This is a genomic window from Cytobacillus solani (genome assembly GCF_001420595.1).
GTDB lineage: Bacteria > Bacillota > Bacilli > Bacillales > Cytobacillaceae > Cytobacillus > Cytobacillus solani.
Genome location: NZ_LJIX01000006.1, coordinates 1,097,717 through 1,155,387, shown reverse-complemented (window position 1 = coordinate 1,155,387; position 57,671 = coordinate 1,097,717). Strand labels below are relative to the sequence as shown.

Sequence of the window (57,671 nt, the reverse complement as noted above, 5' to 3'; positions counted from 1 at the left end):
TGTATACAAATATTCATTCCCAAGTAAGTAATCTATCTCTTTTTTATCCATCGTTTTCCCTCCATAAAAAAAGAACACCCTCATACGATCCCAATAACCATAGTTAATGGGATTCGCATGAGGGTGTTCCTCTTCAAAGTGTATTATTTTATATCTATATAATAACAAATAAACCAGATAGTGTACATTTATCTTTCAAGAAAACGGTCACGATTTACAGTTCTAACAAATGATTGCACTAAAGATTGTTCAGGCTTTTCATTCAATATGCACTTACTAATTAGTTGTGCTAAAGGGCTTTCATTTACAACAGCTTTAACTGAAGCATCAAATAACTGTTTTTCGCTTACTTTACTCCAGTCTAATTCGTATCCATTTCGGCCGGCTAATGACCGAATAAATTCTCGCTGCGTTCTTCCATTCCCTTCTCTAAACGGATGAAGAATATTAATATCAGTAAAATATTTAGCTGCTTTAATTGAAAATTCTTCTTTAGAAAGCCCTTTTAAGTGTTTATCTTTCTTCAGATCCATAAATATTTGCATAGATGAACTTTGGATATACTGAACATTTGCGAATTGAAAAGAATCTTTTGCAATATTAACATCGCGTATCTGGCCAGCAAATGGATAAATATCTTGAAAAATGTACTTATGAATTTGTTTAAGGTGAGACAAATCAAAAGAGCCAATAATTGGCTTTACCGATAATTCAGCAAGACGGAGACCCGTAAATGCTACTTCAAATGCTTCTAGCTTTTTAGGATCCCTTTCATCAAACAGATTGATTAATACATTCGTCCCAGGATAAACATATTTATCTGCAGACATATGTTTATTTTCCTGTTACTCGATATTTGAATTCTTCTTCTGAAATTTTGTTTGTCATTTTCATTTCAATTAACTTTTCAATTTCAGGCTTCATGTAAAGCCCCTCAACTGCTAATGACGCTTTTGCTTCTTTGATTGCTTTTGATACTGATTTTGTCATTTTGACAGCCCCTTTAGTAACTTATAAGTAAGAACCTTATATACATAATTATACCATAATTATATATACAATTCAATGACACTATATACTTCTTTTTTCTAGACTAAAGTAGATTAGATCTTTTACTATTGACCTTAATTAAAACTCAAAGTATATTGATAATATAACAATATATTACAAAAAACCAATTAAGGAAGCACCTAGTTGGGGTATTTAATTATACCTTCAACTAGGTGCTTTTTTTGGTGATAGGAGGAAATTATGATTGTTTATGTGTTTAAAAATCAAGTTACCCCACAGAACATGATTTATTCAATTGTGGCCGAAAATGAATTTGCAGCAATAGCAGAAATTGGAGACAGTGACTTTATATTGGATTTAAAAGTGCCATATTATTTTATTGACATGGAAAAGTTACATTCCCCTCGTCCTTTTATTAAGGGATATTGTTACTTAGAAATACAAAATACTATGCAAATTGTTCATACCGACATTCCAGTTATAACAAGCTAAGATCAATACCCAAGTCCTTAAGGATTTAAGACCTGCAGCTGATATATTCAGCTGCAGGTCTTAAATGTAATGGTCCTACTAACAAAAGGAATATCGGCTTTTATGCTTTATTCTTTTTTGTTACAACAAATAAAACCGTACTTAAACAGACCACATTTGAGAACAATGAATAAATTTAATAAAAAAATAAAAAAATAATTAGTAATAAGGGGGTTGCACATGAACACAATTTATAAAGTAATATTAGTTATGGTTTTTCTTTTAATTGGTAGTCATTTATTAGGTATAAGTCAAATAACAAATGCTGAAGCAAATATATTGGAACCAAAAATCATTGAATATAAAACTTTTCCTTATGAAATTAAGGATAGATGGGTATGTATTCCAAAAGGCGAAAAAGAACTTACTGTTGAAGTAATTGCTAAAAATACTAAAGAAATGTTGTTTTATCTTACTCCTACAGGAACGGGGACAGCTTCTAAAAAATTTTTAATAGGTAAAACTAACGGAAAGAATGATGTGTTTACAATTAAACATAAATTTAAAAAAGATGAGAGTATTTTGTACCATCTTTCAGTTGATGCCTTTAATAAGGAGGGATATAGGGTATCTGGTATTTTATTTAATATTAGTAGGTGCGAATAAAAAAGCAGAGGAAGAAAACCCTCTGCTTCTTAGTAATTGAAAAATTCAAATTCTTTTCCTGAACCTCCAACTTTACTGGAGCCGTTATAGTAGTAGCCTAATATTTCATACGGTAACCAACCCTTGTCAGCCCAATATTTGCTTCCCCATTGGGAAAATCTACCAGAAGATTGCGTACCAGGGGACCCAGATGTTCCAGCAACATATTCTGTTAGGAAAAGAGCTTTATTGTCTTTTCTGTGCAATCCTATACCATCTACTTCAATTACAGCTGTTGTTGTTGCTGCTCTTTCAGTATTATAGAGATATACTTGACTTCTAGTATCATCATATACATGAGCACCTACTGGACTAGCTAATGGATAGTATACTCCATACCATCCGTACATTTTAGCAGCCAATGCACCAGTCTTTAACGAATTGGATGGCCATTCTATTCTCCATTCATTTGGAAGTACGTTCTTTACATAGCTACTAAAGTTTACAGATTTAACACAACTGGCACTGCAACCATATGCATTTGTGTTGGTATACTGTGTCATATATACCTTGATACTTGATGGTGCAACATGATCTGCGGTTGTAGCAATTGAAACTAATGATTGGGAAGTAGAACTCGTTTCATCTAATCCAACTTTTTCAGATATTTGTTCTTTTGTTAAAGGTTCCTTACCACGGATCTTAGTTAATTCATCTTCAGATAATCTATTAATTTCAAGAACTGTATTATTTCTATTAAAATATTCCCCTTTATAACGCTTATTAATTACATCTAACATTGCCTTTTCATCTTCTGAGTTAAATCCTAGTTCATAACTTTTTAGTATGTCAATTGGAGCATTTTGTACTTGTTTAATCTTCCAATCATTATTTTCGTTAACTAATTCTACTAAAAAATAATTAACACCATTCATATGAAAAACATCTTCTTCAAAAACCTTATAGTCTACTGCAATGTAGTATAAAAGAGAAGATTCATCCATATTAGGAAATAACATTTTATATTCCTCGGGTATCTCTTTTTGTGCTACTAAAGATGCTTTTTCAATATTGAATAGACCTATGTGTTGTTTCTTATTCTCAGGATTATTTAAGAATTCACTTATTGTATCTCTCATATCAGCCGACCATAAATTAGAAAGGTTAGTCCAGTCCTGATTATTTTCAAATTCGACAAGTTTTTTTACTACGTCGGTAGGATTCAATACTGGATCATCCTGTGCATAGATTCTCCCATTTGATACGGAAAACAGAATAATCATAAAACTGAACAAATAAAACAAAAATTTTTTCATGATTTTCCCCCATATAATATATTTGTTATTGTTATAATTATCCATTTATTCCAAATATCCTCTTTAATAATTACGACTAAAAATGACTGTTTTTGCAATTTGAGCACTGCATAACTAGTTTCATAGTAAATATTTTAAAGTTATTTTATATGCAATCTTCTCTAGATAGATATACACATGATGTAGTCTTATAAAAAAGATTGATCATTAAAAACAAAGTACGCTTATTTAAAATAAAGATTGATCATTTATAATAAAGTTTGATTAAAATCCTGTTTTTACAGGATTTTTTTCTTTAACTATAGAAGCAGTTTACTTTAAGAAGGGATATTTTACTAAAGAGAGAATAAGTGAATATAAAATAGTTTAAAGTGGGGTCTAAAATGGAGAAAGTTCTTGATAAATTAAAGGAAATTGAATCAGGTGAAGTAGGAATTATTATTTATTCACAATTAAAACAGGATATAGTTTGTTCATTGAACAAAGAATTACTTGTACCTCTTGCTTCTGCTGCTAAAGTTGCAATTGCTTTTTGTGTAACACAATTAGTAGCAGAAAGAAAATATAAATGGAATGACATTGTACAAGATATTAGTTTTAATCCAAAAGAAGATAGTAATGAACTATATCCTCACTTTCAGAATAGAGAAACATTGGCACTGCAAGATGCCGTTGAAGTGATGATAGCCTGTCACGATAGTTTCATTGCGAATAAAATTGTTCAATTTTGTGGCGGATGGGAAAAGATTAATAAAAAAATTAAATCAAATTTTAAAAATATAAATATTACTCGAAATCCAATTGATTTAGATAACAATGGTGAATTGAGTCAGATGTTAGAACTTTTGCGTTTTATATTTCTAGGATACAAAAATAATCCTGAGTTATGGATTCCAATTATTAATGGGTTAGTTAGACAACAAGGTGAAATAGAAGGAATACCAACCCATCACTTAAATCATATGACAGGTGGATTAGAAAATGTTGTATTAGATATTGGGATAATTGGAGAGTTCTCTCAAAATCCATTATTGTATGTTTTGGGTGCAAAAGACTTGCCTAGTCGATATAAAGAGAAAGTAGCGGATGAAAAAATTATAGATGCTATGAAATTACTTTATGTTGAGTATTCAAATCAAGAAACCGAAACGAAAAGTGAATGGACGGCTAATTCATAATGCTTATTAAACTAAAGGGTGCGTTTAATACAGCAAAAGATAAAAACTAAGCCTAGATTGATACGTTAAAATTCTGGAGGAATGTTTATGTTATCTGATTTAGAATTGATGGAACATCATGTTAATGTGTTATTTAAACACGATACTGAAAATCGAATAACAGTCGTAAATGAACCACCGTATGATAATGCACCTAGAATTTTCGTTGGTATCACCAACATTGGAAGTGTTATAAGGTTTTCAAATGCGCTGGATGAGAGTCTTGTAGAGAAGCTAGAACAGGTTATAGCTACAGATCCTGGTGCTAATCTAGGAGAAGTAATCAATGTTTTAAGTATATACCGTCCATTAAGTAATTTTTGGATTGGACATGCGTATGTGTTTCCTAATAAAAGGGACACGGCTCATGCTCAAGCAATACAAGTAACTCATGAAAATAAAGAACTTTTAAAGCCTTATTATCCATATACATTTGAGGATTTTGAGTATAAGCAACCTTGTTTTGTAATAGTTGAAGACAATTTTCCTGTTTCGATTTGTTGTAGTGCAAGGAAGACTACAAAAGCAGACGAAGCAAGTTTATTTACACATGAAGATTATCGAGGAAGAGGATACGGTATAGATGTTACAAATGCTTGGGCAGCAGCAGTACAAAAACAAGGACGAATTGCTCTATATAGTACTTCGTGGGATAATTTCGCATCCCAATCTGTGGCAAAAAAACTAAAATTGCTTCAGTATGGAACAGTCATTCACATGAGTTAAAGTAACCGTAAAGAGTAAGAATAATTCTTATTCAATTAACGGGGGCTTTAGTTCAAAAAGAAATGAACAAACTTTATTATAAAAATTTATATTTAATCAAACAAAAAACCGTCATTTTGATCAATCTCTTTTCAAAATAACGGTTTTTTGATTGCTGTTGAATGTGAAGAGAAATGAGTTTTTTTATCAATCTTTATTTTATAGCTACACATGACCAGAAGATCGATTAAATCATATTGTAAAAGACCCATTCTCAGTGAGAGTGGGTCTTAAATAAAGTTTTACTGTGATTTTTTTATTTTTTTTTCAAAAATATACTTTAATCTTTTTTCTTTTGTATCGTAAGATAATTTAGCATCAAATGTTTTAGATTCATCTTTATTTCTAAAACCTTTTATAGTATCGGTAATATTCTTTTCTAAAAGCTTTGACACTTGTTTTACGGGAATTTGTTTCTTTCCAAATGTAGGAGATAAAATAAAATCACAAGATTGTCTATAGTTTTCGCATAGATAATAGGATTTTCCTATTAATACGCTTCCCTGGCACAATGGACATTTTCCTATCGTTTTATCTTCTTTAGTAGGAAAAATTAGATGAATGCTGCTATCCTCCTTTAGTGCAACTCTTGCAGTAAATTCTTTATCCTCTTTACTTAAAAATCCATTCATAAAATCAGTTGTTCTTTGCTGAAGCAATTTTGAGGATTCTTTAAAAAAACAAAATGGATTAAAAGAGTTATCTGTGCACAGTGATCTTTTAAATAGGATAAGAACAGCATTAGAAAATCATGGGTATAAGGATTTTTATATAAACGCCAGAACCGATACATACTTGCAAAAGCAAAGTCCTCTACCGGAAACAATTGAACGTGCAAAGGCATATGTTGAAAGTGGTGCGAGTGGGATATTTGTTCCTGGTTTAATGGCGGATGATGAGATTAAAGAAATCACGATACATGTGAATGCACCTTTAAATGTGCTGTCTCTGCCTGGCCTAACAAATTGTAATAAGCTTAAAGAATTAGGAGTGAAACGCTTTAGTTTTGGAAATGCCCTATCTGATAAAATGATTGCTTATTTAGAAAGGAATGCTGCCAAACTAATAGAGGTTATGGATACCGCTCATTTGTATGAGAATTAGCACCAGTGTATAAAAAGGAGAGTAACATGGTAACTTTAGCAAAATGCTAAACCCAAAAGTAACTACCTTTGTTTATTATTCACCTAAAATCACGTTAATTCATAGAAGGATTAACGTTTTTTCATTTTAAGTTATTACATTTATACACGGAAAACTTTTGCTGTAAACGGATGTTTTTTCAACATATTTTATAAGAACACATTGTAGACTAAAATAACCTCAAATGTTTAAGCAATATTTTCTAGGATTACCTGTGGTTTATTAGGAAATTCTATAGCTAGAAAAACAATTTTAGTGTTAAAAGGAGAAAAACGGATGGACTCAATATGGCTAGAATATGCTTGGACATTGTTAATTCTAATTGGATTAGAAGGGTTGTTATCGGCCGACAATGCTCTTGTATTAGCTGTCATAGCCAAGCATTTACCTAATGATCAGAAAAAAAGAGCGATTAATTACGGAATTATTATGGCATTCGCATTCCGCTTTGCAGCACTTTTTGTCATTTCATTTATTGCAAACGTCTGGCAGATTCAAGCGATAGGAGCGGCTTATCTTCTTTACCTCGGATTAAAGCATGTCATACAGGCAAGGTTCGGTAAGGAAAATAAGAACATTCATAAGGACGATGCAAAAGAAGCAGCAGGTAAAGGTTTTTTGCCCACCGTTGGGAAAATTGCGTTAGCAGACCTCGCTTTTGCAGTTGATTCTATTCTAGCTGCAGTTGCACTTGCCCTAGGTCTTCCAGATTCACCTCTTGATGATTTCGGGGGGATGGATGGAGGGCAGTTTATTGTTGTTCTTCTTGGGGGTATTGCTGGCCTAATCTTAATTAAGTATGCAGCAACTTGGTTTGTTCAACTTCTTGATAAGCGACCAGCTTTAGAGACAACAGCATATGCAATTGTAGCCTGGGTCGGTGTCAAACTTGCGGTAATTACCCTAGCACATGAGGATATTGGTTTTTTAGAACATCATTTTCCCCACAGTACCACTTGGACTCTTATTTTCTATGGAGTGTTAGTAGGTATTGCTCTAATTGGCTGGTTTGCACCAGGTAACAAGAAAAACTAATTCCTTAGTTAAAGCAAATGGATGGTTTTGTTGAAGATTACGGGTACATGCAGGTCTAATAAGATTGGACTTCCATCTATCCCAGCCAAATAGTAATAAAAAGAACTCTAATTGAGTTCTTTTTATCGTTTATTGTTCTTTAAGATCCTGATTCACTTTTAATATCTGTTTCAAGGTAGTATGAATATTTGTGAGTGCGATTAAAATGGCACCCAACATAACAAAGGTAACAATTTCCCCTGTAAAAAAGGAAGCAATGCCAAGCACCAAAAAATATAAAGTGTACAAACTGTTCTTCATGTCACTTCTCCTTTCTTATCAATGTTCTTTTATTTCTAGAAGAGTTATTCCTTAGTATCTTATTCAATCTGAGATTTCTTCATTTAGCTGCTAATTTGATTGCAAGATGGCAGATCTGTGCCATCCTTTTCATTCTAAGGCTTCACGCCAGTAAATGGGAAATATTGTGTATCTTTCCATACTCCTTTATACTAAATTTATCATAATAAAAGGTGGTAATACTTTGAAACTAGGTGCATTTTCTGTAAGTTTAACTGTAAAGGATATTCATATTTCAAAAACATTCTACGAAAAACTAGGCTTTCAAGCGTTTGGTGGCAATATTGACCAAAATTGGCTTATTATGAAGAATGAAAACTGCATCATCGGGCTTTTTCAAGGAATGTTTGAAAAAAACATCCTGACTTTTAATCCTGGATGGAACGAAAATGCCGAAAATCTCGAATCATTTACAGACATTCGCGACCTTCAAAAGCAGCTTAAAGAAAAAGGAGTTAACATACTTTCTGAAGCGGATGAATCAAGCGAAGGGCCAGCACACTTTACAATAGAAGATCCAGATGGCAATCAGATTCTAGTGGACCAGCATCGGTAGGGCGAAGAGTTATATAAAGGATACGAACAAAGCGCCTGCCCAGCCTATTTGGTGGGCAGGCGCTTTGTTCGCAATAGATATCACCTTAAACATATCCTTTGTATAGGTGAAGCATTTACTGGTTTGCTAATTCAATTGCATATGGACTAGTTTTCAAGCCAGCCAACTTTACTTCTGTTAATACTATCCAGGTAAGCTTACTCACGAAGTCCTCTCCTTCTTCTGCAAAAGCACAGCAGCAATAACAATCACGCCTTTAAAGGCTTCGCGTAAGAACGGCGGTACACCAAATAGGTTTAAGAGATTATTCATCACCGCAATGATCAGCATTCCATAGACAGTTCCAAGGATAAAGCCCCTTCCGCCCATCATATTGGTTCCGCCGACTACGGCTGCCGCAATGGCATCCATTTCCATGCCTCTGCCTGCATTTGAGAAATCCATTGATCCAATTCTGGACACTTGAATGATCGCTGCAATTGAGACAAGAAGCCCCATGAGTGCATATACACGCAGCTTTACCTTTTCGACAAGGATGCCAGAAAGCTTAGCCGCTCGTTCATTGGAGCCAACCGCAATAATTTGTCTTCCGAACGTGGTTCTTTTCGAAACATAGTATAAGATGAAAGCAATGATGGCCCAATAAACAATGGGCATAATCATGAAGCTGCCAATCTTAAAACTAGCAATCTGTAAAAACTCTGTTGGCACTTTCGGATTGTACCCTTGCATAAAATGCTGTGTCACACTACGAAAGATCATCATCGCACCTAAGGTAGCAATGAATGGCGGCACTTTTCCTTTTGTAATCGATACGCCAATTAAAGAGCCTAATAAATAACCAAAAAGTAGAACAACGAGAATCGTAATCGCAAATGCTGGGACTCCAGTGATCCCCATTGCCAGCAAGAACCCTTTCGTTCCTGTATCAAGTAGCATCATCGAAAGCGCACCAGTTACAACGAGGGTAGAGCCGACAGCTAAATCAATCCCGCCTGTCATAATCACGAAAGTCATCCCTAAAGCAACGATCGCTGTTGCGGCATTATTTCGTAGGATGTTGATCCAGTTGTTAATCCATGCCTGAAACCAGCTGCCAAAGGAATCATAATCAAATCCTAAAACTAATGTCTGCAGGATAATCATGATGATGAGTGCAATCGCAATGCTAAAAAGCGGGTCACTAGACCACTTGTATTTAAACCATTGAAAAAAGCTGCGCTTATTTTTTATCGCGGCATGATTCAGACTAGGTTTCATTCCTATTTATCCCTCCTTTGCGATAGTCAGCTGACCGCCAGTAGAAAGCTGCATAATCGAATGCTCGCTCATCTCTTCGTAAGCCACTTCCCCTTGAATGACACCATGATACATAACATGTGCCCGGTCACATAGACGTATAATCTCATTCGCTTCACTTGAAAGCACGATGATGGCGATATTTTCTTCCGCAAGCTTCAAGATAATGTCATAGATATCTTCCTTCGCCCCGACATCCACCCCTTGAGTAGGATTGTCCAAGATAAGCAGTTTAGGCTTCGCCGCCAGCCATTTAGCCAAGATTACCTTTTGCTGATTTCCGCCTGAAAGGCTCGTAATGCTGTCCGTCAGCTCCCCCATTTTTATTCGTAGAGCTTTGCGCTGTTCTTCAAATACCTCCTCATGCTTTTTTCTATTGATCGTGCCATTTTTTGAAAAAGCTGACCATGTAACGATGGAGGCATTCTCGATAATATCCATATCCTTAATAATCGCATTTTCCTTGCGGTTCCTAGGTAGATACGCAATGCCCTCTTTAATTGCCTGTTGGGTACTCGTCACTTTCACTTCTTTATCATTCAGATAGATTTTTCCGGACGAGATCTTTTCCGCTCCAAAAATCGATTGAAAGAGTTCGCTTCGTCCATCGCCAAGAAGACCTGTAAAGCCAACAATCTCCCCTTCTTTAATCGAAAAGCTAATGTTTCTAAAGAAAGGGCTATTTGAAAGACCTTCTACTCGCAAAATCTCTCTGCCGATTTTTTTCTCTCTGTTTAACGGCTCAGTCCTTACGTCATGGCCAACCATAAAACGGGCAAGATCATTCGTATTCACTTCATGAACATTTCCTTCTGCGACAAGGTTTCCATCTCGGAGTACGATATAGCGATCACAAATCTGCATGACTTCATTCAATTTATGAGAGATAAAGATAATTCCTACATCATGCTCGCTTAATGTTTTCATCATTTTAAAGACCCGTTCAATTTCTTGATCTGTTAATGACGTCGTGGGCTCATCCATAATAATGAAGGAGGCGTTCGTCATCATGGCACGGCAGATTTCAACGATTTGTTTATAGGAAGCATCTAGCTCGCGAACCATTATTGCAGGATCGAGATTTACATTCATTTGTTTAAAAATCTTTTCTGTTTCTTGCTGCATTCTTTCTAAATCCAGACTCCCTCTTTTTGTTTTCAGCTCTCTTCCTAAAAACATATTTTCGTAAATGGGCAGGTCGTTAATCAGGTTTAATTCCTGATGGATGAAGGCGATTCCGGCTTCCTGTGATTGTTTTGGGGTATGGAATGCAGCTTCCTTTCCATTGACAAGGATAGCGCCTGAATCCATTTGATGGATGCCGCCGAGGATGTTCATTAATGTTGATTTTCCTGCGCCGTTTTCGCCTAGTAATGCGCAGATTTCACCGCTTTTAATTGTAAAAGAAACGTCCTTTATGACATCGTTGTTTCCAAAGGATTTCTTGATATTTCGCATTTCAATCATGCAATCACATCCGGATAGGTTTTTTAGATAGGTTGATTTCCGCTCCAGGATGCTCGCTTTCCGCAGGGTGGGCGGTGAGCCTCCTCGACGCTAAAGCGTCTGCGGGGTCTCACCTGTCCCACTACTCCCGCTGGAGTCTCGCACCTTCCGCTACAATCAACCGAGATTTTTTTCATCAGTATACAATCTTAAAAATAACAATTAATTTGAAACGCTGTTTTTAATAGGGGTTCGGAATTTATGCCGAATGCTATAACCAGAATATTGAAACATTTTTAGAGTAAATTCGTATTGAACAGTAACGAATTGAATGGGGGCGACTTTTGTGAAGAGAATTATTACTGTATCTGCATTTGTTTCATTCTTACTTGTCGGCTGTCAATTTAATGAAAGCGGAACTCTCGATACGTCTAAATTAAAGGAGATTGAAATGAATGATGTGACAGATACACAAAAGGAAAGGATGCCAATTATTTATCAAGCACCTTCTGTTAAAGAAGGACTTTCAGCTATTCCATTCAAAATGACATTACCGGAAATTCTGCCTTTTAATGCTGAACCTTTTCAACCGCCTACTATTAATGATATGTCCCATGATGGCAAGCAATTAATGGTTGAATTTAAAACCTCCTCAAAAAGCAACTCTGGAAAATCAATTATTTTAATGATTACTGCTATTAATAGTGAAGTAGAATCCGATCATTCTAGTTCAGAAGGGGTTAAATTAAGCAGTGATGTAATTGCTTTTTATACAAATAAATCCCTATCCTTCCACTTAGATGGAGTCTCTTACACGGTCACTTATATGAACGATGAAATTCCTAAAGAACAACACAAAAATGAAATCATAGATATTGCCAAACAAATAATTGAACAATGAAATACGCAAGCACCTTTTACTTGCCTCTCCTTACAAAAGAGAGGCTACAGCAAGTGCCATACCCCCTCTTTGATCGTTATTGCTTTTCTATGAAATTAAGACTTAGTATGGGGAGTTTTCGTCTAGGAATTCTTTATAGTTTTCTCTGTCTACGATGGTTGTTGGGATGATTGTTTCTTTTTCTACGTCTTCTCCTTTTAGTACTTTAAGGGCGACGTCTACAGCGTCTTTGACCATTGCAGGACTGTATAGGGCCGATTGAATCCAGATGTCTTGATTTTCAGGCATCATATTGAAATACTCCTGCATACCGCCTCCGCCTGTTACGACTTTAATATCGGCTCTGCCCGATTCTTTGATTGCTTGCAGGACACCGATAGACGTTTCATCATCCATCGAGTAGACGGCATCAATTTTATCGAGGCTTGTTAAAATATCTGCAAAATCCTTTAAGCCGTCTTCGCGTGTAAACTGTGTCGCATACGTGTGAAGCTCGATATCAGGGGCAATTTCTTTCATTGTTTCAGTAAAGCCCTTCCCTCTTAGTTCTGAAACGGAGCCGGATGAAGGCACTTCAAGAATGACGACATTTCCCTCTGTCCCGATTTTGTCTACAACATATTTCGCCCCTTGAATGCCCATATCTTCATTGTCACCGGCTACACGATAGACATCTTCTGAATCGATGACGATATCAAAATTCACAATCTTAATTCCTTCATCGATTGCTTTTTGAATCGGCACTTCCATTCCTTCCCACTGCGGGAAGGCGACAATGGCTTCTGCTCCCCAGGTCATGAGATCGTCTAGCTGAGTTGTCATTTCCTCTGCATTGCTGCTTGTTTGGATTTGATACTCAATTTCACTGTTAAGCTCTTTTGCACGTGCTTCCGCATGGTAAGCAACCGCCGCGACCCACCCATGTGTAACAGCTGGTGCGAGAATCCCAACCTTATACTTCTTATCACCTGAATCACCTTCCGAACCGGTACCGCCGCCTTCATTTGTTTTTTCAGAGTTACACGCACTTAAAACCGGAATCAGGCACAACACAAGCAGCATAAAGAGATAGAAAATCTTTTTCATTCAATAACCCCCTTAATTTCACATTTTTGTAATCTATCACAGGATAAAACCAATAGGAAGAGGAACAACACTCACATGTAAGAGGAATTTTTGCTGGGTATGCAGGTATGTTTGAATAGTTAGTAGAGAGAGATTTTCTGTCCGGTTTCTAACGATGCTTCAATCGCCTTTAACAGCTTAAGCGTATAAAGTACATCTTCTAGAGGAATCACATCGTTTTCTTGATTTGTTTCCAGGCATTGCACAAAATATGAAAGTTCGTTTTGAAAGGCATCTCCATCAACAATATCTATGGAAGAATTGGCTTTATCATTGTAGTAAACAAACTGTTGATGATTGATTTGCTCAATATTCTCACCTGCTGCCACACGATATTCCAGTGTGCCCTGGACAGCCTGTGCTCTTAACGACATTGTAAACGGATAGCCGTTTGGCATTCGATGAGAGGCTTCAACAAATGCTTTTCGATTATTTTTAAAAAGGAGGGTTGTCATGATATGATCCCAGGCACCATAGTTGTTTTTCGTGCCTACTGCATAAACGGATTCTGCTTCGCCGAGCAGACATGAAATGAAATCGATATCATGAATCTGGAGGTCGAACAAAGCACCTCCGCTTTTTTCTGGATGCTGAAACCAATCACTCCATGCCGGAGCCTGCCCTAACCGCTGCGCATGAACGATTTCGATATCCTTTAATTGATCGGATTCGCTATAGGATTTAATGATTTGATATTCTGGCCAAAAGCGGAGCAGGTGGCCGACGAATAATCTCACGCCATTATCCTGAACCTCTTTAAAAATCCGTTTAGCAGATTCCAAGGATAACGTTAGCGGTTTTTCGCAAAAAATATGCTTCCCCGCCCTTGCCGCCTTGACAATATATTCTTCATGCAAAAAAGTCGGTAAACAAATATCAATGATATCGATATCCTTGCGACGCAATAACTCATCATAATCAGAAACAAAGATCCCATTAAAAAGACCGGTGATTTCCTTGTCTTCTACTTCACTTCTCGTACAAATTGCCGCAACCCGACAGTTTTCAAGTGAATGATAAGCCTTCAGGTGCATGTTGCCGATAAATCCCAAACCGACGAGGCCAATGGTTTTCATATGGTCCTCCTTACTCTAGTAGTCTTGAAAGATAGTTGTACGACCTTTTTATTGCTTCGTTCACTTCTTCTAGATTGGCTGGACCTGCTGAGGTAAATTCGATTTCTACGCTGATTGGTCCCTTGTAAGCTGCTTCCTTTAATATGCCAAAGATTTTACGGAAATCTAAATTTCCATCTCCTATTGCGGGGAAGTTCCATTCATTATTAGAACCGCGTTTATCCTTTAGATGAAGAAATGACACACAATCAGCGGAGGCTACTAAATCCTCATAGGGCATGGTATTTCCGTAAAAAATTACATTTGCGGTGTCATAATTTATTTTGACGCGGTTATGCAGTGATGCAGCTAGTTTCTTCAATGCAACACCTGTCGCATAGTTGTTTCCATGTGTTTCTATTACAAGGGTTTTATTTAGTTTTTCACACTTTTGAATGACAGGTTCTACATTCTCAGCTAGCACCCTTTCGTCCTCAATAACATCGGAATCATGATGGGAATCACCTGTGGCTGTAATGATATAGGGGCAATTGAATTCTACTGCCAAGTCGATGCTTTTTAATAGGTTGTCGATTCCTTCTGTTTTCATGACGTTGCTATGGGCGCCGATTCCTACGCATTGCATTTTATATTCGTGAAGCAATTCTTTGATTTCTCGAAGCTGTTTGGATGACATTTCTGGCAAGACATGAGCGGTATGGTCTTTGACTGCGGATAGTTCAATTTGTCTGAATCCTGCTTGACTGGCGCCTCTGACTGCATCTTCTAGTGAAAAGCCGTGATACGTGTTGGAATTGATTGCAAGCTGCTTCAGCATTCTCAACCCTCCTGTCTGCTTAATGGATGACATTGAAACAGATACTTAAAAATATGAAATCCATTACATGTTTAGTATGAAATTTTACTTTTTTATAGGTAAAAAGTTTGTGGGTAGGGGTTGATTTCCGCTCCAGGTGGCTCGCTTTCCGCGGGGTGGGCGTTGAGCCTCCTCGGCGCGAGCGCCTGTGGGGTCTCAACTGTCCCACTCCTCCCGCAGGAGTCTCGCCACCTTCCGCTTCAATCAACAACTTATATTGTCGTTTCACAAAAATCCTGCAGGTAATAGTTTTTAAAATCTGTGTCTACAAACCTAGTATTTGATCAATGACTTTAAGACAAGCAAGTGCTTGCTGACTTGTAACTGGGGGTTGGAGGTTATGGATGATGCAATCAATGAAGGCATCGATGACGCCGGAATTTGTTTGGTTATTGTTTGTTTGGATTGGTTCTAGTTCGTATTTAATGATGGAGCCGTCTTTTTTTTCGATGATGAGCGGGGCTTCTGGATGTTGATAGATTTTGATTATTCCCTCTTGGCAATAGATTGTGGTTGAATTGTCTTCTGAACCGTAGTAAGTCCATGAAAAGGAAGCTGTTCCTAATCTGCCTTTTTTCGTTTTTAAGGCACAGACCACATTGTCGCATACCTCGATTAACTTTCCTGTTTCGTCCACTTTATCGAGTGCCCCGTGAAAAGCATGTACTTCTTCGATTTCATCGTCCAATAAGTAATGGATTAAATCGATTTTATGAATGCCGAGATCACCTGCTACGCCAGAGTATGAACGGTCTTTTTTGAAGAACCAGGTCGCATTTGATTTGTCTACTCCCCAGTTTTCAGGGCCTTGATGGCCAAAAGAGGTTTTAAAGGTTAACACTTCGCCTAGTTCCTTCTTATCTAGAATTTCCTTTGCCTTTAGGTGAGCCTTCGTAAAGCGCTGGTTATGGTCAATCATTAATTTCATTCCTGATTTTCGTTCTGCTTCAATTATTTCCTCGGCAAACTTTTCGTTAATTGCTAACGGCTTTTCACAGAGAACATGCTTGCCGCTTAGCAGTGCATTTGATGTATTGATATGATGAACTTCATTGGAGGAGCAATCACTGATAGCTGTTATGGCTGGGTCATTGAATAATTCTTCCACTGTTTTAACAACACGACCGCCAAATTCAATCGCTAATTCCTTCGCTCTCTCCTCATTACGGTCATAAAAAACGATTTCCTCCACATGGGGATTGGCTTTATACTCTGGTGCATGACGGAATTTAGCGATCGAACCGCAGCCAATAATTCCAACTTTTATTCCCAATCCTAAAAACCTCCTTACCCCATTGTTGACTCGCGAATGATTAAATCATGATCAAGCACAACGCTTTCCACCTGTTCTCCCTTAATACTCATGATCAGCATGTTTGCAGCAGTCACCCCCATTTTGTACATCGGCTGAGAAACTGTTGTCAGTGTTGGATTCGTCATGTTGGAAAAGCTAATATTGTCAAAACCGATAATGGCCAGATCGTTTGGTACATGCAGCCCGCTTCCGTTGATGCCTTTTAACGCGCCAATCGCTAGCGTATCAGAAACTGCGAATACGGCAGTAGGCTTTTCTTCTAGTTCAAGCAGCATTCTCATTGCCTGCACACCATTTTGAAATTCCAGATCTCTTGTATGGTAAATCCATTCTTCACGGATAGGAAGATCGAACTCCTTAAGGGCTCTTTCATACCCGCTTCTGCGTTGTCTTGCATATAGGAACTTTTCATCCGAATTAATAAGTGCAATTTTTTTATTGCCTAAGCGAATGAGATGCTTAACCGCTTGATAAGCAGCCAGCTCACTATCAATCGTGACAAAGGGAACACTCCCGCCTTCGTCATACTCACTGCAAAGGATAACAGGGTGACTTTCCGCTAATTCAGTCAGCTTCTGCCTATTGACTGTCGGATCCATTGAAATGACCCCGTCAGCCAATTTGTTTTTGATCATATTGAAGTAAATATTTTCCCGCTGCGGGTTCGAATCTGTTTCGCAAAGAAGAATATTGTAGCTGTTAGCAATCGCTGTATTTTGAATCCCGTTAATAATTTCGGTGTAAAAAGGATTGGAAATGCTAGGAAGCAAGACTAGTAAAAGCCGACTTTCAGAGTTTCTTAGGTTCCTCCCCAGCATGCTCGGCTCGTAATTTAGTTCCTTAATTGCATTTTCCACCTTTAGCCTCGTTTTCGTGCTTACTGATGCCGCATGATTTAGCACTCTTGAAACGGTTGCAACGGAAACACCTGCTTTTTCAGCTACCTGCTGGATATTTGCCATGATCATTTCCCTCTTTCATACTCTATGACAGCAATTTGTAATCGATTACAAAATGATTTTAGAATTTATTGGATTGTTACCCAATATATTATGGTAACGCGATAAATATGGCTGTTTTCTTAAAAAGTAAACTTAGTTGGTAGAGGTTGATTTGCGCTCCAGGTGCTCGCTTTCCGCTTCAATCAACTTAACTTTTTTTGCAGTTTTTACTCACTCGGCTTATTCAAATTACTTTTTATAATTGGCATGTAACGGATTACAAATTTCATTTTTTGAGGATGGTGTTTTTGTATGAAACTAGGCGTTTTTACTGTTTTATTTTCAGATAAAAATGTGGATGAGATGCTTGATTATGTTGCGTCGATGGGGATTGAGGCTGTGGAGCTGGGGACGGGCGGGTATCCTGGGGATGCGCATTGTAAGGTAGATGAATTACTTGAGGATGAGAAGAAGCAGAAGGATTTCTTAGAAAAGATTGCTGGCAGAGGATTAATGATAAGTGCCCTCAGCTGCCATGGGAACCCGCTTCATCCGCAAAAGGCAATGGCTGAGGAAGCTAACACTGTATTTATAAAAACACTGCAATTAGCAAGTAAGCTTGGTGTGCCTGTTGTTAATACATTTTCGGGCTGCCCTGGTGATCATGAAGATGCGAAATACCCAAACTGGCCTGTAGCTCCTTGGCCAAATGAATACCAGGAAATTTTGAAATGGCAATGGGAAGAGAAAATCATCCCCTATTGGAAGGAAAAAGCAGCCCTTGCTGAACAGCTCAATGTAAAAATTGGTCTTGAATTGCATGGCGGGTTCTCCGTACATACCCCTGCCACACTCTTACGTCTAAGAGAAGCATGCGGGCCAGCAATCGGTGCTAATCTTGACCCAAGCCATATGTGGTGGCAAGGCATTGATCCCGTGGAATCTATTAAAATACTTGGACGTAAAAATGCCATTCATCACTTCCATGCGAAGGATACGATCATTGATCAGCCGAATACAAATCGAAATGGTTTAACCGATATGACCTCTTATAGCGACATGCAAAACCGGTCCTGGTACTTCCGCACGGTTGGATTTGGGCATGATGCAAAGGTATGGGCGGATATCATTAGTACGCTTCGGCTATACGGATATGATTATGTGGTTAGCATTGAGCATGAGGATGGGCTGATGTCTGTGGATGAAGGGTTTGCGAAGGCGATTCAAACATTGAAACTGGTAATGGTTAGAGAGTCAGTTGGGGGGATGTGGTGGGTTTAGGTGAAGCATTGCCGGGAATTTTGATTGAACCAAAAAGTATCTGACCCCCAGTAGAGTATAACAATACCACACTGGGGGTCAGACACCAGATGATGGAAAAGGAGCTATTTTTCAATTAAATCAAGGCTTTATCAAGTCTATGTGATACGGTTTCCGTAACGGATTAAGATGAGGGACTCTTGAAATTAAAATCAAAGCACCCGTTTTCAATTCTTATCCTGAATCAAGTAACCAGCGAAAGCAATAAGCGGAGATTTTCCGGTTAAATGCAAAATAGAGCTCGTTTTGGGGTAAATAAGGGGAGAAATTCCGACTATGCAAAGCAAAATCCCCAATTTTCACGTTTTTTGAATCAATAGACGGAATTTCTCCGTCTATTTTTGGTATCTTTTTTTATATTTACTAATTAAGCGGAATTTTTCCGACTATTTATCTGATCGGGTGCTTAACCTGATTCCCCAATCGATAAGAGCGGACCCTTTTGATCCCAGATGCTGGAATCAACAGCTTTTTATCAACTAGTTGAGAAAGTACTTTTTTTACCGTCTTGTCACTCAGCTTCAAATAATTCTCCACTTCTTTGGGGGATATAGCTTCTCCATTTCGAACTGCTAACCGCAGCACTTCCTTTTCGGCAAAGGACAAAGATGTCTGGTCCAGTTCATCACCCAGCCATTGGGCGATCACTTGCTGAACAATCTGTTGGCATCGACGAGGCTTCTCTTTCACTTGGTCATAAGAAAAGCGGATGACGGTCCATCCGTCAATCACCAACTGGTTTTGACGTTCCAAGTTATCGGAAAATTGCCATCTGCTTATGTTCTTTAGGTGAGGACCATACCCGTCGACCTCAAAACAAAGCCGGATGGCGGGACGAATATAAGCAAAATCCAAGTATCTTTTGCCATCCTTGAAATTATCGACTTCATATTCTGGATGAAGATATTTGAAATGGTAAAATAAAGGCCACCATACTTGCTTCAAAAACAACATTTCAGCCTGATTGTGACCTTCTTGTAAGCGCCGCAGCCGTTCACCTGTTCTTGCCTGCAAGTGAGAATTCAAAAAGGCCTGGTATTCTTCTTCAAATCCCATAGCATCCTTCCTCCTTTCCAATGATTATGTATTTTCAGCACCCACCCTTTATATACTAAAGCCGATCTATCATTTTAAAAATTTTGTGGACAATCTTAACTAATTTGGAATCATCCATTTCTTCTACTATCTAACTTTGCATACATATTCGATGGCACAAATGAATCATCTCTACTTTAAACTTCAGACAATTTTTTAAATTAATGAGTGCTTATGTGAGTAAAAAAAGAGGTTTAATATGGCTTCAATTGGAGAAAGTAAAAGGCAAATAAAGACTTGCGGAGTAGCAAATATAAAAAGGAAATTTAGAGAAGCGTTTAGGGATAGAACTATTTTTAGTTTAATAGAATTCTTAAATTAGTCAATCTATTTTCGCAATACCCTCTTATCATTTCACTGTTTTCTTATAGATTGTTGCTATTTGACCATACTATAAATAGGCTGATAATGCTATTTATGGAGGTGTTCAGAAATGTGGAAACACGTTTATCGTGATTTTGATGACCTATCAAAATCAGAGCAATTAGCTCTATTTGAAGCAATGAAACAAGATTTATTCCCCGAAGAACGACAAATATCGTGCGAGACAACGATATTTGTCCAAGGACTGCGGTAAGACCTTTAACGATATGACCAATACGCCACGTCAACGTCTATCACAAACGACTAAAGCAATTTATGGAACGTTTTCAAGGTGTGACAACCAAATATCTTGATAACTACTTATTTTGGTTCAGATGACCCTTGAACAAATTGCTCTTTAATAGCATTATTGTAAAAGCCGTTAGCGGTTAGTAACAATTTCAATATAATCAACCCCATTCTATTCCCTATTTTGTATTAGTTATATCCTTGTTTTAACATAAAAGTAGGAATCAGGGATTTTCATCTAAAAACAACAATCTTTACGAAAACAGCCTTTTGTTTTTATCAGCTAAATACCTAGCATATTGAATCGTATTTCTAGCTACATCTAATTCAAGATTAAAAATATTAGGTGGACCTGGTCTCCAATTTACTTCAAACAGCCACAATTTTTGGTTTGCATCAATTCCAACATCAATTCCTAATTCATCAAGTGATCTATCATATAAAGAATCAAAATGGTTAGAAAAGCTGATCGCAAATTGCTCAAGATACCTTTTAATATCGTACCAGGAGTCATCAAACTCTGTTTTTAAAAAAGAATCTAAATAAGTGGTATAACCACCACTACCCATATTTGATGTAATGCTCCCCAATCGGCCTATCCTTGGAAAAATGGAAGTGATGACCCATTTTCCTTCCCCATTTTTTTGTACATGCAACCGGAAATCATAAACATGACCAGATTTCATTTGACATAAAATAAACTGTTGAACTAAGTAATCTTGTTCTTGTAATTTAGATACAAAGTCAAGCAGTTTCTTTTCACTCATTGAATAGATTTTTCCTGCCACATTCATTTTGTAATGGTATTTTCCTTTTTCAATAAAAATGACGCCCACGCCTTGATGCCCAGACAGCGGTTTAAGAATAAGTTTTTCATAACGCTGGATCATTTCAAAAAAATGCTGAGCTGATAATTTTTGAAAAGGAATAAGGTATGGTTTAAATTCTTTTGCTTTTTTAAGTCTGTTATAAACACTTAATTTATCTCCAATCGAATGACTTGTAAAAGGAATCCTATCATATAAATAATCAAAAATTTCCTCAGCTTTATCACTTATAGGATAACTTGAATTATAAATGACATCAGGAAAGGGAAATTCCATTTCAATCCACTCGCCGCCTTCATAGACTTTCCCTAAAATTTTTTGCTTTTCTATATTTACTTTCCCTGGGGTAAAGTAAAAAAAATTTACACCTTCAGCTTTTGCTGCAGCGGCATAAGCATATGATTTCTTTACATTGTTGGGGTCTGAGCGATGATGAAGCATACCAATTAGGGTCATGATCCTACTATTCCACCTTTCTTTACATTCCTTCCCGAATTAAAATCGTTTAGAAACATTTCCATTATTAAATAAAGTCATAGGTTATCACTCCAAAGCTTCAAGATGAAAACGCAGCTCTCTTTTCGCTTTCATGACGATTCTTTTCGCTTCTTCTTTATCATCGGATGATGCCAAAATGTAGCCGTAACGATCTCCCATGGATAAAGGCGGCCGTAATATCTGTCCTTTTCGGGGTTTTATATAAACCTTCTCTACACCAGGATATTGCGAACAGCGATTTTTTCCTGTCACCTTAAGTAATTTTCCTTTAGAGTTAATTGTTAAATAATGAGCATAGGCATACTTGTTTTGTTTTTTAATGAGACAAGGCTTATTTCCTAAAAATAGCTGAATGGTTTCCTCTACTAAATTAATACCGAATGCAGTTTCAATGATTTGATTCATCGCCCCGCCTGAGATTCTTGGGTTGATCTCAATTAATTTCCATTCTCCTTGTACTAAGCGCATTTCCAAATGACAAGCACCATTTTTCATTTCAAAAGCTTGTAAGATGGAACTTACTTTCTCATATATTTTATTGTAAAAGTCTCGATCAGTATCTGCTAATAGACAATATCCGGTTACGATAAATCGTTGGAAAAACGTAATCTCTTGTTCAATTATTGCGACAATATGAACTTCTCCATTGTGTACTAAAGCTTCAATTAAATATTGGGGTCCTGTTAAATATTCTTCCAGTAAAATTGGTTCCTTTTCATATTTTCTCAATAGATATTGCATCGAGCGCTTTAATTGGTACTCGTCATTTGCTAGTAGTACGTCTTTCGAACCAGTAGATAAAGGAGATTTTACAATAAGAGGTAAAAATCTATTGATTTTATTGATAAACCCCTCTAAAGAATGATTTGGTGTATAAATTGCATAACGAGGGGACATTGAGAGGTCTTTGAGAAGCTCACGAGTTAAAACTTTATCCTCCATTTTTTGAATTGGAATGGAAGAGACAACACCTGGACAAAATTCTTCTGATAAGGATGCTGCTACATGAACAAAAGGATCTACAAAACTTAAAATACCCTTTATTTGTTTCCCTTGTTTTATTAATTTGATGATCTTTTCGCTTAATTGATCGTAATCAAATATTTCCACTAATATCATTTGATGAACATCGGGAAATTCTGTTCTTTGATCAATGAATCTTCGTTTGTTAGTTAGTAATACAGTAAAAAAGCCGAGTCGCTCTGCAGCTTGGATTGCTTCTCTACTCGAACCAGATTTATTAGTTTCAATAAAAACAATGGTTTTCATAAGCTTATGTCATCCTATCTTCAGTGATTTTTATTAAAAGGTTTTATTTATTTCGTTCTAAGTTATAAAAACGAAGCAAAAGTTTTTCTTTGTCTTTTGAGAAATTTTCGATATTCAAATAAAAAGAGCGTGTCAATAGCTCTCCTTTCTGGTTCTGGTGAAAAAACTTCAAGATCATTGCAAGTAATCTCTAACTCTGTGACAATCTGATACGATTACTCAAAAAAGAGGATAGGTATGGAAAAGGAAAATTTGTTTAAATGGAAGCACGATCATTTATTAAGGGTCTAATAGTACCTCCTTAAGGTACACCCTAGTTTCTGTGATTTGGTGGCAATTATAGGGGAACGAGATTTGTTTATCGCTCTCACCATCATTATTTATGGGTGCATCAATATGGGGTCTGAATAGGCGTAAGAGTACGAAGTGATTAGACTTCCTCTTGATTCCCGTTCTCACCATCGTTTACTGCAATACCCTCTCCTCCGCCAACTGCATGCTGCTGTTTGGTATTGGAACTTTCGATTGCGGCATTCGTTCCCGCTGTACTGTCTTTTCCAGCACCACTTGCAACCTGAGTAGCCCCCGCTTCTTCTCCAGCTTGATTGATCTGATTATTGATGACAATCACAAGTTCTGAGTCATTATCACAATGTCCATGCTTGACGTGTGGCTCAGACTGATTCCCATTCATACCAAAGTTTTTGGCTTCCCCTCCGGCTCCCACACTCTGCTGCTGTTCGGTATTCGACGAATCTAAGGCGGCATTATTCCCTGCTGCGCTGTTTCGCCCAGCACCACTCGCAATTTGCGTAGTATTTGGTGAACTGGTGAACTGGTTGTTGATGACAATCACAATTTTGGATTTGTCAGAGATAAGAGATCTAGAGACAATTTCGTCTCCGTCTCTTTTGACAACGACACTGATCGTTTCATTCACATTTGTCCCCTGTTCTGTTTCATCAGAAGAATACTCAGCATTTTCTTCAAAGAAACTCATCTTCGTCATTCTCTCCTTTTTATAAAACTAAAAGGGGCAGCACAATCGTTTAACGTTTGTATGTGTCGAAATTTGTTTAGCTTTCATTAAAATGTAAATAGCATCCCTTTTTACTTTATAAAATGTCGAGCCAAAAAAACTGCTTGGACAAATGTACAAGGTCATAAAATTTTCTAAATAATCGATAACTTTACGCTGTTTAACTTGATAGGATATTTATTCACTAAGAAGAAAATGAACATCAGCAACTTCCTCTATAGCTCCCAAAATGAACTTGGACAGCTCTCATTCATTTTTTCATAAGAATTTATCAAAAGGAGCTGACACCATGAAACGCACACATCCATCCAAACAGTTTTGTAAAGAGACTACATGGTTAATCGTTGGGTAAAAGAATACAAGGATGGGAAATATGATGGGGTAAGAGCTGGCGTACGAGTCCACCCTACTTAAAATAGGCGTTCTGTCCAGAGACAAAAAAGTATGTACAATAAGATAAAAAGATCTGTACAACTCCCTTCGATTGATTGTCCGGGATACTTCAGAGACGCCCTGTCAGATATTCCAATGGGGATGACGATGAATTGATTGGGGGTTAATAGGTATTCATTTATGGGAGTGGATTAGTTTTACTTATGATTTACTAAAGGAAAAAGCGTATTTTGAACAATTTTGATCAAAATACGCTTTCAATATATCTCAGTAAATCATTCGTTTATAATAAAGAATGATTCTTTCAACCTGTGTTGGACACAATCGCGCCTTTTTTAAAGATAAATTTTGCGGATTGTTGTTAAATCCATACATCGTTTTCAGCAGTTAATTCTCCTTTTGTTTCACCCGTATTAACGACACCTCTTGGCTCCACTATCATTACGTGACATTCCTTTTCAGCATAGGGCTTATGCTCCACACCTTTTGGAACTACATACATTTCTCCTTTTGATAGCTTTACCTCACCATCACGGAATTCAATGACCATCTCACCGTCAAGTACGAAAAATACCTCATCAGTATCTTTATGTGAATGCCATACAAAATCTCCTTGAATCTTGACTAGCTTAAACTGATAGTCATTCATTTCGCCAATGACTTTAGGAGACCAGTGATCAGTAAATTTCGACAGCTTTTCGCTTAGATTGATTGGATGATACTTCATTTATATTCCTCCTCATTTTCCGTACAATTCTATATTAACAGAGTACTATCAAACGTAGTTTCAAAATAATCAATCTTTTTTTAACCCACAGATGGCTCATTTGGTGAAACTGCAAAAAGTATGTGAAATGCGGAGTCAGCTATACAAACAGATTATTTAGAAAACAGCCCACAATTATTTAGTATTTCATTTGAACTAAGTAAAGATGCTTCTCTTATGCCTACATTATTCTCTTTCATAAAAGACTGTACTGCTTGGTATCCTACCGCATATCCTGCAAATGATGATAAGCCAACAGGTTGATAACCTTGTTCCTTTGCAATGGTGTCTCCAAACAAATAACTGCTGACCTCAGCAAAACCTTTAACATCTAGTACATCTTTTATAACTTCTTTTGAGTATTCTAAGTCCTCTTTATCAAGAGACGTTACCCATGGCCCTAAAAGAGCTTCTCCATAAAGTTCTTTTGCAAAGGACTCCGCCAAGCCTTCTATAATTAAGTAATCACCTACCGTTACATTCCCATGATCCCAATCAAAATAGGAAAAACGAATGTTATGATGAAATTCATGGGCAATGACGGCAGGAAGTCTTGGAATATTATAGGAATTGGGATATATAGATACTTGAATAAATCCTGGAATTCCTCCAAATCCACAATACCCTTTTTGTAATTCGAGCTTTTTCGGATCAGCTATGTACATACCAAATCTCAATTCATCCGCATTTACCTTTAAATGATTCTTCTCAATAAAGGCAACGCAATCTTTCAAAGTGTTTTGTGCAGTTTGAAGAGCTTGAATTTCTTTTAATTTCTCTAGTGCCCTTCTCCCCATTTCAGTATCCGATACGCTAAGATACCCAAGCATATTTGTAGCCATCATTACATCATACCCATTCGGTTGCTTTGCTTTTAATGGAACATTAATCGTATTCCACATTTTTTCAAAAGGCTTCATCATTGAGTACCGGTAAAAATGTTCTCTATCTTCCTCTATTGAAAACAAATTTTCATACTGTTCCATTGTATCCTCTATTATTATTTTCATAATTACCACCCTTTTTTGATAATCTGTAAAAATCTTAATCGCCTCACTCATGCATTTCGTCAAAGTTTGACGATACAATTGCCACTATAAAGGATTACGCAGCGTAAAGGTCAATAGTTAGAGGATATTAAGTTTCTATAGGGACAGGTTTTAAAAGAAGCGTTTTAATTGAGGGGACTTTCACATAAGATTTCTACGCTATTATCCGGTTTAAAGTATGGTAGGTGTTATCTATGAATAAAATGATGGATGACAAAAAGGAGTGCTATTCAATAAATGAACAACTCTCCTTAGTTTTTCATATCTATTAATCTAGTGTCTGCAAAACTAATCTTAATAAAAATGAAGTGGATAGGTGCGATAGCTTGCCACTGGCATTTTTTCAGTTGTATAGAAGCCCGGAGCAGCTTTTAATAAATCTGGGATTCGATTCACAACTGTTGCGCAGGTTAATTCGACTGTTGCTGGATTTGAAATTTTCACCACTGTTTCTGGCTCTCCTTGAATGACCCAATCATTACAATCCGTTTCACCTTCAGCATACACTTTGCCGATACATTCGCTTACAATCACCGGTCCTTGATGGGTTACAGTAGTCACAACAGCTGACATTCCTGTTGCGTGTCCAGCAGGAATTGTTTTTCCTAATGTTTCTGAATATAAATCTTCGTTATGTGTCATTGGCACTAATTTCTGATTCTGAGATTTAATCGTCCAGCCAAATTGGGAACATAGCCATTCATTTGAATTTCTCATAAAAGATGGAAGATCATTATTGCTAGCAATTTTTTCCTCAAATTCTTCTAATGATAAACCTGCTCCATGCACCTCGGCGAGAGCAATTCCGTAATGCTCAACATTATAGCTGGATTTTCCTTCAATGCGAATAATATTATGTGTAGCACCAGCTACAGTTGTGATTAAGTTCCCCCAGAATACATCCTGATAGCCAGACCCTGTTAATGTACAATGATGATCTTTTGCTAAGCGGTCTAAACGATTCGTTATTTCGGGTGAAGTTGTCCATGGATAAAAGGCTTCTTCACAAGTAGTGATTGCATTTACGCCGTGACGAGCAGCCAATTCAAATGCATCAACTGTGTCTGTCATTAAGCTCTTCGTCATAATAATACAAACATCAGCATCCGTTTCTTTAAATACTTCCTCAGCATTACTTCTAATAGGGATATTTAGTTTAACATCTAATCCAGCAACTTCACCCACATCCTTACCGATAATAGCTGGATTCGAATCAATTGCTCCAACAATTTCTGCACCTTTTTCATATAAATAACGCAAGCTAACCATACCCATTTTTCCACAACCATATTGAATAACGCGAACTTTTTCTAACATCACTTATTCCCCCTTGGTTTGCTCAGTATTTCACATGTTGTTATACATGTAAGAGAATTTCTATAGTTTTATCGTAAACCTTATTGTTACAATAAGGTCAAGCACTATTTGATTTTTTTTTCACAGGAATTTGCAGTTTCATAATCATCTGGCGTTCATACTGTGTCCAGCACGGCAATTCCACAATAACTTCGCAAATATAATCTCCAGCAATTTCAAGCTGATTTTCCACTATATAATCGATTAATTTAAAGGCATACTCTTTCTCCTGCGAAAAGTGATCACAGTAAATCGATACATATTCATGTGCAGGCAGACGCTCTATTCCCTTTACGTCGGAACAAGTTGCATCAATAAACATGAAAATCTCTGTGGACGTTAGCTTCCGTTGTTTAATGCTTTCCATACGAGTAATCGAGCCTACATTACAAAAATACGAGGTTGGGAACTGATGAATAAGGGCTAGATCCCTTAGCTCCCTCAATATATATTCATATGTTTCTAACTGATCTTCATAAATATCTCTTTTACCGTCATAGCAATAAATGATTCGTTCTGGAAGATATCCCCTCTCAACTACACCCATTTTCGGGATTTGCCTATATGTCCTATAGTTTTCGGCTGCTACCTTTAGCGTTTTTTTCACTTGTGCAAGCTCATTCATTTTTTGATCAATCAATTGAATTTGTTCATCAAGAAGCTTTGGAATTGAATCTGCATCTTTTTCTGCAAAAACTCCTTTCATTTCTTGCAGTGTAAAACCCATATTCTTTAAATACTTTATAAAATCAAGACATGCGCATTGCTTAATACTGTAAAAACGATAATTTGTTTCTGGATCAATATAGCATGGTGACAGTAGACCGATTTTATCATAATGATGTAAGGTTTGAATCGTAATATTGTTTAGCTTCGCCATTTTCCCAATTGGAATCTTTTCTTGCATTTTTAAACCTCCTAGCTGTCTATCAAAGTAGAAAAAATAATAATTACTTTTATTATGACAGCTAAAGAGTATAATTTTACCATATTTTTTTGAACATTTTATGGAATAGAAACATCACAGAGTACTAGTTATCGTACAAGTAGCAGGATGACAATCTCAATTATTCCCGCTACCCACTTCTGTGACATTTACCCTACTTCGATCAAAATTCACTAGGAAATGACAGAATCTATCACTGCAAGTTGAAGCACTGCCTCCTCCAATACATCAATCCCCAATAGAATATCATCAAGTTCGGTGAATTCATCAGGATGATGGCTGAGACCATTTACTGATGGGACAAAAATAAGACCTGTGGGGCATAGCTTTGTCATGTTCATCGCATCATGACCAGCTCCACTTGCCATTACCTGGTATGAAAGACCTTTACTCTCACAAATGGCTTGCGTCATATCAGTTATTTCTTTGGATAGTAATACTGGTTCTTCAGAAATAATTTCCTTACTAATAATCTCGAGTTTTCTTTTCTTTTCCACTGTTTGAATGGTTTGGAATAGATGGTCTAACACCCTCTGTCTTGAATCTATTGAAGTTGATCGAATGTCCACTTTGATTTCTACTTCACCTGGTACCACGTTCATTGCACCAGAAGGAATATCGACCACACCAACAGTAGCAACCGTTCCATAATCTTGTTCATTTACCGCTATTTTCTCAAGTTCCAGCGCGATTTCGGAGGCACCAAGAAGAGCATCTTTTCTCATATTCATTGGCGTTGTCCCAGAATGTGAAGGGGTTCCAATTATTTTTATAGAAAACCTAACCGGGGCCGCTATTCCGGTAACAATCCCGATCTTTTTATGATTGCCCTCCAGTACCGGACCTTGTTCTACATGCAATTCTAAAAAAGCCTTGATTTTTTCATCTTTCCTATTCGCATATTCAATACTATCAATATCAAGCGCGCAAAAGGATAGAGCCTCCTCCAATGTGATTCCATCACGATCTTTTAAATCTCTCACTTTATCCTTATCAAATAGACCAGCCATTGCTTTGCTTCCTACGGTTGATACACCAAATCTAGAAGACTCCTCACAAGCAAATGCAATAACCTCAATGGGATGATCTGTTTCAATGCCTTTTTCATTAAGTCGTTTAACCACTTCCAATGCAGCAGTCACACCGACTGCTCCATCGTACTTCCCCCCTTGATAAACCGTATCCAGATGGGATCCCATTAACACAGGCGGAAGACCTTTTATTCTTCCTTCTCTTCTCGCAATCACGTTTCCACACGGATCCATCCGAATGTCTAATCCCTCTGCTTTACACATACGCATAAAAGCGTGTGTACATGACTGTTCTTCATTTGTATACGCAACTCTTGTAATTCCCTTATCCCCTGCGTTATATTGATTGATTTTATCAAAAAGTATCTGATATCTTTCCTTGCTATCCATACAGATATCTCCTATCTTATCGTTAATAGATTCTAATTCTTATATTATACAAGCTTCATCATACTATTATCGTATAATCATTCCAATGGGAAGTGTGTTTTATTGTGAAGCATGAAACCGGATATCGATATCCCACATACTGCTTCGATCAATGAACTGAGACCAGCAATAAAAAAGTAAAATCCGGCACTAGATTCATAGGGCCGGATCAAATATGTATAAAAACTGAAATTACTTCTCTCCGTTTAACAAAGATGGCTTGAATTTCAATCTGCGATGTTTACCGTAGGTTCATACACTGACTCATAAGGGTCTTAAACTGAATCTAAACCATTCTCTTTACTTTAAGCAATGAGCTGTCTGGTATCCCTTCTAATTAATCGTCTACTTTCTTCCTAATAATTTGACCGACTGCTCTTTGTGTAAATGATATAAAGGATTAGTCGGATCATGTTTGATCGCATGTTCAATTGCTTCAATCGCCTCTTCATGTCTCCCTAAAGATCTAAGACTGTTAGCTTTATGGAATGAAAAGTCGTACCGATGCGGCTGGAGAGCCAAAAGCTTATCCATCTCCATGACAGCTTCCTCGTGTCTGCCCAGTTCTCTTAAATAATTTGATTTATGATAACGGTAAAAAGTCTGATTCGGATCAAGGGTACAAGCTTTATCGTATTCAGCAAGTGCTTCATTCTGCAGATTCATGAGCCGTAAGCAATTCGCTGTATAGAAATAAAAGTCTAGATCAGTGGAATCTATTTGTAATGCGAATTTGTATTGTTCAAGAGCTTCTTCATATCTCTTTAGTTCTTGTAATACATATCCTTTATAAAAGTACAAATCTAGATTTTCACGATCCGCTTCAAGTGCTTCACTAAGGATCGTGATCGCTTCCACATATTTATTTTCTTTATAAAGCGTTTTCGCTTGCTGGATGCTCGCATTCTTTTCAACATACTCTTTAGTAAGGATCTTTACGACCTTTTGCTGATTGAGCTCTTCTGCATGCTGAAGGGATGACTTCCCATCTCTATCCTCAAGATTTATATCTGCACCAGCTTCGACTAGAAGCTGGATCACATCAGAATATAATCGTCCGCCATTCCCTAAGATAACTGCCTCTAATAAAGCGGACCAGCCCAAATCATTCACATGATTAACTGGGACGCCAGCATCTAAGCAAACTTGAACGGTTTTCAAATATCCTTTTTCACTAGAGGGCAGCAAGGCAGTGCCACCAAATCGATTGACACTATTGAGATCAGCACCATACTCGAGCATCAAGCTTAAGATTTCGTGAAATCCGTTTGCACCAGAGCAAATAAACGGAGTTAACTGGGTAATATCTCTTGTATTCACATCACTTCCAGCTTCTAATAAAAGCTTAACTACAGAAATTTGATTTTTTTGTGTGGCAGCCATTAATGCTGTACTTCCATTCACATCTTTATAATCAACACGTGCCCCTTCTTGTAAAAGCCGTTCTACTTCTGCTGCATTTCCACTTTTGCTAGCAATAATTAGATTCTCGTGTAAGGTTTGATCATGCATATGTTCTATCTCCCTTATTATTTTTCAAAATGCAGGAAGCTCGTAAATCTTTCTAGAATGAAAGATACACGTGCATCCCAAATTGTTTTTATTCATTTATGTTTTCATTTAAAGCAAGCAGTGCTTTTTTAAATACCTTTACTGGAGGATTCGTCATACCCGCTCCAATCATTCCAATACCAGCGTCTTTATGAGCATTTGCTGTATTGATAATCAGCATAATACCTATTTGAATTACTTTTCTAATATTAATTCTAAACACACTTTGTTTTTTTAGGAAAGCTAAAATAAAAAAAGATGACTCTGAAATCATCATCTAAGAATAGGTGCTTATTTTTATTATAGATGAAGTTTAGTTAACTTGGATATGCTTCACTGAGTTGGACATAATTCTTAAGGTCAAGTTGACTACAGATCACATTTGAGGAGAATCTACATGACAATTTACTAACTGAATATGTCTCTCTACATAAGTAACTAGATAAGTATATATTTAGAGGAGTTTGTTGAAACTTGTTGATAAATCAGGAAAACCGGTTTATACTTTTACAGTTGGTTAATTATACCTATATAATTACAAGATAAAAGAACTTTGTATAAATAATTCTATTATACAACATTAGAGTTAAGCAACTGCCTTGTAGGCAAATATCTCAAGTGCTCGGCACCAAATTTTTGATCATTATTAAATTAAAATCCATTGGCTATTCACTATACGAGAATAGTTTTTTATTTTTAAAAAAGAGAGCTATTTCACCAGATTGTATATGGAATTCAGAAATGGCAGCGATAGTTGTTTCATCAAGATTTTCCAAACTATCGTATAGGTCGGCAGCTTAATCGATAAATGTTTTTGAAAATAGGCAAGAAAGTGCATGGACGAAATTGATAAAGTGAGGTATCAAAGAAATCAATCATCTAAAAGAATACATAGGAATTCTAAAACAAAACCATTTGTGACAATAGATGAAATAGCCACTTTCAATAGTGACTATTTCAATGCAAAAGCGTTGATAGGTTTATTGTATTTTATACTTTTTTCGAGATAAGAATAAAAAATGGAAAAGAGGCCTTATAATGAAAAACATCTTTAGAAATATAAAAACGAAACTAATCGCAGCTTTTGCTCTCATACTGATTGTTCCTGCCATTAGTATTGGTTCATTCGCTTATATTACTGCCAAAAATGCAGTTGAACATCAGGTGTTAGATGGAATTGGGGAGAATCTTGATATATTAAATCTTACCATTGATAACACCATACAGCCTAAGGTTCATGATATTAAGTTTATGTCAGAAACGGTAACCTCACAATTGTTTGAAGGGGAAAGCAGTCCCGAAATATGCAAAAAATTAAATCAGTATGTACAATTGCACCCAGAAGCTCTAAGCATCTACGTTGGGACGAATGAGGGATTGTTTGTACGGGAACCGAAAGTAAATATGCCCGATGACTATGATCCAAGAAAAAGAGATTGGTTTAAAGAAGCGATTGAGAAAAAGGGTGAGGTAGTTTTATCCGCTCCTTACATTTCTGCAAGTACAGGGGATATGGTTGTAACAATATCTAAAACGACAAAAGATGGATCAGGTGTTGTGGCTGTTGATATCCATTTAAGTTACCCACAAGAGCTTGCAAACCAAGTTAAGGTTGGTGAAGAGGGATATGCGCTTATTCTAGATGAAAATAAAAAGTTCATTGCTCACCCGACAAATAGCGCTGGAGATGAAGCGAAAGAAAGCTTTTACAATGAAATGTTTGAGTCAGAAGAAGATCAGTTTGACTATGAGTTGGATGGTAAAAAGCAAGTAATGAAATTTGTGACCAACGATATGACAGGATGGAAAATTGGTGGAAGTTTTTATTCTTCAGAGATTAGTGCTGCAGCTGCACCCATTTTTCAAAAAACAATAGTAGTCATCGCAATTGCTTGGGTAATCGGTGCGTTACTTGTTTTATTTATCATAAAATCCATCATTAAACCGATCAAGGAGTTAAAAGAAACGGCAATCATCATTAGTAAAGGTGATTTAACAAAAAATGTTGTTGTTCAATCCAATGATGAGATTGGTCAATTAGGAAATGCGTTTAATGATATGCAGGAAAGTCTCAGTATCTTAGTTCAGGAAGTTGAACAGCATGCTGAACAGGTTTCAGCTTCTGCAGAAGAACTGACTGCAAGTGCGGAACAAACAGCAAATGCTACAGAACAGGTAGCTGCTTCGATTCAAGAGGTTGCGAGCAGTGCGGAAAAACAAACAGATGGAGTCGAACAAATTGCAAAAGTATTAGCCGAAGCCTCTGAAAATGCCGTTCTTATTGCATCCCATTCGATGAAGGTTTCCGAACTTGCTAATCATACAACTGTTCAAGCAGAAATGGGAGGACAGGCAGTCACGAATACGGTAGCTCAAATGAATTCTATTCATGACTCGGTAAAAGAATCAAATAAAATGATTACATCTTTGCATGAACGTTCTAAAGAGGTCAGGTCCATTTTGGATGTAATTACAGGAATTTCGGAACAAACCAATCTTCTTGCTTTAAACGCAGCAATAGAAGCAGCAAGGGCTGGGGAGCATGGAAAGGGATTTGCAGTTGTTGCGGATGAAGTGCGAAAACTTGCGGAACAATCCCAAAGCTCTGCAGGACAAATCCATGAGATTATCCAAGGAATTCAAAGCGATACAGAAAGCTCTGTTCAAATCATGGCTCGTGTGACAAATGATGTCCAGACAGGCGTAGAAGTATCCCATGAAGCGATTGAGAAATTTAATCTCATTCTTCAAAGTACAAAAGAAGTTACTCCACAAATGGAGGATATCTCAGCAACTGCCCAACAAATGTCAGCAGCTTTTCAAGAAATTACTTCCACAGCGAATGAGATGTCTACAATCGCACAAGGAAATGCAGCGATGTCAGAAGAAGTAGCCGCATCATCGGAGGAACAGTTAGCGACAATGGAGGATATTACCGTATCAGCCAAATCTCTTGCTTCTATGGCAGAAGAATTAAATACACTGATTTCTAGGTTTAAACTTTAAATCTAACAGGATTAAATGACTATCATATTAATAAAAACGAGGCTGGGAAATAACTAGCATCAAATAGGGAAAAAGGTGAACTTGAGCGTACTCAAATTCACCTTTTTCTATTTCGTGTATAAATCTTCTATTACCTTAGTTGTTAGCAGTGAATTTTCGTAATTCTCTGCCACTAATGCGATGCCATTTCGTTTTCTACATTCGATCTTCCTCGTACAGAAAATCGGGTGAAACGCAAATTAGCCTTCAAAAACCCCCAAAAATGGTTCCGCATCGATTTAGCGTTTTCGAAAGATGGCACTCATTTTCTCTTCTGAAAGCTTCGCTTTTACATATTCTATTTGTTGTTCGAATTTTTAATTGACCATTAGTTTTCGATTGTTGCCTTCTTTTGCTATTGTACATGATGAACGGAATGGACACCTCGAACAGTCTTCGCACTTGTAGATTTTGAACTTCCGTTGGCAGCCTGTCCGGTCATTACGGATAGAATGATATTGAAATTTAAGATGTTTCTGATTAGGACATGTGTATGTATCTGTTTATTCAATCATACTGTTAGTTATCTGAACTAAATGTGTGTTGGTTATACTTTTTCTTTTGTTCCTTTAAATACAGGTTATACGTAATAAGTCCTTCTCGTTTTCTGTTCGAAACGACATCATTATAGTTTTGTTCACTCCCATCACCTGCATCTGCGACAAAAATGTTTCGGTATCTCGAAATAATGCTGCTCGATTTCATCTAGAAACGGAATTAACGTACGTGTATATGTTGGGTTTAAAGTATACTATAAGCAAGCGAATATCGACCTTCCGTTGCTATTTGCATTGCAACCAGCTTTCAATTGGCCGTTTTGCATATAATCATCTTTCATTCGCATACCGAACACATAAGCTAATAAAACATCATTTGGTCTTAATTTTAATACTTATATACAAACCACTCATACAACTATGATTGGATTTATATAAAATAGTATTGCAGTATAGTAATCTATAATTTCAGTTATGCAAACTACATATTCTGAGGATATTTTTACAATTTCTTGCAAAGTACCTTTCTCACGCAAATGTAATTCACGTTTACCATAAGATTTTCAGAAACTTAAGAACCTACTTCAACTATATTTCCTCCCCCTTCATAATCCGGAATATTGGATTAAGAAATTCGGTGAGCATACTTTATTGATGTTTTCAGTCAGACGGATTTATTTGGCGAGCTAACATACGTACATGTAAAGATAGAAACAATTGAAAGATTTGAAAGTACTAATGATTATTTGGTGCCGAAGTTTTAACTATTTTAAAATTATTCGAAACCTTATGATAAAGAAAACGCCAAAACCCTTGTATAAAGGATTTTGACGTTGATAAAATCGTATGATTTCCCATGTAAGTTACAGCGAGGTCTAACCCGCTTCACTAAAATATGTTGTTTCGGCGCGGTTCTAAGGGATTTTTCAGTCATTTTCCAAAACAGTAACCGTGGGTTTTGACTAGGTTTTTAAAAATTGCTTATGGGGACAATAATTAAAAACTCTTCTATTATTTACTCTGTTCACTTAATTTTTCTTCTAAATCGAAAAACCTATATTTTGCTCCCTTTAAATATTCTTCTGTAATTTCAGAAGCAATCCATCTTCGATTAAGTTTTTCTGCCACTTCAGCAGTAACACAACTTCCACCAAAAGGATCGAAAACAATGTCATTTTCATCTGTTAAAAATTTTATAAAGAATTCAGGTAAAACTAATGGGAATCTGGCTGGATGCGTTTTTAAACCTAATTGCTTGCATGCTGTTAGATAACGATCTGATGATGAAGTATTAGCAATTTCTAAAACATTGTCGGAGAAATTTTCTGACAATCTTTGTAATAGGTATTCTTCAAAATTACCCATATATTCTTCATATACCTCATCAATATACTTTGCAAAATCAGCTTCTCCATTATGACCAAGAAAGTTAGAAGGAATAGCACCTCCGTTATCTTTTTGCCATGATTTTTCTGAAACAACATGCTGTGATGGACGTCGCCCACTATTATATCCATTTTTCAACAACCGACGCATACTAGCCTTATAGGGAACTAAGACATTTTTATTATTTGATTTTGGTCGATCTGTTTTAGACAACCACCATACCGGATTAACAGAATCTTTAACTCGTATTTTCTCAATATTGACCCACTGTATAGGACTGGGCATTTTAGATGGATTATACCAATAAAACTCTTGTGCCAAATTAAATCCTGGATTTCCATTACAAAGTTCAGTTAATAATTCAAAATGATATAAGGACCGAACAGGTCTCTTAGGTTTGTATGCCCCTCCAATATCAATAACTAAGCTCCCAGTTGGCTTTAGAATTCGTTTGAATTCATATGCAAAATTTTTAATAAACCATTGAATATACTCTTGTTCATCTTCATTCCCATAACTCTTTTTTCTTACAAGTGCGAATGGGGGGGATGTCATTATTAAATCTATACTTTCATCAGGAATAAACTTAAGTAAATCTTTAGTATCTGCTAAGTATGCTTCTCCTAATTCAGTTGTAAAATAGGGATTTGGTTCAATACCCTTAAAAATAGCCATATAATTTATCCTACTTTCTATAAAACCTATCTTTATTATATATAAAAAGAGGATAACCTTCAAAAGTACTTTACTTATATTAAAATTTGGTTAGATAGTTTAATTTAATCCATTTTCCTACAAGTAATTCTAAACTGCGGCAATCACTCTCTGACAATTTAACCCCCAGCTCAAATTGACCTCTTAAAGCTCTATCACTAAAATTAGCAGATCCAAGATAACCAACCTTAGCGTCTACAATTAAAAATTTTGAATGAAATATCAAATTATCGTCTATTTTATCAGTGGGTAAATATAGTGAATAATTATTTTTTGGAATATATAAATGAATATTATGTATAAAATTTCGATTAATACTTTGCTCTTCTGCATCTACTAAAAAAGTAAACTTTAATTCAGGATTATTTTTTATAGCTGCTTGAATAGAACTATCTAAAACTTTGATTCCTGCTATTGAAAAATATGGGGCGCAAAAAATGACTTGATTCTGTGCTATTGAAATAATATTTTTTAAATAGGAAGTTAATTCATTAAATTCGGCTCTTAAAGTTTGTGGTAATTGATTTTTGAATTCATAATCCATGTTCCATAATAATTTACTTTTCTCTTTTGATGTAAATTGCTCACTTAATTCAATATATGATTTAAGCTGTTTGAAACCATCAGTAATAAGTTCCGTTTTAGCGAAATAAATATCATCATCAGATGTAGTAAGATAAGCTAAATCCACTAAAATAGAAAAAAGGGGAGAAGCTAAGTCCTTAGCTTCTCTAATCATATTTCCTGTTAATTCAATCCACTGTTCTTTAGAGAATCCATTAGATGAAGATTGTAAAAATACTAATGAACTCGAAATCATCTCTAAATGATTATACAAGTTATATTTTAATAAAAAATTATATAGATCTTTAACTTTAGACACCGCCTGTTATTCTATTTATTTCTTCATTTACATTGCTATTAAAAAATCCCACAATACTTTTATCTCCTAAAGGTCCACCAATCAACAAGGCTCTACTTACACCACGATTAAAGTGCTGACATGAGAATTTTAAATAGGAACATGCATGACATGCGGCTTTATGGTCTTTACATACTGGATCATATAAACAAAGTTGAGTGTGTTCAAATGTTGTATTTATCCATCTTTCTAGATCATTTTCAAAAGCAGCGATTAAATTCCCCATCCCTCCACCTTGCAATTTTGATACATAAATCGCGTAAGCTGAACTAGAAGGGAAAATGTATTCTGCTAGACTGTCTATATCTAATCCTATAACTGACTTACCCGCATTTAACATCATGTGACTAAGTGTATGCAATAATTGAAAAATCATTGCTGAAATTACTTTATTATCTACAGTCTGATAATTTGCCAAATTAAACTCTGCTAACTCTGAAGGCTCAAAACTTGCAATCTTAGAAGTAATGTATAAATATAATTCAGCATCTGATTTTTCCAAAGAACTGTTAGGTAAAGATAGCAAACCATTTATATTTAACCATGCTAATATTCTTAAAGGATCTAACTTAAATATAATAGATTCGTTTTCACTTAACATAACAGGTACTACGGTTCTGTTATTATTTTGTATTTTTTGTTTATACGGATTTAATATTGACTCTTTTCTATTGGAACTTCTTCTTGTAAAACCAGGAGATACAGTTAATACTGGAAATTTCTCCAAAAGATTTGCTTTTTCAATTCCTATTAATGATAATTTTTTTTTCGCTCTAGTTAATATATCTTTCTGCAGATAATCGCTTACATCAGATGCTTCTTGTACCTTATCATCTATTGATTTCCCTTCACTTTCATATATGCTATATAAATACTCATGCAAAAGTCTATCATTAATTACCAATTCATCATCCAGACTTAAACCTAAATTGGATAGTTTTGTTTCCAACTCATCTTTTATCGAAGTATCTTCCAAAAGATGAGTTTGACCTATATTACCGAGAGCCTTTAATAAGGCAGCTTTTTCCGCTTCATTTTGTAAAGCATTTAATAAATTAGTTGCTAAATTGCTAGATTCATGAACTTTAAAGTTTTGAGCAAAGTGACTTTTTGAAATTGTTGATAATTCTAACAATGCTCCTATTTGTATATACGAGAAATCATTGTTTGCTTGTCTAGATATCAAATCATCATTTTTCAAATTTACGATATTAATAATGGCAGGTTTAAAAACATCACCGTCCGAAGCATGTTTACCACCCATATAAGGCTTCATTCCTTCAACAATCGGTAAATCAGTTCTTTTACTACCTAATGAACCTAAATTTGTGTTAGTTTTTCGGTTGTACCAAGTAGCCGTCCTGAAGCTTCTTGTATCATTCATCGTTATACCATCATACTTCTCTTTAAATGATTTTGCTCCAGCATTAGTAGCTACTCTTAATGACTTTAAATCTCCATTATCATGTATCATTACATATGGAAATTGTTTTATTTTAGCTTTTTTGTTGCAAAACTCACATGTTAAAGTCGGATTTTGTTTAGTCAATGAATCCAAATCCCAATATTCGTGTACATTTCCACAATATACACACGAAAATACTAATGGAAACAACTCATATTCTACACTTTGAATTTCTCCAAAATAATAATTATTTTCATTTCTCGGAAACGGTGAAACCTTTAGTTCATTGTTCTTAGTCCAATTTGAAATGAATTTTTTCATCTCATGTTCTATTCTCGAGGTATTAAAATTCACTTTACTCATGTTTAAATGACTAACTTTAAAATATCTATCATCGTTAAAAAATATAGCTCCTGGTAAGTATTTAAACATTATTTGACTTCTACCGCGTGTAAAATCTGTGCTCACTTTTGGTCCCCCCCTTTATTTGATGCAAATTTATTGTAATGTAAAACTATCCCTGTATTTCTATTCACTTGAATAGGTAACCCTTCTTCAATATCTCTAAAGCTTGTAATAGGATTCAGAATAGCTTCATTTTTAATTTTAGCTGTTGTTGGGCTACTCCTAATAAAGTCAATCTTATCTTGAAATATTGTTGAAATAATTTTTTTATTTTTCTCTCTTGTGGCAAGTGGAAAATCTGAATTATCGCATCCGTATATTCTGTAGAGTTGTTCTAGTAATTCTGTTTGAGCTGAATGACCAGCAGCCTCTTGTTCAGAAATATACTTATCCACTTTTCCACAAGTATCTAAAATTAGTTTATTATTTTGCGAATGAATACCTAACAGTAAACAACATAAAATACCTGGTAGAGATCTTTCAATTGCTTTTGTCGCCATTCTGTTGATCGGAACGGGATCTACAAGTTGATCTAAAAACTTATGATTTTCAATAAAATATTGATACTGAGAGCGCTCTTTTATACTAGTAGATTTGAATGTAACAAATACCAAACCCACATGAGTACGAGCTGAACGACTTGAAGCTTGAATATATTCTGCTTGTTTAGAAGGCATACCAGCCATAAAGAAATTGTTTATTCGTTCTAAATCTACTCCATGACTTATTAAACTAGTTGCATTCAACACATTTATTTTATCATTTAAACTCCCTTTAGTTTCCGATTCAATCCGATCAATAACCTCAACAATTTTTTCCATATCATTTTCGCCTGTTAGAATTTCAGTATTCAAATTTAAATCTTCAAATTCTTCTAAACGTCTATTGATATCAAATCCCATAGCCTTGTTATTGACATAAACTGTAGTTAAATCATAGTTTGAAATTAATGAATAAAAATCGTTACTATTTATCCCTTTTAGACCAATAGCATTAATATATTTAGTCGGTTCAACATACATTTTATGAATTTCACTTTGATATAAATACACAGCCCTAGAAATTACTTCCTCTTGAGACTTTGAATGTGGTAGTAAACCGATATAAAGCCGTCTATAATTTGTAGGAGAAGATGTTGCATAAAATGACTCTCCTGGTTTATACCCCATAGAAGGGTACTTACGAGGATTTCTTAAATATAAATGTTTAACATGTTTTTCGTAAGCTTCAATTGTAGCTGTCGCAGCAATAATTTTAGGCAAATGTTCTTCCGATTTGCCAAATGTTTTTGCCAATTCAATTAAATATCCTTCATAATGAGAAGAAAGCGAACCTAATTCATCTTTCAATAAATGTAATTCGTCTTGAATAAATAATGTTGGAATTGGATCATAAAATTCATTCCGAATTTTTGCTATTACTCTATCACTCGAAGAAGCTTTTTTGTCACATGACTGATACTCATCGTGCATTCCCACAATACAATTATCAGAAAAATACCCGTGAGAATCACATCTTCCTTGAGCTTGACCAAACAATTGTGAAAACTCTCTATACCTTCCTGCTATTGCTATTTTATCAACTGTTCCACATATCACACTTGGGACAAATCGATATACCTCTGAATCGGTAATATAAATCGGTATATTTCCACTCATTTCTTTTGTTACAAAGCAATTTGGATTAATACATTTATGCATATATCTCCATTGGCGATTATTAAATGAAAATTCAACAGGTTCGTTACAACTTGGACATTTATGAATCAACATTTTATTCATTTTAGTTTTGTCATTTAAGAAAGCCGCATCTCTTTCCTTCTTTTTAACAAAGTTATCTGTATTATTCCCACCTGCAAAAAAACCAATCGAAAAAGGTACTCCACTATTACTAATATGTGTATCATGGCGTCTATATTTTTCTGCAATTATCAGAATACGTGCTAGTCTATCTAACTGATTTTTAGACAACATACGTAATGGGAATCTTAACCATGCAGATACACCTCTTAATTTACCTCTCAAACGATCATAGAACAAAGCGGTAAGAATTGTACCTAAATATGCCTCTGTTTTACCACCACCGGTTGGAAACCATAATACATCTGCATATAATGATGAATGAATGATTTCTGCCTTTCTGGGTTCTTCACTCTGCATTTCACGATTATACAAGGATGGTAACATTCTAATTATGAAAACAATTTGAAATAATCGCCACCCAGAATATTTACCTTTGCTTGATTCAATAAATACTTTATTTGTTAAATTAAAAGAATGTAATAATTTTGAATCTCTAGATAGAGCATATATACCTAATTCAAATGATTGTATTTCTTCTCTAAATTCATCGAGTAATTTTCTACATTGTTCTATTTCATTTTGAGTTGTTAATCTAATATCTTGGTCCCCGTTATTATTAATAAAACTTTCCCATTCATTTGCATAATTTTTCATTTTTAGAACTATACTATTCAATTTTTCAATTGTTGATGTAGGCTCTATCAAGGTATCAAACTCAACTGTTAAGTCCTCTCTTGTTCGATATAATTTTTGGAAATAGCGTGGCATTGCTTCTGTATTAAAGCATACTATCCCATTTTCAAAATTAGTATCAGTTGTACAATTAAGTCCTTTGACTCCATAATGTTTATCTAACAAGTAGTTTTCACGAACGCCGTCAAAGATAAACTTCTCGTGATAATTTATAGGTATTGAAACATTTAATCTACAGTCAAAAAATTCCAGAGGATGAATAATAGTACTTGTTGAAGAACTTTTATTCACAAAAGACACCACTACTTTTTTTACATTATTTAACTCAATAAAATCTAATAGCTCAACTTTTAGGTCAAAATCATAATTAGGCAATACCAAATCTGTATCTTGTATTTCATGCAAAAAATTATCGAATTCTTCCAATTCAAATATTTTAGGTAGCTCTATTACACCAACCTTATTCACTACACCATCTTTTGGGATTAAAATTTCTTTATCTCCTTTTATAATACTTTCCAAAAATCCATTAAAATCAGACTTGCACTTTTCAAATGATATAGAGTTTAAAATCATTTGATCATTTATAAAACTTACTCTAATATCAGAATATTTAAAAGTAAATTTTTTATATTTTTCAACTAACGTAAGTCCTTTTGATTTTTCACTAATTTTATTTTTTTCACCATCTTCATTTTGATTATTTTCAGAGAACAAATATTTCAAAGATTCCTCCTGTTCCTCAAAAGTTGGTTTCACTCTTAAGAAAAAAGAAAATTCTCCTGCCACTGAGCATGATAAATTTTCATCAAAATTCTTTATTAAAAATTCTAAACCTATACTTACATTTTTTGATATGCTGGTAAACCTTATATCCGGATCCATATCATCATCTTCATCATTCTCAGCTTCATTAATATCTTTAAAAACACTATTAGGAAAAAGCACCCCTCCAAAAAATAGAGAGGTAGGTTTATTATTAATAACGTATGACGTATCGGTTCCTAATAATCCATTACGAAGTACAGATTCCATATACTCAATAAAATTAATCTGATTATGTAACAAATTCGACATTTATTTTCTCCTCCTTGTATGTAAATGTTTTAATAATTTCATTTGCCGTTTCCTGACTCATATTCTGATATATAAGTTCATTAGGAATAAAAGCTCTATTTTCAGAATTAATATCAACTACTCTGGCAATATTTATTAATGAAGAAATATCTTCAGTAGGTATTACAATATTTTCTCCGATAGTTATCCATTCATCCATATCCTCATAGTCCAAAAGCCTTTTAGACTGAATATTTATTATTTTCGAGATAGCTCTTCCTAATTGTATATGGATACTTCTTAGCTCTGATATAGAACTTAGTACAATCCGCATACTATCTATAAATTCTGGCTTATTAGAAATTTTTATTAAAGCCTTCAAGTTTTCTTCATCTCTTACTAGATTAATATTTTTGAACCAATTTGAAATAGTATAATATGATGAAACATTTCCACCATTTAGATTAATCTCCTTCCTAATCACTTCATAAATTTCTTTTTTAAAGCGTTGCCCCCTATGAAATTTCTTCCATACACTATTTAGTATTTCATTCCAAATTGTTAAACCCTCACTGATCCAACGCATAATAATTGTTGAAGAAGCTACATTTAGAATTTCTTGAAAAAGATCTTTTCTCTGATCATGATTAACCCTTATCCATAAATCATCTAATTTAGCTTTACTTATTGGTAAAGTCTCAATTATATTTTTATTAACTCGTTGAACATTTATATAATCTTCAAGAGGAATAAATAGTCTTTCTTTATTTCCTTCTATATCCTCTAATTCAACTAATTGCGCGGTTGTAGATAAAGCTCTATCTTGTTTACTTCTCATTGCATTTAAATCATTAATTTTCAAGTGATATTGTCTGTTAGATTTTAGTAATTCTAATAACCTGAAATCATCAAAAATATTTAGGTTTATTTCATCTGTTACTTCTACTACTTCTTGAACATCTTCTTTTAAGACGTATTCACCAAGTTTCGATATATTTATTTTTAATGCTCTTTTACTCAAATCTGCTTCCTTTATATTTATCTTATGGTTTAATGAAAATGTTCTTAATAAGCTATTAAGATCCCTTTTATTATTAAAAATAGAATCAATTTGCTTACAGTACTTATAAGTATCATTAAAAATACTAATAAGATTAATAGAAGAATTCGTAAAATTAAAACCCGATAAATATTTATTAGGAAAAGGGGTAGTTAAAAATAATGCATCATAGACAGGATAATTATTTTTCAACTGCATTTCGTTAAATTCCTTATAGGTTAATACTTCGTACTTACTATCTATAAAATTAGATAAATAAGATACCACTGAATTTTTTTCATACTTATCAATAATAAGTATTAACCCTTTCTCAAAATGATTATTTTGAAGTGTATCTAATAATAATTTCCCTCTTTGCGAATAGTTACTTTCATACAATGCATAATATAACTCATCGAAGGCATTATATAAATGATGTGCTAAATTGACATCAAGGCTATACTCTTCAGAATCCTGAGGCGGAATACGTTTATAATTGGTATATTGATCAAATATATTAAAAAGCTTTTCTTGCCTTCTCTCTTTCTCATATTCCGAAAGTGGAATAATTAAATTGCACATGTGTAATTTTAAAGAATCAATCTTCCTATATTTATCAGGCAATATACCATTCATTTTTTTACAATCATTTAAGGCCGATTCATATTGTTTTAATAAGACAATTAATTTTTTATCAACTTTGGCGTACTCTCTAATTTCAAAATTTAAACCTACTGGCTGTAAATACTTCAATGAATGCGAAGTTCCCCAAGACGGATATAAAAGATTGCTAATTGTAAAGGGTAAAAGATTTTCGAATATAGGCGCTGTGGATTGATTAATTGCATAATGCATTGAAGAATTTTGAATAACATACTTTAGGTTCATATCGTTTGATGGCAATAAAATAACTACATGTCCCGCTTTTTCTTTTGCCCATCTTATTAGTTCATTCGCCCTTTTACGATGGTATAAAGGCATCAAATCTAGTATTATTACCCTTGGCTTCTTCTCTAAATTATCTAATAATTTCTTCCTATGTGCTCGATAAAATCCAATCCACGGAAGCGTTCCATCGTCTTTTATTACATTAGAAGTTTTTGCATCAGTATTAAAATTGAATACTCTAAATTTTTCCCCTTTCACAATATATGTTGGAAAAAATTCCCTAAGAGATATATCATTCAAAGATGAATACCACACGTGTTGTAATAAATCTACATTATGAGAAACTAATAATATTCCATCATTCCGTTCAAATTTAGAAAATTCATTTTCATTTGGTTTGATTCTGTATGCTAAATCGTTAAATAGAAGGTGATATGTTAAAAGTATTGGGAATGAGCTAGAAAATTGCGGGAGAGAAATATACATTTCTCTTTTTTCTAAATTTCTTTCATTCTTTTTTAAATAATCCAATATTATATTTAATATAAACGCATCCATATTATTTAATTGTAATTGCTTATTTTCTATAGTCCCGAATGATTCCTCAACTGATTCCCTAAAAATCAGTATTTTATTTTGCATAATAGCTCTACCATAATCGATAGGAAAGCCATGATCATAATTATGGTTCAAAACTATTTCTGAAGGAATTAACGTAGCTTGTATATTTTGTCTTGTTTTATACATACTTACGTCTCCTTTCTATATATTACTTCTAACGATATGAAATAAAGTTAAATAGTGATGTTTCAATCGGAAGAGTAGTTCATACTTATGGGCAAAACCTCGAACCTAATTTATATTTATTAATACATATTTATAAGTAGTCGAATTACGTTACTTTGTAGAAAAAATAAAATTAAAATGAGCCCATATTTCTTTATCTGTTAAATATTCAGCTTTCATTTCTCCTATTTGAAGCTTATGACTCATACCACACCTGCTCATATTAGTAGTCTTTTTATTCACTAACCTCTATTAAATATACTTTTTCACGGAAACTGCCCCTTTTTTCTGCTTTCTGTTTACGGACCTCCTCAAGCTTTTCAATTGTTGTACCATGATACTCTGCAAGCGCGTGGATGATTTCTAGAACATCTGCTAATTCTTCAATTGCCGCTTCATTATTCGTAGTATTCAAGTACTCCTCAAGCTCCTCGAAGCTTTTCTTCTTGAGTTCCTTTATGTATTCGGTGTTATCTAGTATTTTCGTTGAGAATTTTTTTCCGTTTTTTTCGATAATTTCTGGGATTCTATCTCGGACTAGTTTGTTGTATGTTGGCATTTGAGATTCTTCCTCTCTTTTATACAGGCACTCTTTACAATATTTTGCAAGTTAAACTTCACTTGGAATAGTTAAAGATTCCTGAACCCTCGAGAAGCTGAGGGCTCAGGAACTCCTAATTATTCTACATCCTCACTACCTTCAATAATATAATGATAAAATTTGTTATCAATTGACTGCTCCATAATCATATTCATATGAACCACCGGCTTGCCATCCTTCATCACATCCTGCTGAACAGTACCCTTATCAGGCTTTGCTTTACCTAGGTAATAGAAGTCGCTGCCTTCATCGTCATCTTTTTTGACAAAGATATGGAGATCGATATGATTTTCTTCCGCATCAATGATCGTTTGAACCTCATCCGAGCTTAAAGTTCTGTTACTACGCGTGTACCATTTAAGAACATCCTGACTGAGAAACTCATCACCATAATTTACACTCGATTCAATTTCATCTTTTTTATGGTAGGTAATAAATATCGGACAAGTATGATGTTTGGTTTTGTATCCATACATCGTTGAGCTTTCGTCATTTTGCCAATTCAATAGCTTACAAGAGTCTTTTCTTGAGTATTTTTCATACAAAGTCAGTGATTGTTTACAATCATATTTTTTACTTTTTTCTTTTGCACTTAATAAGATATCCAATACCATTGTTTTGAAATAATAATTTCTTACTAGACTTTCACCGATCGAATCATTAAACGTAAAATAGTTTTCCTTGAAAGTAATAATTGCTTGATCCCCATATTTTTTCTTAAAGACTTGGGTAAAAAATGATAAATCAAAGATGCCTTTGACTGATGCAATGGTATCCTCGTCTACTACGCAACCTTCTTTGTTTAAATGATTAATATACTCCCCATGTGCAACCTTCCCTTGCTGCATTAATAATTCCAACAATACGATTTCGTGCTTACGCTTTCCATTTACTAGCTCTAACGACAGCATTGTCAAAACCTGATTTTCATAGTTTGTAATCGTTGGTACTTCTTCTTTCATTTTCAATAAAAATTGATAGTAGTTCGAATATTTATCAACAATGACAACGGGATCGATTGAATGCTGAGTGACAAAATCATATAGGTATGGTACTCGACCAAGTCTATTTTTCACCTCAATAAAGGCATCCTTTAAGATTTTGAGTGTTGTCAGATTACTATTATTTATAGCACTGAAGATCCGCTTTTTAGCGACTTCTTCAAAGTTGATCGTTGAAACACCTTTTATATAGCTCGTATCCTTCGTATGCCGGCGTATATTATCCTTGTTTTGTGATTGGTCACCTGATAAAGCAATCGGGATTAAATAGTTATTTTTATAATTACCAATAAAATCAATGATCGTAACAAAATCCTTTGAATCATGCTTACGAAGCCCTCGACCAAGCTGCTGAATGAATATAATACTAGATTGAGTCTGTCTTAACATGACAACCTGATTAATACATGGGATATCAATCCCTTCATTAAAAATGTCGACTGTTAAAATGTAATCCAATTGACCATTTTCTAATTGATTCACTCGATAGGATCTTTCTTCTTGAGAATCATCACCAGTCAACGCAACTGTTCGTAAACCTTTTTCATTCAATGCTATTGATAACTCTTCCGCTTCTTTTTTCCGACTGCAAAATATTAACCCCTTAACCGTTTCACCGGAAAAACCATAATAGTCAACCTTATCGATAATATGATTCACACGTTCCTCATTAACAAGCTTCGTTAAAATGTTCGCATCATCCACATTTTCTCCATTGATATCAAGGTCCGTCACACCGAAATAATGAAAAGGAGAAAGCATATCTTCCTCAAGCGCTTCCTGTAATCGAATTTCATAAGCAATGTTGTAATCAAACAGTTCATAAATATTAAAGTCATCAGTTCGTTCAGGCGTGGCAGTCATTCCCATAAAAAATTGCGGTTTGAAATAATCAATCACTCTTCGATAGGACCCGGCACCCGCTTTATGGACTTCATCTATTAATACATAATCAAATTCCTGCGGATCAAACTCCCTTAATGTTCCTTCTTTTGAAATGGTTTGGATGGTTGCAAATAAATACTTCGCATTTGTATGCTTATTGGTGCCTGATAAAATTCCAAAGTCTTCATCTATTCCACCAAGAATCTTTTTAAAGTCCGACTTGGCTTTATATAAGATTTGCTCTCTATGTACAATAAAAAGCATGCGCTTAGGTCCAAAACGCCTAACATCAAATGCAGAAAGATAGGTCTTTCCTGTCCCTGTTGCCGAAATAATTAATCCCTTATCTTTGCCCGCTGCTCGGACCGCTTCAATTTGTTCCAGCGCAGCTTGCTGCATCTTATTAGGGACAATCTTTAATGCATCCTCAATGGTGTTTGTCTGATATTGGGTAGGTAATTCTACTACCTGATCAAAATCTTTTGTTTCTGCTACTTGAGAATAGGTCTTTTCGTATTCCTCAATCCATTCCTCTGTTAAAGCTCTAGCCTGATCCCACACCTCTTCAAACTGACTCTTGAAGTGATGAACGATCTCCCCATTTTCAAGTGAGGTTAATTTTACATTCCATTCATAATTAACCTTCAAGGCATGTGCTGTTAAATTAGAGCTTCCGACAATCAGTGAGTAATGGGTATCATGGTCAAAAATGTAGCCTTTCGAGTGAAAACCCTTTAAATCTGTTAATCTCACTTCTACATTTTTGATCTTCATCAATTCCCGAAAAACTTTCGGCTGATTAAAATGTAAAAAGGTAGATGTTAATATCCGCCCTTTTGCCCCTTTTCGATCAAGATCAAGAAAATGTGATTTAAGTGTTGCAAGGCCACTTTCCGTTATAAATGCAACAGAAAAAATAAAGGACTTGCTTTGATCAAGTTCTTCTATCAATGTCGATAAAACGTTTTCATTTTTCTTTAAATTATTTACTAATAGCTTCGGTTTATATCTCCCAGATTTATTAAGCTGTTTATCTATAAAGCCCTTATGTAGTGATGCTTCTAAGCTCTGAATCAAATTCTCCATATAATCCCCAATCATTTCCATTTGTTTATACTAATTGTAATACTCTTAATTTTTGAGTGCAATTTATTTTTATAGCAAAAAAGCCATCCCACGAATTGTGAGTAGCTTCTTTGTCTATTTTTATCAATTATTTTACTTGAATTGCTCCTGATAGTTTTGTTACTGCAGGAATATCCGCAGGTGCCCAGTCTAGTGAAGCAAGCTCACTCGGCGGTAACCACTTTATCGCGACATGCTCTGTTAGCTCTGGTTTTCCTTCTATTAGCTTACAGCTAAAAGTCGTTAAATGAACAATGCCGAAGTCATATTCATACACCGTATGATCGACCTGCTCACCTATTTCTATTTCGCAATTCATTTCTTCACTAATTTCACGTTTTAATGCTTCCTGAGCAGATTCTCCGGCCTCAATCTTCCCGCCAGGAAATTCCCATTTTAAAGGTAGAGATTTATCTGGGCCTCTTTGGGCGCATAGGATTTTATTGTTATCAATGATGATCGCACCGACAACGTGGATGTTTTTTTTCATGGGTCCTCCTTGTATGTAGCTTATTTACACATTAGTAGCTGTATCTATTATAACTTACTTATGATTTTTGTTAGAGAGGATAGGCTATTAGCGTTATTTAACTATTTTGAAGCTCTAACAGCCTCTCTCTCAATTTCGGATCACTAGCATAAATAAACAGACCGCGTATTCCCCTCTTCATAAGAACATTAAGAGAATTTAATATGATTTTTTCCTTTATATCATCGCTATTTTGAAATTCATCTTTTCCCCTATAAGCTTCCGTATCCTTATAATTTTCTGTTAAGATTTTTAATTCATCTTTGTCTTCATCATATGAAATAGATGGACCCAGGATCACGCCAACATAGTTTAAATCAAAGCCTTGAATGGTATAAATAGAACCGACTTCTCTGACTGTTTCTGCTTTTTCTGCCCATGTAGTATTTCCGTAATCCCCATTCCAAGGAAGTTTAAAGTCATCTTCTTCTACGTAATACTCCTGATCGTCTTTCTTATGTATGTAATCGAATGTGGATACAATTCTTGCTAAACCATATTCCTCATTCAATTCCTGTATTACGTCATACATTTCAGCTGCTGATTCCAAGATTTTAAAATCATATTCAGGGTCATTGGGAATTTCAGTAATCTTCTTTTCTACAAAACGGTCAATCCAATTAACCATTTCATTAGTTGCCTGCATGCGGAATTGGTTCGTTAACTTATAGGTAGGTTCGGTATTATATTTCCCTATAATAGATTGAAGCCTTTCCTCATCCCAGTAGCTCTTCATCTTTAACACTTGCTTATCATCGTACACAGCGATAACAATCTTGCTATGTCTAATAATCTCCTGCAGTTGATTTTCCTCAACAAAGTTATTATATGGATCAGGCTTGGTTAACAATAAATGAGCTTCATCTACTAACACAATATCAGCCTTTTCCATCAATTTTTTCCGCTTGTTAATAAAGGATGTTGGCTTTTCAAAATTCTTTTTAGTGAGTGCTTTAACATTTCCTGCAATCTTCTTATACGTTTTTAACATTTCTGTATGATTAACTAGTAAGTAATTATTTTTTTTATACAAAGGTGATGATTTTTCCTTTGATAACTCTTGAATTTTATTAATAACGGAGCTTAATACAACACTTTTTCCTACTCCTGCTTCCCCTTTAATTAAGAAGACAAAAGGCTCATCATCATTAATATGTTTCTTACAAACCTCTATAATCTTCTGCTGAAGCTCCAATTGTTCTATTGATAATTCTTTGAATGGGGACAGCTTGAATATATCCTTATTTTCAATGGTATATCTAGAATTATCTACAATATCCCTTTTTAATAGCTCGTCCCAGATAGCTTCAAACAAGTTCTCATTAAAGTACTTTTTTTCATAATAGTTGTGCATTACACTATTAACTGTTTGACTCTTGTTTTGTAATTTGTAGCGTTCATCTGCTAAAAAATAATTGATTAGCTTGGTTTCTATATTATATGTTGCCGATCGATTAAACTTTTCATGAATGATCAGGGACATCTTCTTTAATGCTTTTCTCTCACTATTATTTAAGTGGTCCCTCATCCGATTTCTTACTGCCACAGTCTCACCGATATAGACTGTTGTATCATTATTGAGAAAGTAAACTACTGGATAATCTGTATAATAACCGTTCATTCTATCTATTGATGATCTGTCAAAAGGCATTGTTTTTATCTCTATTTTACTCATATTGATTTCTACCTACCTCATGATTGCTGACATATTGAAGGATAATCAATTACTACTTCTTTTTATTTACCGGATACTTCACCGCATTCTTCTCCATTTTTTTAAATGCTTCCTCTTCCAAATCTATATTCATTTTATCAGCCAACTGCAGAAGATAAATTAATACATCTGCCATCTCTTCTTTAATATTCTGTTTGGATTCAGCAACCGCTTCTTCACTCGTTCTCCATTGAAAATTTTCTAACAGTTCATTCGCTTCTAGAGAAATAGAAAGAGCTAAATCTTTTTCATTATGATAAGGACTCCACCCTCGTTCATCTCTAAATTCAATAATTTTTTGCATGAGTTCTTTCATTTCTAGCCCACCTAATTTGAATATTTTTTGTAAATATCTACTATTTTAACATTTGATGTTATGTAATTAAATAGAAGCAGGCACCCGTAGTGGACATCCGCTTCTCAAATAAACTAGTAGTGATGCAATTTCAACATGTATCCGCTGCTAGTCCCTGCTTTCACCATAAATATCTAATTGACTTTTCCTAACTTCATTAGTTTGTATTGAAATCATTGCAGCAATTGTTCTAGATGCTCTATCAAGCTTGAAACAACCTTCCAAGCTCCCCTTTCTCCCCAGCCGACAGTATTTTCTCTGCCAATGGAAACAGCACTTTTTCTTCTCTATAAAATGTTGAATTAAGGTAGCATACGCTTGGACGGCGTATACAGCAATCGCTTGTGCTTCATCTACATCAATAGCAGTTCCCGCTTGTTCAGCTCCAGTCAGAAAATCTTGTAAATGCTGTTCAGCCTTTTCATGCTCAAATTCCATCACTTCAATTATTTTGTCATTCTCGTCAAGGCGGCTAGCCATCATAGGGAACAGCCAGTCATCCTCTTTTTTGAATGTGCCTTCAGCTTATCATTGAAGGCCGAAATCCGCTCGTATAATCTCGCAAACTCTTGAATGACAGCAGGACCTGATTCGAATTCTATCTCTTCTGTGATTTCATAGAAATGAGCCCCTAACCGTTTAGTAGTAGTTTCTTTTTCTGCTTTTATGATTACGGTCGTTTTTCAGTCTCCGGAAATTATTTGGAACGGTACGCTGTTTAATAAAGGACTTTGGATATATGGATTGGTATTAGGGTTATTTGGCATGATTATCCCTGTTTTCTTATTCACGATCGCCGTTCCTAAAGTTGGGTTAGGGATGTCATTGATCTTAAGTATAAATTATTTAAAAAGAAGGAACCACTCTGATCTAGGGCAAGACGAGTGGTTCCTACTCTTTGTACTGACTTAATTTAATAAAGATTGTTACAACACCTATTAAAACTAAAGCTATCTTCCTTTTACAATCGACTATATCTTAACTAACAAGTTTATCCTGCAAGATATTTTTCAAGTCCATTAAATTCCAAGATAGCATTCTAATATAATTCCTTTTCAATTTCTCCTAAAAACTCAGAAGGTTTCAATCCTAAGGGTTTACACAAGGCAAATAATGTATTGATAGTTGGACGACGTTTCCCTCGTTCCAATAAACTGATATAGGTTCGATCTAGCTCTGATAAATGAGCGAGTTGTTCTTGGGAAAATTTTTTATCTTCACGAATGTTCCTTAATACCTTACCGAAAATGACCTCAATACTCAAATTAACCCCTCCTAGTTGTGGTCATTATCGACTTTTTTGTGACAAATAGTCTACGGACTATAGTCTTCGAAAATGATAAATGTTAATATTAATAAAAGTATTAGTGTTATCAGAAAAGTTAAAATATATAAAAATACCACTTTCACAAATGGAAAAAACAATATCTAATAGGACCGAATAGAATGATAATTAAGGTGGCGGGATAAGTGGGTTTACTACGAAAAGCAATAGAAGAAAAAAGAGAGCAAATGATAGCAAGCGCTAAAATATGGGGTATAAACTCAAAAATAACCATTCAATATAGTCAAGAGCTAGATCTGCTGTTAAATATCGCCCAGAATTCAGGTAACATACACTCACCAGATAAAATACATATTAGCACCGATCCTATATCCAAATCCCACAATATTAAGAGTGCCTATCGTAAATCCAGACGTGACGATGATTCTTATATGTTCAATACGAAAAGAAACTGAATGACAGACAGCATTCTATTATTTTTTCAAAAAAAAGGCTTTCATATCAAAGAGTGTTCCAGCTTTCACTTTAGTAGATATAAGATAACTAAAAACAAATGAACAGAAAAACGAAAAAGTCCTCCCCTATATAACATAGAAAGACGACTTTTCTTTTTTTAAATAAAATTTATATAATAAGTGTTTAAACTCCGCTTTACTATCACTTGTGGTACGGTTCTCCGTGACTATTCTAAGTGCGGAGACCACATCTTTGGAACCGTCATCCTTTTTTCAATTTTCCCCGAATCACCCCGATAATAGCTGGCAGCACAGAAATAAAGATAATTGCTAAGAGAACCGTTGAAAAATTATCTTTAATAATTGGGATATTGCCAAAAAAATAGCCTAAGATCGTACAGATGCCCACCCATAAAGCAGCACCTGTCACATTATAAATTAGGAAATAACGGTAATTCATCCGGCTTGCCCCTGCAACAAAAGGAATAAACGTGCGAATAAACGGCATAAAACGAGCGATTACAATTGTTTTTCCTCCATGCTTATTAAAGAAATCTTCAGCCTTCTTCATTTTATCTTGGTTAATCAATCTTCCCATAAAACTACGATTTGAGATAGTTGTCCCTACTTTCCTGCCGATATGATAATTTACCGTATCCCCTATTACCGCAGCGGTAAAAAAGATAATGAGCAGTAAAACAATGTTAAATGCTCCCATCGCAGCAAGAGCACCACTAGCAAACAATAAAGAATCACCTGGCAAGAAAGGGAAAATCACAACTCCCGTTTCCACAAATACGATTAAAAATAAGATGCCATATGACCAACCGCCAAAATTTTTGATGATTTCAACTAGATGTTCATCAATATGCAGGATGAAATCAATGATATTTTGAATTAATGTCAAAGCTGTACCCACTTTCATTTTTATATACATTCACATTATCTTTTTCTAAAAGCCATTAAGAATACTCTCTTTTCCCTCTTCGGCTTGTAAATTATATTGATACTTTGCCAACTGCAGCGGCGAAAGTCACCTTCCTGATTGACTTGTAATTTTCAAAATTCCACCTAATGATCCCTATCGTACGAAAGGAATAACCCATTACTTCTCTTTATTTACCGGATACTTCACCGCATTCTTCTCCATCTTCTTAAAGGCTTCCTCTTCCAAATCGATATTCATTTTATCCGCTAACTGCAGAAGATATATATATACATCCGCCATCTCTTCTTTAATATTCTGTTTGGATTCAGTGACCGCTTCTTCACTTGTTCTCCATTGAAAGTTTTCTAACAGTTCGTTCGCTTCTAGAGAGATAGAAATAGCCAAATCTTTTTCATTATAAGGACCCCATCCCCGCTCATCTCTAAACTCTATTATTTTTTGCATTAATTCTTTCATTTCTAGCCCACCTAATTTGAATTCTATTTTTGCAAATATATTCTATTTTAACATTGGATGGAATGTAATTAAATAGAAGCAGGCGCCCGTAGTGGACACCTGTTTCTTAAAGACGTAAAAGAAGATGCATTTGGTGTCTATACTCCTTTTGTGGTACCTAGTATTCTATCTAGGATCATGCCTTTTACATTGTCTTAAACTGACTGTTGTATGATTTCACTTTTATCATTTAAAAGCTTCTAATAATTTTTTTGTTTGTTTTGAACTTATTATGTAAGAATCGCCAGTATCACTTGAAAGCAATGTTTTATCCTTACCAAAACCAGGATATACTTGTAATATCTCTATCTCTTTACTATTGTTCTTGTAGACAATTTGCATTTTATATTCTGGATCGATAGCCATTTTGTATCGGGATTTGCTATGGTTTGCCCTATTAAGAATCCCAGTGATAGTACCTATTTTCTTTTTATCAGTGATTTTTTCACCTGTTTCAAATGGTTCATCAGGCTTTTGTAAAGTTATACTTTCTATGTTAGAAAACCCATTAAAGAATACTTTAAAACCTACAAAGCATAGAACAACTATTGATATTAGTATAATTATACCTTTTTTCATATTTATCCTCCTTATTATTAGAATCCAATACAAGTTGTTAATATACCCAATATAATGACAGCATCAATTTCAAATCTCTGATGTAATTTTCTTCATGAACTTCTTCTGCCAATTATCTATATTTTATTTATTCTCTATAATTTAAATACTTCCTATGTTTTTTATGGAAACTCTATCGCTGGCCTTCCTAACTATTTCAAGGCATATTTGCCGATTTCACTCTGAGAAAGTTGGTTAAATAATTTACCGAGTAAAAATATATCCACATTTTATCGTTCCTAAAGAGCCTCGTTCATTCCGGGCTTTTTTATGCTTTGCTCCAGTATTTACTTAAACTTTGGCTCTGTTATAGGTAAATGTTGATATTTGATGCATGTCCAAACTCTTGGTAAAATCAACATAAGAACAAATATTCGTGGAGGTTATCGGGTGAGCAAAGCGTTTAGCAATTTGTTAAAACATATCAATAAATTACCACATACCAAAAAAGAACAAGTCTATCAATGGGTTAAACGCTATGTTGAGCCTTCTTCCTCTGCTGGTGGTCGGCTAATTAATGAAATGAGAGAAACACGCTTCAAGGATGGATTCGAGTGTCCACATTGTTCATCAGAACACGTTGTTCGGTTCGGAAAGTATAATGGTCGGCAACGGTTTCGCTGTAAATGTTGTGGCAAAACCTTCACCGACACAACTAATACAGTCTTGTACCATACCCGAAAAGGCAACGAATGGATTACATTCGTTGATTGTATGTTCAGAGGATATTCCCTACGAAAATCGGCTGAAATTGTTGGGGTTACTTGGGTTACGCTTTTTTATTGGAGACACAAACTGTTAAACGCCTTAAAACAATTGGATGTTGAACATTTTGAAGGTATCGTTGAAATTGACGAAACCTATTTCCTGTACTCTCAAAAAGGGCAACTTGGTATCACAGAACGTAAATCACGCAAACGTGGTGGAAAGTCCAAACACAGAGGAATAAGTCACGAACAGGTTTGTGTTCTCGTTGCCAGAGACCGAACAAAAGCAACCGTCTCCAAAGTTGCTTGTATGGGGCGTATTGTCAAACCGAAAGTTGATGATTTGATTGGTTCTAAACTGTCTAAAGAAAACGTAATTGTAACCGATGCTTGGAGAGCTTACAAAACCTATGCAAAAGAAAAGGGTTTAGAGCATTACCGTATTAAATCAGACGGTGGCAAACACGTTATCAAGGGCTTGTATCATATCCAAAATGTCAACGGTCTCCATTCCCGCTTAAAACAATGGATAGACCGTTTTAAAGGTGTGGCTACAAAATACTTGGATAATTACCTTGCTTGGTTCTTATTTGTTGATAGTCGTAGTAACGAGAGCACTAAACAACATATAAAAGAATTTCTATTAACATCATTTGTATTTGAAATGACGGACACA

Annotated in this window: 49 protein-coding genes and 5 pseudogenes (2 of these 54 running past the window's edge); 14 read left to right on the top strand and 40 right to left on the bottom strand. The window is 35.2% G+C overall.

All coding sequences use genetic code 11. The features are described from left to right. The 3 genes from AN957_RS07510 to AN957_RS28020 all read right to left on the bottom strand — a co-directional run. Positions 1 to 51: the 5' end (the start) of a hypothetical protein gene (locus AN957_RS07510; protein ID WP_056683261.1), read on the bottom strand. Its footprint begins 288 nt before the window's first position; 51 of the gene's 339 nt are visible here — the first part of the coding sequence; its start codon is at positions 49 to 51; its stop codon lies beyond the left edge, outside the window. Positions 52 to 188: 137 nt separating this feature from the next. Then, the gene (locus AN957_RS07505) at positions 189 to 830 is read right to left on the bottom strand and encodes a Fic/DOC family protein (protein ID WP_053475000.1); all 642 of its coding nucleotides are present in this window, start codon (positions 828 to 830) and stop codon (positions 189 to 191) included. A gap of 4 nt (positions 831 to 834) precedes the next feature. Next, positions 835 to 990: a hypothetical protein gene (locus AN957_RS28020; RefSeq protein ID WP_172797625.1), complete on the bottom strand. Its 156-nt coding sequence runs from the start codon at positions 988 to 990 to the stop codon at positions 835 to 837. A gap of 261 nt (positions 991 to 1,251) precedes the next feature. Here AN957_RS28020 and AN957_RS07500 point away from each other — a divergent pair, with 261 nt between their 5' ends. Both AN957_RS07500 and AN957_RS07495 read left to right on the top strand, forming a co-directional pair. Next, entirely contained in the window at positions 1,252 to 1,503 is a 252-nt protein-coding gene (locus tag AN957_RS07500; protein ID WP_053474999.1) for a hypothetical protein, read from the top strand. A gap of 219 nt (positions 1,504 to 1,722) precedes the next feature. After that, entirely contained in the window at positions 1,723 to 2,148 is a 426-nt protein-coding gene (locus AN957_RS07495; protein WP_053474998.1) for a hypothetical protein, read from the top strand. Positions 2,149 to 2,177: 29 nt separating this feature from the next. Here AN957_RS07495 and AN957_RS07490 read toward each other — a convergent pair whose 3' ends face one another. Then, complete coding sequence (locus tag AN957_RS07490) at positions 2,178 to 3,443, bottom strand: SpoIID/LytB domain-containing protein (protein ID WP_056683258.1); 1,266 nt, start codon at positions 3,441 to 3,443, stop codon at positions 2,178 to 2,180. Between the two features lie 383 nt (positions 3,444 to 3,826). Here AN957_RS07490 and AN957_RS07485 point away from each other — a divergent pair, with 383 nt between their 5' ends. Both AN957_RS07485 and AN957_RS07480 read left to right on the top strand, forming a co-directional pair. Next, positions 3,827 to 4,621, top strand: coding sequence for a serine hydrolase (locus AN957_RS07485; RefSeq protein ID WP_053474996.1), 795 nt, complete (start codon positions 3,827 to 3,829; stop codon positions 4,619 to 4,621). 87 nt (positions 4,622 to 4,708) lie between these two features. Next, positions 4,709 to 5,386, top strand: coding sequence for a GNAT family N-acetyltransferase (locus tag AN957_RS07480; protein ID WP_053474995.1), 678 nt, complete (start codon positions 4,709 to 4,711; stop codon positions 5,384 to 5,386). A 281-nt stretch (positions 5,387 to 5,667) separates the two neighbouring features. On the opposite strand, the gene AN957_RS07475 is transcribed toward AN957_RS07480, so the two are convergent. Next, a complete protein-coding gene (locus AN957_RS07475; protein WP_053474994.1) occupies positions 5,668 to 6,084 on the bottom strand; it encodes a topoisomerase C-terminal repeat-containing protein in 417 nt (138 codons plus the stop codon). On the opposite strand from AN957_RS07475, the pseudogene AN957_RS07470 reads away from it, so the two are divergent. Both AN957_RS07470 and AN957_RS07465 read left to right on the top strand, forming a co-directional pair. Next, positions 6,083 to 6,529, top strand: a pseudogene (locus AN957_RS07470) (isocitrate lyase/phosphoenolpyruvate mutase family protein); the annotation flags it as partial. The gene AN957_RS07475 and the pseudogene AN957_RS07470 sit on opposite strands and share 2 nt — an antisense overlap. A 315-nt stretch (positions 6,530 to 6,844) precedes the next feature. Next, complete coding sequence (locus AN957_RS07465) at positions 6,845 to 7,603, top strand: TerC family protein (RefSeq protein ID WP_053474993.1); 759 nt, start codon at positions 6,845 to 6,847, stop codon at positions 7,601 to 7,603. Positions 7,604 to 7,732: 129 nt separating this feature from the next. Here the strand turns inward: AN957_RS07465 and AN957_RS28015 are convergent, their stop codons facing one another. Further along, a complete protein-coding gene (locus AN957_RS28015; RefSeq protein ID WP_172797624.1) occupies positions 7,733 to 7,903 on the bottom strand; it encodes a hypothetical protein in 171 nt (56 codons plus the stop codon). 223 nt (positions 7,904 to 8,126) lie between these two features. Between AN957_RS28015 and AN957_RS07460 the strand changes: the two genes are divergently transcribed. Next, positions 8,127 to 8,498: a VOC family protein gene (locus tag AN957_RS07460; protein WP_056683256.1), complete on the top strand. Its 372-nt coding sequence runs from the start codon at positions 8,127 to 8,129 to the stop codon at positions 8,496 to 8,498. Positions 8,499 to 8,699: 201 nt separating this feature from the next. On the opposite strand, the gene AN957_RS07455 is transcribed toward AN957_RS07460, so the two are convergent. Continuing rightward, positions 8,700 to 9,758, bottom strand: a complete 1,059-nt coding sequence (locus AN957_RS07455) for an ABC transporter permease (RefSeq protein WP_056683253.1) — start codon at positions 9,756 to 9,758, stop codon at positions 8,700 to 8,702. Positions 9,759 to 9,764: 6 nt separating this feature from the next. Then, positions 9,765 to 11,264: a sugar ABC transporter ATP-binding protein gene (locus tag AN957_RS07450; RefSeq protein ID WP_056683249.1), complete on the bottom strand. Its 1,500-nt coding sequence runs from the start codon at positions 11,262 to 11,264 to the stop codon at positions 9,765 to 9,767. A gap of 325 nt (positions 11,265 to 11,589) precedes the next feature. Here AN957_RS07450 and AN957_RS07445 point away from each other — a divergent pair, with 325 nt between their 5' ends. Further along, positions 11,590 to 12,144: a hypothetical protein gene (locus AN957_RS07445; protein ID WP_056683247.1), complete on the top strand. Its 555-nt coding sequence runs from the start codon at positions 11,590 to 11,592 to the stop codon at positions 12,142 to 12,144. 102 nt (positions 12,145 to 12,246) lie between these two features. Here the strand turns inward: AN957_RS07445 and AN957_RS07440 are convergent, their stop codons facing one another. From AN957_RS07440 to AN957_RS07420, 5 genes are all read right to left on the bottom strand, one after another. Further along, on the bottom strand, positions 12,247 to 13,230 hold the full coding sequence (locus tag AN957_RS07440) for an ABC transporter substrate-binding protein (RefSeq protein WP_056683243.1): 984 nt from the start codon (positions 13,228 to 13,230) through the stop codon (positions 12,247 to 12,249). 119 nt (positions 13,231 to 13,349) lie between these two features. Further along, a complete protein-coding gene (locus AN957_RS07435; RefSeq protein WP_056683241.1) occupies positions 13,350 to 14,345 on the bottom strand; it encodes a Gfo/Idh/MocA family protein in 996 nt (331 codons plus the stop codon). 10 nt (positions 14,346 to 14,355) lie between these two features. Further along, positions 14,356 to 15,162 carry a sugar phosphate isomerase/epimerase family protein gene (locus AN957_RS07430; protein ID WP_056683238.1) on the bottom strand — a complete coding sequence of 269 codons (807 nt, stop codon included), beginning with the start codon at positions 15,160 to 15,162 and terminating at the stop codon, positions 14,356 to 14,358. Between the two features lie 304 nt (positions 15,163 to 15,466). Next, entirely contained in the window at positions 15,467 to 16,474 is a 1,008-nt protein-coding gene (locus tag AN957_RS07425) for a Gfo/Idh/MocA family protein (RefSeq protein ID WP_056683236.1), read from the bottom strand. Between the two features lie 14 nt (positions 16,475 to 16,488). Further along, positions 16,489 to 17,478 (bottom strand): LacI family DNA-binding transcriptional regulator, encoded by a 990-nt coding sequence (locus AN957_RS07420; protein ID WP_056683233.1) that lies wholly within the window; start codon positions 17,476 to 17,478, stop codon positions 16,489 to 16,491. 291 nt (positions 17,479 to 17,769) lie between these two features. On the opposite strand from AN957_RS07420, the gene AN957_RS07415 reads away from it, so the two are divergent. Beyond that, positions 17,770 to 18,738, top strand: a complete 969-nt coding sequence (locus AN957_RS07415; RefSeq protein ID WP_056683230.1) for a sugar phosphate isomerase/epimerase family protein — start codon at positions 17,770 to 17,772, stop codon at positions 18,736 to 18,738. A gap of 429 nt (positions 18,739 to 19,167) precedes the next feature. Here the strand turns inward: AN957_RS07415 and AN957_RS07410 are convergent, their stop codons facing one another. Beyond that, a complete protein-coding gene (locus AN957_RS07410; RefSeq protein WP_056683229.1) occupies positions 19,168 to 19,833 on the bottom strand; it encodes a hypothetical protein in 666 nt (221 codons plus the stop codon). A 472-nt stretch (positions 19,834 to 20,305) separates the two neighbouring features. Between AN957_RS07410 and AN957_RS27575 the strand changes: the two are divergent. Together AN957_RS27575 and AN957_RS28435 are read left to right on the top strand one after the other, a co-directional pair. After that, a pseudogene (locus AN957_RS27575) lies at positions 20,306 to 20,477 on the top strand (IS1595 family transposase); the annotation flags it as partial. Then, positions 20,470 to 20,568: pseudogene (locus AN957_RS28435) on the top strand (IS1595 family transposase); the annotation flags it as partial. The pseudogenes AN957_RS27575 and AN957_RS28435, both read left to right, overlap by 8 nt. Before the next feature lie 170 nt (positions 20,569 to 20,738). On the opposite strand, the gene AN957_RS07405 reads toward AN957_RS28435, so the two are convergent. From AN957_RS07405 to AN957_RS07360, 10 genes are all read right to left on the bottom strand, one after another. Next, entirely contained in the window at positions 20,739 to 21,767 is a 1,029-nt protein-coding gene (locus AN957_RS07405) for a YheC/YheD family endospore coat-associated protein (RefSeq protein ID WP_053474981.1), read from the bottom strand. 87 nt (positions 21,768 to 21,854) lie between these two features. After that, complete coding sequence (locus tag AN957_RS07400) at positions 21,855 to 23,078, bottom strand: ATP-grasp domain-containing protein (RefSeq protein ID WP_056683226.1); 1,224 nt, start codon at positions 23,076 to 23,078, stop codon at positions 21,855 to 21,857. Between the two features lie 430 nt (positions 23,079 to 23,508). Continuing rightward, positions 23,509 to 24,087, bottom strand: coding sequence for a hypothetical protein (locus tag AN957_RS07395; RefSeq protein ID WP_231690034.1), 579 nt, complete (start codon positions 24,085 to 24,087; stop codon positions 23,509 to 23,511). Between the two features lie 784 nt (positions 24,088 to 24,871). Next, positions 24,872 to 25,237: a cupin domain-containing protein gene (locus AN957_RS07390; protein WP_053474979.1), complete on the bottom strand. Its 366-nt coding sequence runs from the start codon at positions 25,235 to 25,237 to the stop codon at positions 24,872 to 24,874. A gap of 152 nt (positions 25,238 to 25,389) precedes the next feature. Further along, positions 25,390 to 26,286, bottom strand: a complete 897-nt coding sequence (locus AN957_RS07385; RefSeq protein WP_056683223.1) for a DUF2268 domain-containing putative Zn-dependent protease — start codon at positions 26,284 to 26,286, stop codon at positions 25,390 to 25,392. 333 nt (positions 26,287 to 26,619) lie between these two features. Beyond that, entirely contained in the window at positions 26,620 to 27,642 is a 1,023-nt protein-coding gene (locus AN957_RS07380; protein WP_056683222.1) for an NAD(P)H-dependent amine dehydrogenase family protein, read from the bottom strand. A gap of 97 nt (positions 27,643 to 27,739) precedes the next feature. Further along, positions 27,740 to 28,588: a MerR family transcriptional regulator gene (locus AN957_RS07375; protein WP_056683219.1), complete on the bottom strand. Its 849-nt coding sequence runs from the start codon at positions 28,586 to 28,588 to the stop codon at positions 27,740 to 27,742. 212 nt (positions 28,589 to 28,800) lie between these two features. Next, positions 28,801 to 30,048 (bottom strand): Zn-dependent hydrolase, encoded by a 1,248-nt coding sequence (locus tag AN957_RS07370; RefSeq protein WP_056683216.1) that lies wholly within the window; start codon positions 30,046 to 30,048, stop codon positions 28,801 to 28,803. 384 nt (positions 30,049 to 30,432) lie between these two features. Continuing rightward, positions 30,433 to 31,599 carry an ankyrin repeat domain-containing protein gene (locus AN957_RS07365; RefSeq protein WP_056683213.1) on the bottom strand — a complete coding sequence of 389 codons (1,167 nt, stop codon included), beginning with the start codon at positions 31,597 to 31,599 and terminating at the stop codon, positions 30,433 to 30,435. Between the two features lie 88 nt (positions 31,600 to 31,687). Next, positions 31,688 to 31,915: a hypothetical protein gene (locus AN957_RS07360; protein WP_156341125.1), complete on the bottom strand. Its 228-nt coding sequence runs from the start codon at positions 31,913 to 31,915 to the stop codon at positions 31,688 to 31,690. A 761-nt stretch (positions 31,916 to 32,676) separates the two neighbouring features. On the opposite strand from AN957_RS07360, the gene AN957_RS07355 reads away from it, so the two are divergent. Next, positions 32,677 to 34,644: a methyl-accepting chemotaxis protein gene (locus AN957_RS07355; protein ID WP_056683207.1), complete on the top strand. Its 1,968-nt coding sequence runs from the start codon at positions 32,677 to 32,679 to the stop codon at positions 34,642 to 34,644. A gap of 172 nt (positions 34,645 to 34,816) precedes the next feature. Here the strand turns inward: AN957_RS07355 and AN957_RS26735 are convergent. From AN957_RS26735 to AN957_RS07295, 13 genes and pseudogenes are all read right to left on the bottom strand, one after another. Further along, a pseudogene (locus tag AN957_RS26735) lies at positions 34,817 to 35,527 on the bottom strand (transposase); the annotation flags it as partial. A gap of 664 nt (positions 35,528 to 36,191) precedes the next feature. Continuing rightward, complete coding sequence (locus AN957_RS07350) at positions 36,192 to 37,241, bottom strand: DNA-methyltransferase (RefSeq protein ID WP_056683204.1); 1,050 nt, start codon at positions 37,239 to 37,241, stop codon at positions 36,192 to 36,194. Between the two features lie 79 nt (positions 37,242 to 37,320). Then, complete coding sequence (locus tag AN957_RS07345; protein WP_056683201.1) at positions 37,321 to 38,163, bottom strand: phospholipase D-like domain-containing protein; 843 nt, start codon at positions 38,161 to 38,163, stop codon at positions 37,321 to 37,323. Next, positions 38,156 to 40,075 (bottom strand): DUF1998 domain-containing protein, encoded by a 1,920-nt coding sequence (locus AN957_RS07340; protein WP_082446502.1) that lies wholly within the window; start codon positions 40,073 to 40,075, stop codon positions 38,156 to 38,158. The genes AN957_RS07345 and AN957_RS07340 overlap by 8 nt, the downstream gene beginning before the upstream one ends. Beyond that, positions 40,072 to 43,584, bottom strand: coding sequence for a DEAD/DEAH box helicase (locus AN957_RS07335; protein WP_056683198.1), 3,513 nt, complete (start codon positions 43,582 to 43,584; stop codon positions 40,072 to 40,074). The genes AN957_RS07340 and AN957_RS07335 overlap by 4 nt, the downstream gene beginning before the upstream one ends. Next, entirely contained in the window at positions 43,565 to 46,237 is a 2,673-nt protein-coding gene (locus tag AN957_RS07330; protein ID WP_056683195.1) for a DrmE family protein, read from the bottom strand. Before AN957_RS07330 ends, AN957_RS07335 begins: the two co-directional genes overlap by 20 nt. A 274-nt stretch (positions 46,238 to 46,511) precedes the next feature. Then, on the bottom strand, positions 46,512 to 46,835 hold the full coding sequence (locus AN957_RS07325; protein ID WP_056683192.1) for a nucleoside triphosphate pyrophosphohydrolase: 324 nt from the start codon (positions 46,833 to 46,835) through the stop codon (positions 46,512 to 46,514). Positions 46,836 to 46,954: 119 nt separating this feature from the next. Then, entirely contained in the window at positions 46,955 to 49,849 is a 2,895-nt protein-coding gene (locus tag AN957_RS07320; RefSeq protein WP_056687107.1) for a DEAD/DEAH box helicase, read from the bottom strand. A 127-nt stretch (positions 49,850 to 49,976) separates the two neighbouring features. After that, positions 49,977 to 50,378: a (deoxy)nucleoside triphosphate pyrophosphohydrolase gene (locus AN957_RS07315; RefSeq protein ID WP_056683189.1), complete on the bottom strand. Its 402-nt coding sequence runs from the start codon at positions 50,376 to 50,378 to the stop codon at positions 49,977 to 49,979. A 97-nt stretch (positions 50,379 to 50,475) separates the two neighbouring features. Next, complete coding sequence (locus tag AN957_RS07310) at positions 50,476 to 52,092, bottom strand: DUF2075 domain-containing protein (protein WP_056683186.1); 1,617 nt, start codon at positions 52,090 to 52,092, stop codon at positions 50,476 to 50,478. A gap of 52 nt (positions 52,093 to 52,144) precedes the next feature. Next, positions 52,145 to 52,447 carry a nucleotide pyrophosphohydrolase gene (locus AN957_RS07305; RefSeq protein WP_056683184.1) on the bottom strand — a complete coding sequence of 101 codons (303 nt, stop codon included), beginning with the start codon at positions 52,445 to 52,447 and terminating at the stop codon, positions 52,145 to 52,147. Positions 52,448 to 52,594: 147 nt separating this feature from the next. Continuing rightward, positions 52,595 to 52,993 (bottom strand): annotated as a pseudogene (locus tag AN957_RS07300) (hemerythrin domain-containing protein); the annotation flags it as partial. A gap of 532 nt (positions 52,994 to 53,525) precedes the next feature. Beyond that, positions 53,526 to 53,750, bottom strand: a complete 225-nt coding sequence (locus AN957_RS07295) for a helix-turn-helix domain-containing protein (protein ID WP_053474952.1) — start codon at positions 53,748 to 53,750, stop codon at positions 53,526 to 53,528. 206 nt (positions 53,751 to 53,956) lie between these two features. Between AN957_RS07295 and AN957_RS29095 the strand changes: the two genes are divergently transcribed. Beyond that, a complete protein-coding gene (locus tag AN957_RS29095; protein ID WP_056683178.1) occupies positions 53,957 to 54,226 on the top strand; it encodes an aspartyl-phosphate phosphatase Spo0E family protein in 270 nt (89 codons plus the stop codon). Between the two features lie 262 nt (positions 54,227 to 54,488). Here AN957_RS29095 and AN957_RS07285 read toward each other — a convergent pair whose 3' ends face one another. The 3 genes from AN957_RS07285 to AN957_RS07275 form a co-directional block, all read right to left on the bottom strand. Further along, a complete protein-coding gene (locus AN957_RS07285; RefSeq protein ID WP_425388874.1) occupies positions 54,489 to 55,133 on the bottom strand; it encodes a DedA family protein in 645 nt (214 codons plus the stop codon). Between the two features lie 198 nt (positions 55,134 to 55,331). Then, positions 55,332 to 55,631 (bottom strand): nucleotide pyrophosphohydrolase, encoded by a 300-nt coding sequence (locus AN957_RS07280; protein ID WP_056683175.1) that lies wholly within the window; start codon positions 55,629 to 55,631, stop codon positions 55,332 to 55,334. A gap of 225 nt (positions 55,632 to 55,856) precedes the next feature. After that, the gene (locus AN957_RS07275) at positions 55,857 to 56,249 is read right to left on the bottom strand and encodes a YhfM domain-containing protein (protein WP_056683172.1); all 393 of its coding nucleotides are present in this window, start codon (positions 56,247 to 56,249) and stop codon (positions 55,857 to 55,859) included. A 429-nt stretch (positions 56,250 to 56,678) separates the two neighbouring features. Between AN957_RS07275 and AN957_RS07270 the strand changes: the two genes are divergently transcribed. Beyond that, positions 56,679 to 57,671, top strand: partial view of an IS1595 family transposase gene (locus tag AN957_RS07270; protein WP_056683171.1) — the 5' portion only. It continues 36 nt past the right edge of the window; 993 of the gene's 1,029 nt are visible here — the first part of the coding sequence; the start codon lies at positions 56,679 to 56,681; its stop codon lies beyond the right edge, outside the window.

Excerpts from the sequence above, each read along its gene's own strand:
- AN957_RS07505 (WP_053475000.1), bottom strand. The coding sequence starts at position 830 with ATGTCTGCAGATAAATATGTTTATCCTGGGACGAATGTATTAATCAAT.
- AN957_RS28020 (WP_172797625.1), bottom strand. The coding sequence starts at position 990 with ATGACAAAATCAGTATCAAAAGCAATCAAAGAAGCAAAAGCGTCATTA.
- AN957_RS07500 (WP_053474999.1), top strand. The coding sequence starts at position 1,252 with ATGATTGTTTATGTGTTTAAAAATCAAGTTACCCCACAGAACATGATT.
- AN957_RS07495 (WP_053474998.1), top strand. The coding sequence starts at position 1,723 with ATGAACACAATTTATAAAGTAATATTAGTTATGGTTTTTCTTTTAATT.
- AN957_RS07490 (WP_056683258.1), bottom strand. The coding sequence starts at position 3,443 with ATGAAAAAATTTTTGTTTTATTTGTTCAGTTTTATGATTATTCTGTTT.
- AN957_RS07485 (WP_053474996.1), top strand. The coding sequence starts at position 3,827 with ATGGAGAAAGTTCTTGATAAATTAAAGGAAATTGAATCAGGTGAAGTA.
- AN957_RS07480 (WP_053474995.1), top strand. The coding sequence starts at position 4,709 with ATGTTATCTGATTTAGAATTGATGGAACATCATGTTAATGTGTTATTT.
- AN957_RS07465 (WP_053474993.1), top strand. The coding sequence starts at position 6,845 with ATGGACTCAATATGGCTAGAATATGCTTGGACATTGTTAATTCTAATT.
- AN957_RS28015 (WP_172797624.1), bottom strand. The coding sequence starts at position 7,903 with ATGAAGAACAGTTTGTACACTTTATATTTTTTGGTGCTTGGCATTGCT.
- AN957_RS07455 (WP_056683253.1), bottom strand. The coding sequence starts at position 9,758 with ATGAAACCTAGTCTGAATCATGCCGCGATAAAAAATAAGCGCAGCTTT.
- AN957_RS07450 (WP_056683249.1), bottom strand. The coding sequence starts at position 11,264 with ATGATTGAAATGCGAAATATCAAGAAATCCTTTGGAAACAACGATGTC.
- AN957_RS07440 (WP_056683243.1), bottom strand. The coding sequence starts at position 13,230 with ATGAAAAAGATTTTCTATCTCTTTATGCTGCTTGTGTTGTGCCTGATT.
- AN957_RS07435 (WP_056683241.1), bottom strand. The coding sequence starts at position 14,345 with ATGAAAACCATTGGCCTCGTCGGTTTGGGATTTATCGGCAACATGCAC.
- AN957_RS07430 (WP_056683238.1), bottom strand. The coding sequence starts at position 15,162 with ATGCTGAAGCAGCTTGCAATCAATTCCAACACGTATCACGGCTTTTCA.
- AN957_RS07420 (WP_056683233.1), bottom strand. The coding sequence starts at position 17,478 with ATGGCAAATATCCAGCAGGTAGCTGAAAAAGCAGGTGTTTCCGTTGCA.
- AN957_RS07415 (WP_056683230.1), top strand. The coding sequence starts at position 17,770 with ATGAAACTAGGCGTTTTTACTGTTTTATTTTCAGATAAAAATGTGGAT.
- AN957_RS07410 (WP_056683229.1), bottom strand. The coding sequence starts at position 19,833 with ATGGGATTTGAAGAAGAATACCAGGCCTTTTTGAATTCTCACTTGCAG.
- AN957_RS07405 (WP_053474981.1), bottom strand. The coding sequence starts at position 21,767 with ATGACCCTAATTGGTATGCTTCATCATCGCTCAGACCCCAACAATGTA.
- AN957_RS07400 (WP_056683226.1), bottom strand. The coding sequence starts at position 23,078 with ATGAAAACCATTGTTTTTATTGAAACTAATAAATCTGGTTCGAGTAGA.
- AN957_RS07395 (WP_231690034.1), bottom strand. The coding sequence starts at position 24,087 with ATGACGAAGATGAGTTTCTTTGAAGAAAATGCTGAGTATTCTTCTGAT.
- AN957_RS07390 (WP_053474979.1), bottom strand. The coding sequence starts at position 25,237 with ATGAAGTATCATCCAATCAATCTAAGCGAAAAGCTGTCGAAATTTACT.
- AN957_RS07385 (WP_056683223.1), bottom strand. The coding sequence starts at position 26,286 with ATGAAAATAATAATAGAGGATACAATGGAACAGTATGAAAATTTGTTT.
- AN957_RS07380 (WP_056683222.1), bottom strand. The coding sequence starts at position 27,642 with ATGTTAGAAAAAGTTCGCGTTATTCAATATGGTTGTGGAAAAATGGGT.
- AN957_RS07375 (WP_056683219.1), bottom strand. The coding sequence starts at position 28,588 with ATGCAAGAAAAGATTCCAATTGGGAAAATGGCGAAGCTAAACAATATT.
- AN957_RS07370 (WP_056683216.1), bottom strand. The coding sequence starts at position 30,048 with ATGGATAGCAAGGAAAGATATCAGATACTTTTTGATAAAATCAATCAA.
- AN957_RS07365 (WP_056683213.1), bottom strand. The coding sequence starts at position 31,599 with ATGCATGATCAAACCTTACACGAGAATCTAATTATTGCTAGCAAAAGT.
- AN957_RS07360 (WP_156341125.1), bottom strand. The coding sequence starts at position 31,915 with ATGATGATTTCAGAGTCATCTTTTTTTATTTTAGCTTTCCTAAAAAAA.
- AN957_RS07355 (WP_056683207.1), top strand. The coding sequence starts at position 32,677 with ATGAAAAACATCTTTAGAAATATAAAAACGAAACTAATCGCAGCTTTT.
- AN957_RS07350 (WP_056683204.1), bottom strand. The coding sequence starts at position 37,241 with ATGGCTATTTTTAAGGGTATTGAACCAAATCCCTATTTTACAACTGAA.
- AN957_RS07335 (WP_056683198.1), bottom strand. The coding sequence starts at position 43,584 with ATGTCGAATTTGTTACATAATCAGATTAATTTTATTGAGTATATGGAA.
- AN957_RS07330 (WP_056683195.1), bottom strand. The coding sequence starts at position 46,237 with ATGTATAAAACAAGACAAAATATACAAGCTACGTTAATTCCTTCAGAA.
- AN957_RS07325 (WP_056683192.1), bottom strand. The coding sequence starts at position 46,835 with ATGCCAACATACAACAAACTAGTCCGAGATAGAATCCCAGAAATTATC.
- AN957_RS07320 (WP_056687107.1), bottom strand. The coding sequence starts at position 49,849 with ATGGAGAATTTGATTCAGAGCTTAGAAGCATCACTACATAAGGGCTTT.
- AN957_RS07315 (WP_056683189.1), bottom strand. The coding sequence starts at position 50,378 with ATGAAAAAAAACATCCACGTTGTCGGTGCGATCATCATTGATAACAAT.
- AN957_RS07310 (WP_056683186.1), bottom strand. The coding sequence starts at position 52,092 with ATGAGTAAAATAGAGATAAAAACAATGCCTTTTGACAGATCATCAATA.
- AN957_RS07305 (WP_056683184.1), bottom strand. The coding sequence starts at position 52,447 with ATGAAAGAACTCATGCAAAAAATTATTGAATTTAGAGATGAACGAGGG.
- AN957_RS07280 (WP_056683175.1), bottom strand. The coding sequence starts at position 55,631 with ATGAAAGAATTAATGCAAAAAATAATAGAGTTTAGAGATGAGCGGGGA.
- AN957_RS07275 (WP_056683172.1), bottom strand. The coding sequence starts at position 56,249 with ATGAAAAAAGGTATAATTATACTAATATCAATAGTTGTTCTATGCTTT.